A 57671-nucleotide genomic window follows, 5' to 3' on the forward strand; every position below is an offset into this window, starting at 1 on the left:
TGCCTGGTCTCCTGAGGTATGGGAACGGAGGAGCACATTCTTCGTAACGTCTTTCGGATCACTCTGTTCGATAAAGAAAGTATCCTGCATGTCACGGGCAGGGTGGTCTGCCGCAAAATTCAGTTTCGTAAAGACATGAAGGTCATCATCTATTTCCGGTCCGTCGGCCAGCACGAATCCCATCCTCCCGAATATATCTATAATTTCATTCTTCACGACTGTCAGTGGATGGCGTGTGCCCATGCTGATCGGATAAGCACTGCGCGTCAGGTCTATATCATCACTCGTGGCATTGGCCTCTTCCATCTGGGCCCGGAGGCTGTTGATCTTCTCCGTGGCGGCTTTTTTCAATTCGTTGATCTTGATGCCGACAGATCTTTTCTGGTCCGTGGCTACATTGCGGAAGTCACTCATCAGTGAATTGATTTCACCTTTCTTGCTCAGATACTTCCGCCTGAGCTGCTCAACGTCTTCCACGTTCTTTGCCGAAAGATTATTAACTTCCTTCAGAAGTGTTTCTATCTTATCCAGTATCATGATGCAGTATAAAATTTATAATTTAATTGCAAAGATAAGAAATAAATCGGAAATAGGAGAAGGCTGAAAAAGAATTTCTCTGATATTGTACTCTATTAAGCGGAAAATATGTAATTTTGCGGTATTCATCGTTGTATGTTATAATTATGAGAAAGCTTGTATATTTTTTTATCATTGTTCTGGTGATGGGCGTATTAGGCTTTTCTGTATCTGCCTGTTCTTCCAAAAGGCCCAAGACAGTGGATTCTACGAATATAGACACTCTTGCTAAGGACACTACGGGAGAGGATTCTTCGGAGCAGTTGATTGCTTCGACGCCTATGCCGAAAGCTGCTGATGAATTGTTTGATGATTTTATCTTTAATTTCGCAGCTACCAGGAAGACCCAGCTTAAGCGGATAGTCTTTCCTCTCAAGGTTTACCGTAATGGTAAAATAGCCGGAAAAATAGAACCGGTGCACTGGAAACTGGATCATTTCTTCTTGCGGCAGGATTATTATACGTTGATTTTCGATAATCCGAAGCAGATGGATCTGCCTAAGGATACGACCATTCGTCATGTCATCATCGAGAAAATTTATTTCCGGAAACGTATGGTTAAGCAGTATCTTTTCAACCGGATCAGGGGAAAGTGGATGCTGACTTCTATTAATTTTGCACATTTGTATAAGAATACCAATGCTTCATTCTTGAAATTTTATCAGGTGTTCGCCGCTGACAGTGCTTTTCAGAATCAGCATATTCATAATCCTGTCCGTTTCGTCGGACCGGATCCGGATAATGATTTCTCGACCATGACCGGAGAAATCATCCCTGAACAGTGGCCGGCCTTTGCGCCGAAATTCCCCCAGGGCATGATTTATAATATTATTTATGGTCAGAAATATACGGAAAGCAGCCGGAAAATCTTTGTCATCCGTGGGATAGCCAATGGCCTGGAACAGGAATTTACTTTCCGTAGGATCAGAGGGCGGTGGATGCTGATGAAGATGAACATCTGACGGATGCCGTTATTCCTTACAGATCATTCAGAGAGAAAATATGAAAGATATAAAGAATGCGAGCCTTCTGGCTCATAATACTTTTGGTATTGATGTACATTGTCGCCGGCTGCTGGAGTTTTCTTCCTCGGAAGAGGCTCAGCAGGTGGTCCGGGGACTCCGTGAGGGGGATCGTCCTTACCTGCTGCTGGGAGGCGGAAGCAATCTCCTGCTTACAGGTGATTATCCGGGGACGGTAATTACTCCGGAGAATCGCTTTGAGGTTACCGTCTTTTCCTGCCCTGATGACCAGGATGGCGTTTACCTTCGGTGCTGGGCAGGATCAACCTTTGATGAGGTGGTCGACTATGCCGTAAAACTCGGATTCCATGGCATGGAGAATCTCTCACTCATCCCGGGAGAAGTGGGAGCTTCTGCCATTCAGAACATCGGCGCTTATGGCGCTGAGGCAAGTGAGATCATAAAAGAGGTGGAGGCTGTAGAGATCGCTACGGCTCTGCCGGTGCAATTCTCGAATGCTGATTGTCAGTATGGCTACCGGCAGAGCAGGTTCAAGCAGGAGTGGCGTGATAAATATCTGGTTACTGCTGTGACCTACCGGCTGACAAAGACCTTTGCCCCCAAACTGGACTATGGAAGCATACGCCGGGAACTGGATGCTAAGGGGATTATAGATCCGACTGCAAGCCAGATGAGACAGGTCGTCATAGCTATCCGTAGGGCAAAACTCCCGGATCCGAAGGTGGAAGGAAATGCGGGGAGTTTCTTTATGAACCCGATGGTCACGGAAAGGAAATTCAGAAGTCTCCAACTCTTGTATCCGGAAATGCCCTTCTTCCGCCTTCCTGTGCCTTTACGGCAGGCGGATGGAAGTGTTCTGACTGTTAAGGTCCCGGCGGGATGGATGATTGATCAGTGCGGGTGGAAGGGCCGCAGCCTTGGCCGTGCAGGCGTCCATGACAGACAGGCGCTGGTCCTGGTCAACCGTGGGGGAGCCTCAGGACAGGAGATACTGACCCTTTGCAGGACTATTCAGCATGATGTGAAAGAAAGGTTTGGCATCCAGATCCTTCCGGAGGTGAACATCAAATGAGAGTCACTCTTCTGGGTACGGGCACTTCGGGCGGAGTGCCGGCTTTGGGATGCAGTTGTGAGGTCTGCCGAAGCAATGATCCTCGTGATCATCGCCTGCGCAGCGCTGCTCTTGTAGAAACGGATTCTACAAGGATACTCATTGATGCGGGACCGGATATACGGGAGCAGTTGTTGAAGGTGCCCTTTAAAAAGATTGATGCCTTACTGATTACGCATATCCATTATGACCATATAGGGGGACTGGATGACCTGCGCCCTTTCAGCCATCACTTTAACGGACTGGATGTCTATTGTGAGAAATTTGTCGATGAACATCTGCATCAGACCATGCCCTACTGTTTTCCTCCTGCCCCGTCGGAACTGTATCCTGGTGCTCCGGTCTTGAGGATGCACACGATTTCACCTCATGAAAGGTTCAGGGTAGGAGACATTGATGTCTTTCCTGTCCGGATCATGCATGATAAAATGCCTATCCTCGGATTCCGGTTCGGTCCTTTTGTCTATATTACGGACATGAAAAGGATGGATGACGGCGAATATGCTTATTTGCAAAATGTGGATACTCTGGTCATTAATGCGCTGCGTTGGGAAAAGCCCCATCACAGCCATCAACTGGTGGCTGATGCGATTGCTGCATCCCGCAGGATGAACGCCCGCCGTACTTACCTTACTCACCTTACCCATAAAATCGGGCTCCATGCCGTCGCTGACCGGCGCCTGCCCCAGGGAATCCAGTTGGGATATGACGGACTGTCATTTGAGGTGTAAAGGTCGAAATCGTCTTATAAAGGAGATCTTCCTTGCCTGATAAAAAAACTTTATCGGAAATCCTTTTATTTTCTTTTGAATTTCCGATAAAGTTTCCAGCCCAGCACGATTCCGTCTACTGCACCTGCCCCTATATTCATGAGCCCGTGGATACGTTTGGAAGGAGTCGCATCTTTCTTGAAAGCTTCAGGCTTATGGAATAAGTCGTTCCATAGGTTCCTGGCTTCATGGTCATCTTTGAGAATGTCATTTTTCAACATTTCTTTCCGCAGACGAAGATCTGATAATGACTTGTAAGCGATTTTAGTATGAGTCATAAGGATAAGTTTTTATACATTATTTTTGTAAAAGAAGACCGGCCAGAAAGTGAACCAGCGGGCGTTCAATCCACTTATGACGGAAAAGGATGACCAATAACAGAATGAGAAGATAAACACCTGCGACGATGCAGAAGGCGAGGGGCATGTTCCCAATCCATGATGCCAGCGCATAGCCTCCGGCAAGGGACAGACTGATCAGGATAAGGAGCAGGAAGGCTGCAACAAGCATCACCATCCCTGCTGCGGTGAGTAACCGGACAACTTTATCTACAACATCGAGCTTCGTGTATTCTGCACGAAGTCCGATGTCATGTTTTAAGACCTCAACAAGTTGTCCGATTGTTTCGATGTTTTTGTCGTTACTGAACATCATACGGCCTGTTGTTATACCTCTTCTGGTGTGGCATCCTGAATGTCGTCTACTAGATCATCTTTATCCTTCTTGCTGAGTTTGATGTTATGCTTCTCGCAGAAACCATCTACTGCATCAGAAATCTTGGTACGTGTGTCTTTACCCGTCTCAGGAGCAAATACGAGACCTAAAGCTGCACCGGCGATCGTTCCGCCGAGAAATGCTCCAATGTAACCTAATGCTTTCATTTTTGTAATCTTTAATGTTCAACGATAATAATTTATCTATGGCAAAGATAGGGAAAAAGGGCGTAATCTCCAAATGTTCGAATCTTAATTTTTCGTTAATTATGTTGTAAAAACTTGATTTAACAAACTTTATTCGGAAATTTACAAAATATGTGGGCAGAATTTTGTAATTTCGCACTGTGAATTAATAACTTTATTTTTGTAAAGATCATGAAGAAGTATATGCTATTGTGTGCCGGGCTTTGCGCAGCTATGGCGCTGACAAGTTGTAAATCCAGTGAAAGCGCTTATAAGAAAGCTTATGAGAAAGCAAAAGCCCAGGAAGCTGAACAGCCGGCCAACCAGCCTATCCAGTCGGACAGTACTCCTGTGGTCACTCCGCTGCAGACCAAGTCAGCTGATCAGACAACAGTCATGGATAATGCTGATAATGCAGCTGTCCGGAAAGAGAATGTCACGGTAGTCAGTGGTGAGGGCCTGAAGAATTTCAGCGTCGTTGTAGGTTCTTTTTCCTTGAAGGCTAACGCTGAGGGACTCCAGAATACATTGAAGAATGCCGGTTACCAGGCTCAGATCGCTTATAGCGCTGGACGGAACATGTACCGGGTGATTGCTTCAACTTTCGATAATAAACTCTCTGCCGTGCAAAGCCGGAACCAGTTTCGTGCTGGAAATTATCCTGACGCATGGTTGTTGTTTAAAGAGTAATAAGGAACAGATCACAAGGGATATGGAATGCTAAAGGAAACGATTGGTGAAATCGTTTCCAGGTTTCCTATGCTGTTATCCCTTAAGAGCTTGCTTTAGAAGTATAATACCAGATGAGGGTTTTGTCCATTGACTACGGTAAAAAGAGGACGGGAGTGGCTGTAACGGATCCTTTGCAGATAATTGCAAACGGACTGACTACGATTGCTACACCGTCGCTGTTTGACTTTCTGGCTGATTATGTGGACAGGGAAGGGGTCGAACGTATTATCATCGGAAAACCGATGCAGCCGAATGGACAGCCCAGTGAGAATCTGCCGCGTGTGCAGGCCTTTGTGAACCGTTGGAAAAAGGCACGTCCTGACATACCGATAGAATATTACAGCGAGATGTATACTTCGGTCATCGCGCACCGTGCTATCCTGAGCGGAGGCGTGAAAAAGAAAAAACGTCAGGAAGACAAGGGTCTGGTAGACAAGGTTTCTGCCACTATTATCCTGGAATGCTGGATGCAGTCCAAAAGATTATCAAGAAAATAGATCTTCAATTAAATAATGATTTTACCCATTTATGTGTATGGCCAGCCTGTATTGAGAAAAGTGGCCAAAGATATTACTCCGGACTATGAGGGCTTGAAAGAACTGATTCCGGATATGTTTGAAACGCTGACAGCCAGTAATGGAGTGGGATTAGCTGCTCCTCAGATCGGAAAGAGTATCCGGGTGGTTGTCATCGATTTGAATGTGCTGAGTGACGAATTGCCGGAATATAAAGATTTTCGGAAAGCTTATATTAATGGCCATATTTTAGGCTCTGATGATAAGGCTGGAAAGGCTTCCATGGAGGAGGGCTGTTTGTCTATACCGGGGGTGAATGAGTCGGTTAGCCGTCCTAAGAAAGTTCATGTGAGTTACCTGGACGAAGACTTTCATCCGCATGATGAATGGGTAAGCGGTTATCTCGCGTGTGTCATGCAGCATGAGTTTGATCATCTGGAGGGGGTGTTGTTCGTGGATAAGATCAATCCGCTTCGTAAGAATTTGATCGGGAGCAGACTGAAGAATATCCTGAAAGGGAAATTCCGCTGCTCTTACCGTACGCGGGTGTTCCGTAAATGAAGGTATGTCGTTTCTTTAAGGGGGGAAGTATAAGGACTTGATCTATCCTGTTTGCTGATAGACTGGATTTTCCTGAACGATGATGAGGGCGTACGTTGGGACAAGAAGAATGTAGATGGCAAGTTGGAAGGTTGTCCCGTGGAAATGAAAAATTGAAATCATTGGTTGGAATATTCCGGTCTCTTCCGGAGAGAGGAGTGATCTTGCATTTATGGGCGGCAGCGGATGGTTCAGATGAAAGTAGAGACAGATCTGTTTTGTAATAGATATAAGAGTTCGATTATTTATCCTAAATTTTGTTACCTGTGAAGAAAGTCTGTGTTTTCTTGCTCATGTTTTGGTGTGTGTTGTCAGTACATGCACAGTTCAGGGTAGACCGCCTTTTGTCAGCCGGCCGGAGTGCTTTGTATTATGAAGACTATGTGCTTTCTATTCAGTACTTTAACCTGGCCATTAATTCCAAGCCTTATCTTTATGAGCCTTGGTATCTTCGTGCTGTGGCAAAGTACAATCTGGATGATTTCGTGGGGGCCGAGAAAGATGTGGGGCAGGCCATTAACCTGAACCCTTATTATAATGAGATGTATGATCTCAGGGCCATCTGCCGCATCAGGCAGAGTAAGTTCAAGGAGGCTATCAGTGATTATGACCAGGCTATCCTGATTGATCCGAGAAACCAGAACTACTGGTTTAACAGGGCCCTTTGCCATTTCCAGGAAAAGGACTATCCTGGTGCGCAGCAGGAGTTGGATACAATCATTACCAAATGGAATCATTTTGCTAATGCTTATTCTTTAAAGGCTGAGGTCAGCCTGATCCAGAAGGATACGACAACTGCTGCCCGGATGCTGGACAAGAGCCTGGCCTATGATCCCTATAACGTTGGTGCCTGGAGGACAAGAGGGCTGATCAGCCTGAACCGGCATCAGTGGAAAGATGCAGACAAGTTTCTTAGTAAAGCTATTTATTTTGAACCGAAGGCGGTGGACGATTATTTGAATCGTGCCCTGGCTCGATTGAATTACAATAATCTCCGGGGGGCATTGAGTGATTATGACCTGGCTATCGAATATGATCCAAGCAACTTCCTGGCCCATTACAACCGGGGGCTCTTACGGGTAAACCTGGGGGATGATAACCGTGCCATTGCTGATTTTGACTTCGTCGTCAAGATGGAGCCGAAGAACCCGCTCGCTATTTTCAACCGGGGGATATTGCTTGAGAAGACGGGACATGTCCGGGAAGCCATCAGAGACTATACCGCGGTCATCGGTCAGTTCCCGAACTTCTGGACGGGGCTTGCCTATCGCGCCCGCTGCTACCGCAAACTGGGCATGGCGGGGAAAGCTGAACTGGATGAGTTCAGGATCTTTAAGGCGCAGATGAATAAGACTATCGGGGTTCAGCCCCGATGGAGCCCGAAGACGCGCAGACTGGTCCGCAAGCGTTCTGAATTTGACATGAATAAGTTTAACCGGATCGTCGTGCCTGATGAACAGGTAACGGTGCATACGGATGATTATAAGTATAAGAGTGTTTACCGCGGGAAGATCCAGGACCGTAGCGTTGATATAAGTTTCCGGCCGATGTATGCCATGTCCCTCATGGAGTATAGTAATGGGATCAGTACTTATCAGGCCTTTGACGAGAATATAGAGAAGTTCAACCACCAGGTCGATCCTAAGTATCCTGTCTATCTGAATTGCAGCAAGGGACAGTTGACGGATGAGGAGTCCTTATCCTTCTTCAATTACGTAGACCGTCTTTCGAAACAGATCTCACAGACTAAGGATGTGAGGAAAATGAAGGACCTGCTGCTGGAACGTGCTGTGGCTTATTCTGTCCTCCAGGACTTTGACGAGGCGGACAATGACCTCACTGCTTATATTCAGATTGATGAGCATAATGTGCTGGCATATTGGCAGCGTGCCGTGTGTCAGTCCCGTCTGGATGCGGTCAACCAAAGTCAGGGAAGTGTTGTGACTCTTTCGCTGACCCAGATCCGTTCTGATTTTGACGATGCTATCAGGTTGAGTCCGAAGAATGCGTATCTGTATTATGACCGTGGAAATTTCCATGCTGACCATAAGGAGTACAGTCAGGCTATTGATGATTACACACGGGCTATCCAACTAGACCCCCGTCTGGCGGAAGCGTGGTATAACAGGGGACTGGCTCGTGTCTTCAGTGACAATAAGGCGGCTGGGATCAATGACCTTAGCAAGGCAGGAGAACTGGGACTTTATGATGCTTATTCTGTAATCAAGAGCTTTGAAACGAAAAAATAGCGCTTGAGATATAGGGTTTCTCAAAAAGAAATGTTACTTTTGCAGCGAGTTAAATAAAAAATACTATTTGTTATGGTAAAAATTACTTTGCCGGATGGCTCTGTACATGAATTTGAACAGGGGGTTACCGGTTATCAAATCGCCGAGAGCATCTCACCGGCTCTCGCTCGCAGCGTTGTTTGTTGCGGTGTAAATGGTGAAACGGTAGAACTAAACCGTCCTATTGAGTCTGATGCTGACGTCGTCCTCTATAAGTTTGACGATGATGAAGGAAAACGCACATTCTGGCACACCTCTGCACATCTGCTGGCTGAAGCTTTGCAGGATCTTTATCCGGGTATACAATTCGGCTTTGGACCTGCTGTTGAAAATGGCTTCTTCTATGATGTGATGCCTCCTAAGGGAACCTCAATTTCCGAGAATGATTTCCCGAAAATCGAAGCGAGGATGAAGGAGCTGGCCAAGAAGGATGAACCTCTTGTGCGCAAGGATATTTCTAAGGCTGATGCCTTGAAATTCTTTAAGGACCATGGACAGAAATATAAGGTGGAGCATATCGATCAGGACTTGAAAGATGGTACCATCTCTCTTTATACCCAGGGAAATTTTACGGATCTGTGCAAGGGTCCGCATCTGGTTTCTACGGGGATGATCAAGGCTGTCAAGATCACGAGTGTCGCCGGTGCCTTCTGGCGTGGTGATGCCAAGCGTGAACAGATGACCCGTATTTATGGTATCACTTTCCCGAAGAAGAAGATGCTGGAGGAGTACCTGGTCATGCTGGAGGAAGCCAAGAAGCGCGACCACCGTAAGATCGGTAAGGAAATGGAACTCTTTTTCTTCTCTGACCGTGTGGGCAAAGGACTGCCGATGTGGCTGCCCAAGGGAACGGAACTGCGTCTCCGGCTCCAGGATATGCTCCGTAAGATACAGAAGAAATTCGGCTATCAGGAGGTGATCACTCCGAATATCGGCTCGAAGAACTTATATGTCACTTCTGGCCATTATGCTCATTATGGCAAGGATAGTTTCCAGCCTATCCATACTCCTGAAGAGGGGGAGGAATATATGCTCAAACCGATGAATTGCCCTCATCACTGTGAGGTGTTCGCCTGGAAGCCTCGTTCTTACAAGGACCTTCCCCTGCGCATTGCGGAGTTTGGTACTGTCTATCGTTACGAGAAAAGTGGTGAGCTCCATGGACTGACGCGTGTGCGGTGCTTTACTCAGGATGACGCGCACATTTTCTTGAAACCAAGTCAGGTAAAGGATGAGTTCCTTCGTGTGATGGATATTATCCTGACAGTATTCAAAATCTTCGGACTGAATGACTATGAAGCTCAGATCTCTCTGCGTGATCCGCAGGATCATACTAAATACATCGGTTCTGACGAGGTATGGGAGGAGAGTGAAAAGGCTATCGTTGAGGCCGTGAAGGAGAAGGGACTCAAAGCGCATGTCGCTTATGGAGAGGCTGCCTTTTATGGCCCCAAACTTGATTTTATGGTGAAAGATGCCCTGGGCCGCCGCTGGCAGTTGGGGACTATCCAGGTAGACTATAACCTGCCGGCACGATTCAAACTCGAGTATACGGATGAGGATAACCAGAAGAAATGCCCGGTGATGCTTCATCGTGCTCCTTTCGGCTCTATCGAGCGTTTTGTCGGCGTGCTCATTGAGCATACGGCTGGACATTTCCCATTGTGGCTGACTCCTGACCAGGTGTCTATCCTGCCTATTTCTGAGAAATACAATGATTTCGCCGGACAGCTTCGCAAATATTTCGATTCTGTCGGCGTACGTTCCGTCATTGATGACCGGAATGAGAAAATAGGACGTAAAATTCGTGATAATGAGATCAAACGGATCCCGCTCATGGTCATTATCGGTGAAAAGGAAGCTAATGGCGGCAAACTGTCTGTCCGTAAACAGGGGGGCGGGGAGCAGTCTATGATGACAAAGGAAGAGTTTGCCAAGTTTGTCAATGATGAATGTGACAAGGAACTTGAACCTGCCATCAAATGTGAACCTAAAAACTGATTTGTCTGAACGGTGTTCCTTGCCGTTTGCAGAAATAGATGAGAGCCTCTCTTTCCGGATCGAAAGGGAGGCTTTTTGAACGGTTATGTCCTGAAAGGATAAAATGGGAAACAAGAGACTGATGTGGTCCGTATAGCAGGCCTAAGGTGGGGAAAACTTATCCTTTGATCGGTTTTTCCGGCCCTGTTGGTTTTTAAAAGTAGTGTAAAAGCGGAATGTTGCCCTTAGAAGAGACCTTATCTGACAAAAAACAAACAAAAAATTTTGTAAGCTCCTTACTTTTTTATAACTTTGCAGACGATTCGATAAAAGAAAACTTAAAATAGTTGAATGAAGAATGACACAATCAAATTTCGCTATCGCATTAACGAACAAATACGCGTACGCGAAATCCGCCTGGTAGGCGAAGGCGGCTCCCAAGTTCTGCCTACACGCCAAGCAGTCAATATGGCTCGTGAACAAGGAATAGACCTTGTGGAAATATCTCCAAATGCTCAACCACCAGTGTGTCGGCTCATCGACTATCAAAAGTTCCTTTACCAGCAGAAAAAGCGGCAGAAAGAGATGAAAACGAAGCAGGTAAAGGTAGAAATCAAGGAAATCCGTTTCGGACCGCAGACGGATGAGCATGATTATCAGTTTAAACTGAAGCATGCCGAGGAGTTCCTGGAAGAAGGCAACCGGGTTCGTGCCTATGTGTTTTTCAGAGGGCGCAGCATCCTGTTCAAGGAACAGGGGGAAGTCCTCCTGCTTCGCTTTGCCAATGATCTCGAAGAATATGGAAAGGTGCAGCAGATGCCTAAACTGGAAGGGAAGAAGATGTTCTTGTATCTGGCTCCTAAAAAGGTGGGTGTCGTGAAAAAAAGCCAGCAGAAACGAGACCGGGAGAGCGCCAAGGCGGCTGAGAAGTCTGCAAAGGCGGCCGTTCAGAAGAATGTGTCTCCGGAAACAAGCGAGAAGGGACTCTTTGCAAACAGCAAGGGTGGAGAAGAAACCTTGAAGAAACTAAAAGAAGATAAATAATAATTTCGGGTGTGTGTGACGTCTTGGTATATACGTTACCGCCCCGATAGATTTTCAGATGATTAAATAATAAACAAAAATGCCAAAAGCAAAGACAAATTCCGGTGCAAAGAAGAGATTTACTTTCACCGCTACAGGAAAGATCAAGCGCCACCACGCTTATCACAGTCACATTCTTACAAAGAAGACTAAGAAGCAGAAGAGAAATCTGGACAGTCAGGTCTTGGTGGACCCGGCTAATCGCAAACAAGTTCGTGATTTGCTTTGCCTGCGTTAATCAAATTATTAGTCTAACTTTTAAAGAAAGAAAATTATGCCAAGATCAGTAAATCATGTAGCTTCAAAGGCAAAGAGAACAAAAATCCTGAAGCTTACCAGAGGTCAGTACGGAGCTAGAAAGAATGTTTGGACGATAGCTAAGAACTCTTGGGAAAAGGGTCTTACCTATGCTTACCGTGACAGGAAGACTAAGAAGCGCAACTTCCGCGCACTGTGGATCCAACGTATTAATGCGGCTGCCCGTCAAGAGGATATGAGTTATAGCCAGCTGATGGGTGCTCTGCATAAGGCAGGCATCGAGATCAACAGGAAGGTTCTCGCTGATTTAGCAATGAACCAGCCGGAGGCTTTCAAAGCTATTGTGGACAAGATTAAGTAATCCTTTTTGGATTTTACTCATAGAAATGAGGGTGTGTCATTCACAATGATATATCCTCATTTTTTTTGTTCTAGTATAACTTTTAATACTGTAGGAGGGGTATTAAAAGATTAATGATTTTTATTTATTCATGAAACCCGTAAGATTTTTATATGTAGATCTTCGATGGTAAGTTTTTAGGTTCCTGATCACTAGTGTCCGGAATATTTATTCACGGAAGTTATAATTAATTTAAAATCAAACAGTTGCAATGCATATAAGTTTTTCCGATAGAAAATTCTTATCTTTGGACTTGGTATTCATCTTATTTAGACTCGCCATGCCCAACGGAAAAACTGTTTTTGCTCAAATTATGGACATTGTCCCTGATTATGAACTCAGAAAATGCATTGAAATATATAGTGCGGACAAGGGGATGAAAAAGTTCAGCTGTCGTGATCAGTTCAAGGTAATGAGTTTCGCTCAGTTTACAGGGTGTTCAAGTCTCAGACTGGTAGATGCCACTCTTACAGCATTTGGCTATAAACTTTATCACTCCGAAATGAAGTTGATGCACAAGTCTACTCTCGCAGAAATGAACGAGAAGAAGCCTTGGCTCATTTATCATGATTTTGCACAGATTCTCATAGAAAGAGCTCATAAACTCTATAAAAATGATTACTTTAGGCTTGGACTTGATGAGATGGTCTACGCCTTTGACAGCAGTACTATTGAACTGTGTCTTCAGCTCTGCCCCTGGGCCAGGTTCCATCATGGAAAAGGTGCCTTCAAGATGCATACTATGCTTGACATCAGAGGTTCTATTCCAACCTTCGTCTGGCTTACAGAAGCAGCAGTCAATGATGTTAATGCCCTTGATATCATGCCGGTAGAGGCTGGATCGATCTATCTGATGGATAAAGGATATGTAGACTTTTGGAGACTGTTCAACAGAATCCACCAACAGGGAGCATTCTTTGTTACCCGTGCTAAGAACAACATGAAATATAAAGTCGAAGGCAGCAGAGAAGTTAATAAGACAGCCGGGCTTATCAGTGATGAAAATATCAGGCTGACCGGTCCCATTGTTTCTTTGGATTATCCTGACCTGATGCGACTTGTAACATATGAGGATTATGATACCAATAATGTCTATCAGTTCCTGACTAACAACTTCACACATGAAGCAATTACCATAGCTGAACTGTACCGTGAACGTTGGAACGTCGAACTGTTCTTTAAATGGATAAAGCAGCATTTGCATATCAAGTCGTTTTTCGGAACCAACCAGAATGCAATATTTACACAAATATGGATAGCAGTCTGTGACTATCTGCTTTTGCTTATTGCTCGTAAGGTCTATCATATAAATCAAGAACTTTATATTTTTTCTAAGGCTATTGGGCTGGTACTATTTGAAGTGATACCACTTGCTGACCTGTTTAACCAGTTTGACGAGTCTAAATTAGAGCCCGGGGATGACGGGCAATTGTGGCTATTTGAAGAATAATTATTCAGCGCATAAATATCCCGGACAGTAGTGGTTCCTGATATTTAACCGATTTATTCATAATCAAATAATTGGAATGTACCATCACTGAAAAATAGATGCTTATAGGAAAACTAATGATACGGACTGATTGTGAATGTGCAATATAGTCTTGGTAACAATAGAAAAATTTGGAGTTGAATAGTTGTTAATAAAATTAAGTAAAGTTAAAATTATGCTTATAATTTTTATTCTATTCGAAAATAAGCTATATTTGTGTTATATTTTAAATTAATTAATGTCATTATAACGAAATTAATATTTATTTGACTATTTGATTTAATTGCCCAAAGAAATTAGCAGGTACTTAGATTTATATTGTACAATTTAAAATTGCACTATTAGGATATAATCCATGATATCAATCGATCTTTAGATGCAGATTAATATATAATTTAGTAACAATAGATGACCAAATATGATATTATTTTAAATTGGTTGCCACCAGCAAATTGTAGTATGTCTTCTGCTTGTATGACAGTTCTGCAAAATTATCTTAATGATAGGAACATAAAGACAAAGTGCAAATCAATTTGATGACTGCCTTTCTGACGAATCTATGGACCGTTTACATGGAGCATCTAAAATTAGCGGAGGTATTGATAATATTAAAATAGGAATCAAAAGTGTTTCCGTGGGAGGTCATATCAACATTTAGCTTGAGAATCCGAAAGGATTTACTTATTAAAGTGCCTTCTTTTAAAGAAGGAGGCACTATTTATGTTTGAAAATTTCGCCTTATGAGAATAAATTGTATTTTTCTTTGTGCCATTTTTGGATTGATGCCAGTTTATACTTTTGCGCAACAGGAAAACAAATCAATTAGAAATCAACATAATAATCATGGACATGTCCTTGAGTTTATGTCTGAAAGTAAGCATTCTGGTGTTACAAAAAATGATGGAAATTCATTCACGATTATGCCGGACAATAAATCCGATAATCTTTCTGATGCCCATGCTGATAGTATACCTTTTACAAAAGAAATCTGGACAAACCTCGATCGTGATAATGCATTAATACAAGGACTTGCAGATCAGCAAAATGCAAGGTTCAGCTCTCATGGTGAGAATTACTTTCAAGGAGGCAACTTCGCAACTTTGGGGGATATATCTTTCAATGGAGCTCTTGTCAAAGAAGAGTATCTGAATCTATTGACCAAGAATATATTAACGATAGGTGTTTCTTACACTACAGGAAATCTATCCCTTCAGGCCGGAGGAGTCATTAACAGATATTTTACATTAGGTGTTACTAATCAATATGGTATTTTCGGCCAGATGGAGTATGCCATAAGTCCGAATTTAAGCCTAACTCTTTTTGGAGAATATGATAATAGAACTCCTTATTTCTATATGGCCACTTTTCCTTATATTAATGGAAGCCGATACGGTGGCTACCTTACGATAAAAGGTGAAAGAGTTGGAGTTAAGTTAGGAGCCGAACGGTATTACGATCCATTTTCACAACATTGGGAAATGAAGCCAATAGTTACTCCTACTGTCCATATCTCAAAGAATTTCACATTAGATCTTCCTGCAGGAGATTTGTTAAAAGAGGCTGCTGATAGATATATTTGGAAGAAGAAAAATGGCCCTATGATAATGCCTGGAGATTTCTAGAAAGATGAATGCATGTCATTGAAAAAGATTTTATTTTTGGTCCTGACTTTTACTTATATAGTATTCTGTAATGCTCAGGAAACAAATCGGGATTCTCTTCGAATGGATAGCGTTATCCATTCATTACCCGAAGTAATGGTAAAAGGTTCCCGTCCTCTAGTAAAGGTTGAAAGAGGAAAACTTGTTTACGACTTACCTCACATCATAGAAAAACGGGATGTAGACAATATCTATGATGCTATTAAGGAGATTCCTGGAGTTACGGGGACTGAAGAAAAGCTATTGATTGCCGGATCTACATTCACTGTCATTATAAATGGCAAAAAACTATCATTGAATGATGAACAGATAAATGCCCTACTGAAAACGATACCGATTAGTCGATTAAAAAATGCAGAAGTCATTTTAAATGCACCAGCCAAATATCAGGTACGTGGGACAGTGGTAAATATCAATTTGAAGAGCAGTGATGAGGTTCAGAATGGCTTGCAGGGAGAATTTACTTTAGCCATGAATAACCAACACCATACCATGTATGGTGAAAGAGGTAATATCCTTTATCATCGTGGTAAGTTTTCTTTAGATGCTATGCTCTTTCATGAACATGGAGACCAATATTCAATAACTAATGTAAACAGCCACCACACTCTGAATGATGGTACCATTCATGATATCAAAACAAAACTTGTAAAACATACCAACGGGCATAGCTATACATACCGTTTAGGAATGGACTATGACTTCGCTGACAATCATAAACTTAGTTTGGCATATAACGGCCAGTATGCAACAGCACATAGTCAGCAGGATATTTCCAAGAGTGTTCAGTCGAATTCACGTTATAGAAGTCAGGACTTCCTTCATAATCTAGAATTAAATTATGATCTTCCTATCGGCTTAAAAGTTTCTGTTGACTATACTTATTATCATACGCCCGATACAGAAGTGCTGACAAGCGTATCCCCTGTTGGTGAAATAAATTTCCTCTCTACCGGTAAACAAAACCTCAACCTTTGGAAGTTTGCATTGGCTGAAGACCAATCTGTTTCAGATAAGGTGAACATTAACTATGGAATTATTTATTCCAATACAATAGATCGGAGCGGACAGACGTTCCGGCCAACAGGCAATAATACATCAGAATTACCGGAGAACAGTAATTACAAACGCTGTGAGGATATAGTCAATATATATGTTGGTACTGACGTAAATTTTTCTCAAAGATTAATGTTTTCTGCTTCTATTGCCGAAGAATATTATCACAATGTAGCATGGCATAATTGGAATTTCTACCCAAATTTTACACTGACTTATGTTCCCAGCAATTCAAGCATTTTTCAGTTAGGTTTTAGTTGTGAAAAGCAGTTTCCTGAGTATTGGAGTTTGCAGAATTTTACAAGCTATTCAAATGGTGGATATAGTGAAATCGTAGGCAATCCGCAGTTGAAACCTTCCAATGAATACACAGGAACACTAGCTTATATCATCCATAACAAATACCAGTTGGTCGCATTTTATAATCAGACAAATGATTATTTTGTACAAACTCCTTATCAACGGCATGATAGGTTGGTTGTACAGTATAAATATTTGAATTTTAACTATCAGAGAAAAGCTGGTCTTCAAGCTGTTATTCCTTTCAATGCTGGTTCTGTATTGGATGGCAAAGTCTCGGTTATAGGTACATGGATGAATGAACGCTGTGATCATTATTATGATGTTCCTTTCAACAGGCATAATATGAATATTACGACAGATTTGACAAATACATTTACACTTACCAAAGGACTATATCTTAACCTTGACGGTTATATCCGTACTAAAGCTATCCAAGCCATATATGATTTGCCAGCTTCGGGCAGTGTGAATGTAGGACTTAAATATCAATTCCTGAAGAAAAGGGCAACACTCCATATATTCTGTAATGATATCTTTCAGACTGCTGTGATTAATCCTCGGATTCATTATAAGAACCAAAATATGAAGATGGATTTCTCTTGCTACCGTACCTTTGGAGTTTCCTTTATTTATAATTTTGGTGGATACAAAACAAAAGAACATGATGATGTAGATACGTCAAGATTTAAGAAAGATTGATTAATCGGTAAAGAAGAATGTTATTCTTATGACGATCTGAACAGTTTCATCAGAACATCTCATAGGTTGCGTGATGTAGTAGGTCTGAAATATAAGGATGCAGGCATCGTATTGAATAACGGTCTGGTCACGATGATAATTGCAAATGGTTTCTTTTTTCGTGAAGTGCTAGGATCTGATGCGAAATAACAAATTATTGTTTGATAACAGTTGATGAAAGATCCGATCTTTTTTCAAGTCATTTTTTTTGTTTCTGATGAAAAATATTAATTTATCTTGTGTTTCTGTTTTGTTTTTTGTATTTTTGTACTTCATTTATACAATAGTGATTAGATCATGATTTCTATAGAAGGTTTAAAGGTTGAGTTCGGTGTCAAGCCTTTGTTTTCGGATGTTAGTTTTGTTATCAATGAGCATGACCGCATTGCCTTGGTAGGCAAGAACGGTGCGGGGAAATCTACCATGCTCAAGATCATTGACGGTTTGCAGAAACCTACTGCCGGAACCATATCCATTCCGAAGGATTGTACCATTGGCTACCTGCCTCAGGTGATGAAACTTCAGGATGATACTTCCGTAAAGGAGGAGGCGCGGAAGGCGTTTGCTGACCATACGAGGATTGAGACCTACCTGAAAAGTATGCAGAAGGAGATGGCTGACCGCACGGATTATGAGAGTGACAGCTATAACGAACTGGTAGAGCATTTCACCCAGGAACAGGAACGTTACCTGATGATGGGCGGGGAGAATGATGAAGCTGACATCGAGCGGGTCCTTATCGGTCTCGGATTCGAGCGCTCTGATTTTGAGCGTCCCACCAGAGAACTCTCCGGTGGGTGGCGCATGCGCATCGAGCTGGCGAAGATCCTGCTTCGGAAACCTGATGTCCTGCTCCTTGATGAGCCGACCAACCATTTGGATATAGAAAGTATCACATGGCTGGAAAAATTTTTGCAACAGTCTTCCAGCGCAGTGCTCCTTGTCAGCCATGATCGTGCTTTTATCAATAATGTCACGAACAGGACCCTGGAGATTACTTGCGGCCATGTGGAAGATTATAAGGTAAAATACAATGAATATGTCGTCTTGCATAAAGAGCGCCATGAGCAGCAGCTCCGCGCTTATGAGAACCAGCAGAAGGAGATAGCGGACACAAAGGCGTTCATTGAACGTTTCCGCTACAAGCCTTCCAAGGCCGTTCAGGTTCAGAGCCGCATCAAACAGTTGGCTAAGATCAAACCCATAGAAGTGGATGATGTGGATAATTCTGTCATGCATCTGAAATTTCCCCCATGTCTAAGAAGTGGGGATCATCCCATCATTTGTGAGAATGTCAGCAAGTCGTATGGAGACCATCTGATCTTTGATCATGTCACGTTTACTGTAAAACGGGGTGAGAAGGTGGCTTTTGTAGGAAAGAACGGGGAGGGGAAGTCCACTCTTGTGAAATGTATCCTGGGGGAGATCCCTTTCAAGGGGAAACTGAAGATCGGACATAATGTACATATCGGGTATTTTGCGCAGAACCAGGCACAGTTGCTGGATGAGAATCTGTCTATCTATGATACGATCGATCAGGTAGCTACGGGTGAGATGAGACTGAAAATCAATAATCTCCTCGGCGCTTTTATGTTTGGCGGTGAGATCAGTGAGAAAAAAGTTAAGGTGCTCAGCGGGGGAGAACGGAGCCGACTGGCGATGATCAAACTCCTCCTCGAGCCGGTGAATCTCCTGATCCTTGATGAACCGACCAACCATCTGGATATGCCCTCCAAGGATGTGCTGAAGGAAGCTATCAAGGCTTTTGACGGTACGGCCGTGATTGTCAGCCATGACAGGGAATTCCTGGACGGACTGGTATCGAAAGTTTATGAATTCGGGGGCGGTGAGGTGAAAGAGCACCTTGGAGGAATCTATGACTGGTTACGGGTGAAAAATGCTGAGTGTGGGGCTGATGGCGAATATGCTCAGCATGCCATTGATGAGGTCTTGAATGCTCCTGCTGACCGGGATGAAACTGTACAACAGCCTTTGGCAAAGGATCCTGAACAGGACGGGGGCCAGAATTCCAATAAGCAGAGTTATGCGGAGCATAAAGAACAACAGAAAAAAGTGCGTAAGGCTGAGCGTGCGGTAAAGGATAGTGAGGAGAAGATCACCTCCATGGAAAAGCGGATCAAGGAACTTGATGCCTTGCTGATGAAAGCTGAGAATGCTTCGAATATGAAATTGGTTACGGAATATACGTCTACCAAGGAGGCCTTGGATCAGGAAAATGACAAGTGGATGATCCTTTCCCAGAAGTTGGAGGAGATACAGGAATAGGGATTCCTGAAAAAGGTAATGTGTAATTTTTTAATTGTAAATGAATATGAACATGAGAAAAATTCTTCCGATGATGATGATGGTGGTTACCCCTGTGGTGGGTATGGCACAGAATCGGTCGGGACTGAATGAAAAGGACCTGGACCGCTCGGTACGTCCTCAAGATGATTTCTATGAGTTTGCTGACGGCGGATGGCAGAAACTGAATCCGTTGCCTCCTTCTCGTAGCCGTTTTGGCACCTTTGACCAGCTTCAGGACAATAATAACAAGCGTATCAATACGATCTTGACCGGACTGGAAAAGAAGCATTACTCCAAGGGTACGATTGAACAGAAGCTGGCGGATTTTTATAAACTGGCTCTTGATGTGAATCGTCGCAATCAGGAGGGGCTGGCGCCTGTTGAGCCTGTCCTTAAAGAAATTGAGGCTGCCGGAACCATTGAGGATCTGCGCAGACTCCAACTCAAGTATGCTTCACGGGGACTGGGTATGCAGTTTGATGATGATTTTGATGCTGACCAGAAGAATGCTGCCATGAATATCCTGAATATCGGGCAGGATGGACTGACCTTGGGCGAGAAGGATTATTATATCAATAATGATTCCGCTACCGTAGTAATCCGTAATGCTTACAGGCAATTTATTGATAAGATGTTCCGCCTGTATGGCTTCAATGCGGAAGAGGCTGCACAGCGCCGGGATGCGGTGTTCCGCCAGGAGACGCTCGTGGCCTTGATCTCCAGGAGCATGACTGACCTGCGTGATCCCGAATCCAACTATCATAAGATGACCCTGAAACAGTTTGATGCGGACTATCCTGATATTCCTTTAAAGGAAATTACGGGGGCTGAAGGTATCCGGCCGGAGTATATCCAGATGGTCGTCGTGGGTCAACCGGAGTTTATGTCGGGACTGGACAAACTGATTACATTGCAGACACCTGAAGACATCAAGGCTTTGATGGAATGGAGTGTCATTGAAAATTCCGCTGACTATCTCACCGATACTATACGGGAGGCTCAGTTTGATTTCTTTGGCAAGACAATGAGAGGCCGTAAGGTGGATGATCCATTGTGGAAGCGGGCTACCAATCAGGTCCAGGACCAGATGGGGGAAGTGCTGGGCAGAATTTATGTCAAGCGTTATTTCCCGGAATCGTCTAAGAAATATATGGAAGAGTTAGTGCATAATCTCCAGGTGAGTCTCGGACAGCGGATTGATGCACAGACATGGATGAGTGATACGACTAAGGCTGCTGCTCATCAGAAACTCGATAAATTTCTGATCAAGATCGGCTATCCTAATAAATGGAAGGACTATTCTAAACTGAATATTGATCCTTCACGCTCTTATTACGATAATGTGGTGGCATGCCGTCTTTTTCACCACAATCAGGATATTGAGGAGAAAGCCGGTAAACCGGTGGACCGGGATGAATGGCTGATGACGCCTCAGACGGTAAATGCTTATTATAATCCGACAACTAACGAGATCTGCTTCCCGGCCGGCATTTTACAGTATCCTTATTTTGATCCTAAGGCTGATGCCGCCTTTAACTACGGCGGCATAGGGGTCGTCATCGGACACGAAATGACTCATGGATTTGATGACCAGGGACGCCAGTATGATGCTAATGGGAATATGAAAAACTGGTGGACGGCCAGTGATGCGAGCAACTTCAAGAAACGGGCTCAACTCTATGCAAAGTATTTTGACCATATTGAAGTGCTGCCCGGACTGTATGAAAATGGCGAACTGACACTGGGGGAGAACCTTGCTGACCATGGAGGCCTTCAGGTTTCTTTTAATGCTTATAAGCAGGCTACGGCAAAGCATCCTCTGAAGACGATTGATGGTTTTACCCCTGACCAGCGTTTCTTCCTCGCATTCGCAGGTGTATGGGCTGATAACATTACGAACAAAGAGATTCGTAATCGTGTCAAGCAGGACCCGCATTCCTTGGGAAGATGGCGCGTAGACGGGGCTCTTCCACATATTGACGCTTTCTATAAGGCATGGAATGTAAAACCGGGAGATAAGATGTTCTTGCCTGAAAACCAGCGTTTGCAACTCTGGTAAATCTTACATTTTGATAGTTGGAGGGGGGTATCTCATTCAGGGGTACCCCCCCCTTTTATGTTCCAGGGAGGAATCAGACTGCCTGTATGGTGCATCCGGCTTATCTCTATGGTGCATCCAGGTGGTCTGTATGGTACATCCGGACTGCCTGTATGGTGCATCCGGTTTATCTCTATGGACCCTGCCGGTTTATCAGGAATATGATATCATCCCTTCAGCCTTTTTGCCAGGGTAGCTGAATTTGCCGTCCGTTCGACTTTACCGGGAGGTCGTATGGGGATACGTTCTGCTATCTTGACGTTTTCAAGTAATATAGCCGTTCATCTTCCGGAAATTTCTCTATTGCATACCGGAGCATCGTACGAGGCATTTCGCAAGCATGAAGATCAAGAAAAGTCGTTAGCCTGTCTTTGTCCCTTTTGCCGGCTTCTCGCAGCATCCAGCCGATCGCCTTTTGCATCAGGTCATGGGGGTGGTGCAGCAATTTTTCACTAAGCGCATAAATATCTGCAAAATCATTGCGTTTGATGAAAGCAGAGGTGGAGACGATTGAGATGCGCTGGTCCCATAGAAAAGAACTGTCTGCCAGTTGGTAGAGTATGCCACGGTCCTTATCTATCAGATATTCACCGACAATGACCGGTGCTGTAAGGTCTACGAGATCCCAGTTGTTGATCTGATGGGTATGGCGGAGATAGAAACGATAGAAATTACGGCGCAGAGTTTCTGCTTCTTTTTCCGAATGTGCTTTCAGCCAGAGAGGTTTGGTGGTGCATTTTGCATGTTCGACCATGATGAGCAATGCGCACATGCGCTGTTCATGCCATGGAGACATCAGCAACTGGGAGAGTCCATCAAGACTGAGACCCAGATGTTGCCTTGCCACCTTGCGTATATGAGGCACCGTAATGCCTAAAAAATGATCACCTTCGCCGTATTCGCCTCTTCCGGTTTTGAAGAACCGGGGAAGTGTTTCTTGCTTTTCAGGATCAACAAACTGCTCCAGTTCGAATCGGATCATTTCAACATCCTGCCTGTTTTCTATAGTTCTTTTCATGCCTTTTTTTCCTTTATGATAGATTTCGTCGTTCTTCAGATTACCGTTTACAAAGGTACAAAAATATAGGAATTCAGTTTTTTCTTACTTGTCCTAAATGACAATGGAGTCCATTTTTCTATGAAGAATTGATCGTAAACGATTATTTTTGTAGAAATTTGCTGCTGGGTGATGTAATTTATTTGATCATCTTGCGTCTAAAGGGCAGTATTGATCAAGAATAAGATGGAGACATTACAAAAAGAATTTGCGCAAATCGTAAAAGAGAACAAGAGCACGATCTATACGGTGTGCTATATGTTCGCGAAAGATTCCGATGATGTGAACGACTTGTTTCAAGAGGTATTAGTGAATTTGTGGAAGGTTTTTGACTCTTTTATGGGTCATAGTAATATCCGGACGTGGATTTACCGAATTGCTTTGAATACGTGTATATCCTTAAACAGAAAGAAGAGGCTGAAGACGATCCCGTTGAGTCTGGATGTTAATCTTTTTGAAGATAAGGATGAGGAGACCAGGCAGGTGAAACTCTTGCATGACCGCATCAACAGACTTGAGCTTTTTGACAGAGCCATCGTGCTGCTCTGGCTTGAGAATATCAGTTATGACGAGATCGGTGCTATCGTCGGGATCTCAACGCACAATGTGGCTTCACGCTTGTTCAGGATCAAGGAAAAGTTGAAAAATATGTAGAACCTTTAATGAAGGATGAAAATGGAAACAAATGAAGATACCGAATTAGGACAGATGAAGGAACAACTTGCATTACTCAAGAAAAAACTCAGAAATGAGAGCATCGTGAATGACAAGTTGATGAGAAAGATCATGAGTGATAAAGTGTCTAAAATCAATCGTGATACGATGGTGGGCTATATCTTGATATTTCTGGCCATACCTTACTGGACCTGGCTGTCTGTTGACATGCTGGATTTCTCGTGGTGGTTTTGCGGAGTGACAGATATGTTCTTTATAGTTGCCTTGATCTATACCTACATCTCTCACAAGGACATAAGAGCCAAAGAACTGTTGGAAGGGAACTTGTTGGAAGTAAGTTATAAAATAACGAGGATGAAGAAGATGGAAGCAAACTGGCTGAAAATAGGTATGCCTTTTCTGGTGATATGGCTCACCTGGATGGTTCTCGAAATATTACACGGCCGGAATGGCAATTCTGCCAGCATTCTTGTTGGCGGGGCCATCGGTGCGGTCATCGGCGGAATTATCGGTACGTGGCAATATCGCAAAAAACAAAGAAGGGCAGAAGAAATCATCAGTCAGATCAAAGAGCAATGTAAGGACGATTGAATGGCAAGAGGCTACATTTGAAAAATGACAGGGTAAAGGACAACCGTATCATCCGGGGGGCGTGCTCTGCCCCCCCCGGATGATACTCTCTTTTTTACAATAAATCTTTTTTGGAGTCCTTTTCGGTTATTTTTCTTATCGCCTTGCATGGTGCCCCGAAAGCTACATAACCGGCAGGTATATCTCTGGTAACTACACTTCCTGCACCTATGACAGCACCGTCGCCGATATGCACTCCCCCTAAGATTACTACATTCGCCGCAATCCATACGTCATTTCCTATATGGATCTCATCCGCATATTCTGAGACGGAAACGTGCCCGTCCGGGTATTTCATTGCGACTCGTTCCTGGGCCATAAGAGGATGATTCGTAGCCATCAGAGAGACATTCGGACCGAACATGACATCATCACCGATGTAAATGCGGCCATCATCCATCACCATAAGATTGAAATTGGCAAAGAAATTCTCACCGATAAAGGTATGGATACCATAATTAAACTGTATCGGTCCTTGAAAGTAAAATTTTTTCCCGATAGCTCCGATAAACTCTTTTATAAGAGATGAGCGGCCTTCATCGTATTCATCCATTTGATTGTATTTACGACAAAGTTCGTGAACTTTGTGCTTGATGTCACGGAGCTCTTTGGTGCGGGCATCGAATAGGCGACCTGCAAAAATCTTTTCTTCTTCTGTCATTCCAACTTATTTAAAATTCTAGTATATTAAAAAATGATCAGTCAAAGTCCTGTTTAAAAGAGGATTATCGAAATTACTTTATCCTGGCTCCGAGTCTTTTCCCCTTGTTTAATATCCTTTGTGGAATAGTTTTCTTACCCTTTGTACCAGGATAAATCAATTTGCCAATGACTTTAAACCCAGAATAATGGAGAATTTCTTTCATGGCATGATTGGTATTTGAGGTCTCACGGAAAATCCAGCTGAACGGCCATATTGTAGTACAAGCTGTCACGATAACAGCCTTTTTCCCCTTATGCAAGGGGATAGGAATGCCCCTTTTTGATTCTCCCATCATAGAAGGTACGATACGGTCGAACATGACTTTCATCTGGCCACTCATATTCCCCCAATAGACGGGAGTGCCGAGGAGGAGAACGTCACATCGCTTTATTTCTTCGGCCATACGATGACCATCATCCTCGGGCAGGATACAAGTTCCGGAGGTCCTGCATCTCATGCAACCCGTGCATGGACGGATATTCAAATCGTTCACATCTATCCAATGAACATCAGCAGATCCTATAGAATCTGCCACAGAGTGGAGCATTGTCGCTATGTTACCCTTTTTCCGGGGACTTCCATTAATTACCAGGACTCTCATCTTTATTTAATAATGAACCACATTCCGTCTTAAAGATCTGACCATCGTCTCTTCCTCTTCACGTCATTGATTCAGAAAAATACCGTACAAAGGTACAAAATTTATGATCAGCGCATTGTCAGGACAAGACAATTTTCAATTAATTCTGCCAACGATTTTAATCTGTGCTATACGATTAACCATATCTTAATATTTTGTAAGTTTTTTCTCGTTTCATCGTTTCGAAATGACATGAAGATATTTATTTCTTCAATGTAAATCGGAACGTTTTGTAAATTTATTGTTATTTTTGTACAGGATAAAAGAAATTAAATTTTCCATAAATATGAAGAACTATAGGATACAAGAATTTCCTGATTCAAGGATAGCAAGTATAGATGTTTGTGAGATGGGGAAGAAGAAACATCATATAGCCGCATTGCTGGAATTGGATGTGACCGAAAGTAGAAGGAAAATCAGAGCTTATAACAGAGCTCATCGGGGGAAAATTTCTTTTACGGCGTGGCTGATTAATGTTATTGGAAAAACGATCAAGAGGCACGAAGTGGTAAGTTCCTATCTGATTGGGAAAAAGAAATTGATGGTTTTTGAAGACATCAATATTTCCATTATCGTAGAAAAAAAACTGAATGGGAAAAAAGTACCTTTCCCTCTTATTATTGAAAAGGCCGATGAGAGAAGTGTTGAGTCAATAGCAGAAAAGATTTCAGAGGCCAGGGGCCAGGAAATTACAGGCCATGACATTGTACTTCAAAAACGGACAAGGCGAATGGAACGGATATATTATGTCCTTCCCCGTCTTCTCAGATTACTCTTCTGGAAATATCTGCTGAAACATCCCAAATTTGCTTTTAATACGATGGGTAATGTAGCATTCACCTCTATTGGAATGATGGGGAAAATCAACGGTTGGTTCATTCCGATATCTGTACATCCAATATGTTTCGGGATAGGTTCTGTCATCAAAAAACCAGTTGTAGTAGAGGACAAGATCACCATAAGGGAAATATTGAATGTATCCGTTCTTATAGACCATGATGTGATAGATGGGGCTCCTATGGCCAGGTTTGTCAATGAGTTGAAAGAAAACATAGAAACAGGGTCAGGCATATCATCTGAAAAGATTTTTTCAGACTGATGGTCTGTATGGATGTGAAAATCAGAGTTTACAGGGTATGGAAGGCATACAACAGGAGCTCCCGGATAGGAATTTGTCATGCCGTCTTTTTGTGATGAATGTGAATTTTCACAAAGAAAGTAAGTATTTTTGTTTTTTGCCTCTGCAGGTTTTATCATTTCAGAAATTTTGCTTAAATTTGTACCAAGCTTTGTTAGGGAAGGGAAGTTTGTATGCCATTAAGATTACCGGATAAATTACCAGCTATAGAGATTCTGAAGAAGGAGAATATTTTCGTCATGGACGAGACACGGGCTCACAGCCAGGAGATCCGTCCGTTGAAGATCGTTATCCTTAACTTGATGCCTCTGAAGATTACTACCGAGACCGATTTGATCCGGCTGCTCTCCAATACGCCACTTCAGTTGGAAATTTATTTCATGAAGCTGAAAAGCCATACGCCGAAGAATACGCCCATCGAGCACATGATCATGTTTTACAAGGACTTTGATGAACTCCAGAAACATAAATTCGATGGGATGATAGTGACCGGTGCACCGGTGGAGACCATGAAATTTGAGGATGTCGAGTACTGGCGGGAGCTGGAAGGTATTTTTGACTGGGCTCGTACACACGTAACTTCCACACTGTATATCTGCTGGGCTGCACAGGCAGCCTTATATCATTTCTATGATATTCCCAAGTATGCGTTGAAGAAAAAGATGTTTGGCATTTTCCGCTCACGTATTCTTGATCCGTTACTGCCTATTTTCCGTGGGTTTGATGATGTGTTCAGTATGCCTCAGAGCCGCCATACGGAAGTACACCGGGAAGATATTGTGAAGATCCCTGACCTGCGTATTATCGCTGAATCGAAAGACAGCGGAGTGACGGTCGTCATGTCACGTAATGGCAGGGAGTTCTATCTCACTGGGCATTTGGAATACGCTCCTTATACACTGGACAAGGAGTACAAGCGCGATTTTGGCAAGCGCAATGATGTGGATGTCCCGAAAAATTATTATGTTGATGATGATCCTCATCAACGGCCACTTGTGATGTGGCGTTCTTCTGCCAATCTGTTTTACAGTAATTGGATCAACTATTATGTCTATCAGGAGACCCCCTATAATATTGATGATATTAAGTAGGTTGAGACCCTTGACAGATGAAGGAAGGAATAGATGAAAGCAAAACGGTTAGAACTCTTGGCACCTGCAAGGAATCTGCAAACAGGCATTGCTGCCATTGATCATGGAGCTGATGCCGTATATATTGGTGCCGCCGGGTTCGGCGCCCGTCAGGCTGCAGGGAATCCGATCGGTGATATTCGCCTGTTGTGCGAATATGCCCATCACTTTGAGGCGAAAGTTTATGTGACCGTCAATACGATTGTCTATGATAATGAAATGGACACCGTCAGGGGGCTGCTCTCTGAATTGGCTTCTGCTCATGCCGATGGCATTCTCGTTCAGGATATGGGCCTTCTGGGACTGGCACAGCGGGAGCGTGTTCCTGTCCATGCCAGCACGCAATGTGATGTCCGGACAGCAGAGAAGGTACGCTGGCTGAAGTCCCTGGGCTTCAGCCGTGTCGTCCTGGCCCGCGAGCTCTCACTGGAGGAGATCAGGAAAATCCATGAGGCTGTCCCGGACATTCAATTAGAAGTGTTTGTCCATGGGGCACTTTGCGTGAGTTATTCCGGCGTGTGCTATGCCTCCCAGCAGGTTTTCAACCGTTCTGCCAACCGCGGAGCCTGTGCACAGTTCTGCCGGTTGAAATTCGACCTGACAGACAGTGACGGTAAGGTCATTGAAAAGCAGCGGTATATGTTGTCCCTGAAAGACTTGTGCCTGGCCAGCCATCTTGAAGAACTCGCTGATGCGGGAGCTTGCTCCTTCAAGATCGAGGGACGATTGAAAGATATTGATTATGTCAAGAATGTAGTCTCTGCCTATTCTGAAGAACTGGACCAACTCATCCGTCGCAGGCCGGAGGATTATTGCCGTTCTTCGCGGGGCAGGATCATCCGCACTTTCAGACCGGATGTGAAGAAAACTTTTAACCGGGGGTTCACGACTTACTTCTTCCATGGCCGGCAACCGGAGATCGGGACGATGGATACTCCTAAGGTTACGGGCGAGTATGTGGGAACGGTAAAGGAAATCAGCCAATGGAGTTTTACGGTTGCCGGTACAGCCAGTTTTACGAATGGTGATGGTCTCTGCTTCTTTAATGATCATCATGATCTCGAGGGATTCCGGGTCAACCGGGTTGAAAATAACCGGCTTTTTCCTCAACGGATGCCCGCAGGTCTTCATAAGGGGATGCGGCTTTACAGGAATCATGATGAGGCCTTCAGGAATATTCTTGAAGGTCAAACCGCAGAACGGAAGATCCCTGTACGTATGCGATTGTCCGCCGTTGACAAGGGCATATTACTTGAGGTGACGGACGGACATTATGCTGCCCGGACCCTTTCAGAATGGAAATTGCAAAAGGCTGAAAAACCTCAGAAGGAAAACATGGACCGGCAGTTGACCAAACTGGGAAATACTCCGTATTGCTGTGAGCACGTGGAAATCACGGAAGGAACAGAGACTTATTTCGTTCCGAACAGCATCCTCTCGGCGTTGAAGCGGAGCACCATAGAAAAACTAGGGGCATCAGCGTCAGAGGAGTCTCCTCTGACTTCCTGGAAAGAGCAGGGACTTTTGGCGGGATCTCCAACTCCTCCTTCACCGCCTCTTCCCGGGAGCAGGAAAAGAATGCCATTAAACTGGCAACCGGAATATACCAGGTATCCCTATCTCTATAATATCAGCAACCACCTGGCCAAAGCATTCTATCTTGGACAGGGCCTGGCCGTGGACGGGAAAGCCGTGGAACTTTCCGGCCCTTTGGCCAGAACGGAGCCGGAGCCCCTGATCATGCAGTGCCGCTATTGCATCCGCTACGCGTTGGGATATTGTGTGAAAAGAGGAGGAGAGCGTCCCGTATGGAAAGAACCTCTGTTTCTGGTGCTGCCCGGCGCGAAAAAGTTTCGACTCGAGTTTAATTGTAAAGCGTGTCAAATGAATATCTATGCAGAGAAGTAGAACCTTCGTTCTGATCATCCTGATGATGATGTTCCTGACCGGTTGTTATCACCGGCCAGCCACACGGTTTCGTGCCCCGCTGATCCAATACAGTGAGAAGCAACTTGATTCCATTTCCTTCTCCTCTACCCATCATTATACCTATAAGTATAATTTTCTGGTCAAGAGTGATTCTTTAGTCCTTTATGAGCAGCAGCCTGTAGAGATCGTCAACAATATGAGTACCGATTCCTTTGCCGTGAAGCATCACACCTTGCTGGTGGTTTCGGATATTCGTATTGTCCCCCAGGATTCCATTGATTCCGTGTGGATTCAACTGGGCACAGAGAATGCTCAGTTTGGGTGGATACACGAGTCGAGGCTCTTGCCGAACGTGGTGCCTGATGACCCGATTTCAGAATGCATCTCTACTTTTTCAGACACCCATTTACTCATCTTTCTTATTATTATTGTTGTCATCGGTTTTGCCTATCTCCTCAGGACCATTCTTCAGAAGAATGCCAAGATTGTTCACTTCAATGATATAGACTCGTTTTATCCCACTTTGCTCTGCCTGATAGTGGCTTCCGCTGCAACCCTTTATGCCAGCATCCAGACCTTTTTCCCCGATGTATGGCAGAATTTTTATTTCCATCCTACTCTGGATCCGTTCCACGTTCCCGTCCCGCTCTCGATATTCCTCATTCTGGTCTGGGCGATGCTGATTATAGGCATGGCGGCACTGGACGATATTCGGAAGCAATTGCCATTCGGAGATGCCGTGCTCTATACCTTCGGATTGGCCGGCGTATGTGCCATCGACTATATCCTTTTCAGTATAAGTTCCTTGTATTATGTGGGTTATGTATTGTTAGCCTTTTATTATTATTTTGCAATCAAGCAGTACTTAAAACACGACCGCGTAAAATATGTTTGTGGGAATTGCGGGGCAGAATTGAAGCATAAGGGACGTTGTCCGCGTTGTGGAGCGATGAACGATTAAGGAAAAAGGACCTTAAAATCACCTGTTTTCCGCAAGTAAAGAGTTGTGCTTCTTGTGGAGTTTAGGGAATAAGTTTCCGGCAGGGGCAGTCCTATAGATAAGGAAAGGACGGATCGGAATGGTCCTTAAATTTCCTTATAAATGAGGATTTCACAGATCAATGAAAGTTTGTACCTTTGCAGACAAATAACAATATTAACTTGTATGAATAATCAATCGATTATGGCCTTTGCCCTGTTTGTGGCAATGGCAGTGCCTAAACCGGCGCTGGGGAGGGTAAATCCTGTAACTGACCTTTCGGATTCCTCACGCGTACATGACCTGGATGAAGTTGTTGTGGTACGCCAGCCCAAGGAATTCCTCCGTCTCCGGCAGCAGTCGTTAAGCAGTACAATCCTTTCCTTCAAGGAAATGTCGGATCTCGGAATACGTGACCTTCGTGATATTTCATCATACGTACCTTCTTTTGTGATGCCCGCTTATGGATCACGGTACACCTCTTCGATTTATGTCAGAGGAATAGGAAGTCGTATTAACAGTCCGGCCATAGCCCTTTACCTGGACGGTATGCCCATTATCAGCAAGGCCGCATTTAACTTTCATACCTATCAACTCGGGCGTGTGGTTATTCTCCGCGGGCCTCAGGGAACTCTCTATGGGCAGAACACAGAAGGAGGAGTCGTGAGGATGTATTCCCGTAATCCTCTATATTATCAGGGTACAGATGTCAGTCTCAGTATCGGATCGAAGTTTTACCGGAATGCTGAGTTTGCCCATTATCAGAAGTTAAATGACCGTCTGGGCATGTCATTAGCCGGTTTTTATGACGGACAGAATGGATTTTTCAGAAACCAGACCACGGGCAAGCGGGCTGATCAGTATAACGAGGCTGGTGGTAAGTTACGGTTAGTCTATCAGGCTAATGACCGGTTGAACCTGGACTATACGGCTGACTATCAGTACGTGAATCAGAATGGATTCCCATACGGTCTGCTGGACCTGAAGAGTGGCAAGACGGCTGAGCCTGCAGCTAACCGCCAGTCAACTTATCGCAGGAACATGCTGAACACGGGATTGACCATAGGCTATAAAGCCAACAGTTTCGATTTCAACAGTACCTCCAGTTATCAGTATCTCAGGGATAATATGTTCATGGACCAGGACTTCCTGCCCCAGGACCTTTTACATCTCAGACAGAAGGAATTGCAGAACGCCTTCACTCAGGAATTTGACTTTAAAGGCAACCATGCCGTAGGAGGGTTCTGGCACTGGACCGTAGGCACCTTCTTCTCCTCTGAATGGCTGCGCACGGATGGTCCTGTGTATTTTGACAAAGACATGACTACTCCGATGGCAGAAGGTATACAACAGCAGATGTATTCGGGAATCGTTGCTGCAATGGCAGGGAAGATGATGCAGCAGGGGATGTCGCAGTCCGCTGCAATGGCTGCTGCAAAGAAGGCCGTTGATGCTGCCGGCGGCGTAAGCATGGACGTAGCGATGGGAGCCCCTGGAGTCTATCATACTCCTGAGTATAATTTCGCACTTTTTCACGAGAGTAATTTTGATATTACGGATCGCTTGACTGGAACGGTCGGACTTCGTTATGATTTTATGCATACAAAGATTCATTATCAGACCTCTGCTTATATGTCTATGGCTGCTGATGTGATGGGGGTTAAGGCTACCAATGTGCTTTCAACGGCATTGGATGGCATGGCCCATGACAATTATAACCAACTCCTTCCTAAATTCGGCTTGAACTACCGGTTTGACGAACAGGGGAGTAATGTTTATGCTACGGTAAGCAAAGGTTACCGTGCAGGCGGTTATAACTTCCAGATGTTTTCAGACATCCTTTCATCCGAATTGTATGCAAATGCTGCAAAGGCAATGAATGGAAGTTATTCCGTACCTCATACGGAAGAAGACTATAAAAAGATTGCAGAGACCATTTCCTATCGTCCGGAGACGAGTTGGAATTATGAAGCCGGCACCCATGTCAATCTTTTCAATCATTCTGTACAGTTTGACTTTTCTGCCTTTTACATGCAGATCCGTCATCAGCAGCTTTCGGTGATGTCCAACAACTATGGTTATGGCCGTATGATGGTCAATGCCGGGCAGAGCTACAGCTGCGGAGTTGAGGCTTCTCTCCGTGGGCAGTCTTTGAACAATCATTTAGACTGGGCCTTGACATACGGTTTTACACATGCCGCATTCAAAAGTTACCAGGATAGTGTAAAAGTAAACGGCAGCTACCAGTTGGTAGATTACAAGAATAAGAAGGTGCCTTATGTCCCGATGCATACATTCTCCGCTCGGGCAGACTATCGTTTTGACCTTCCTGCCGGCAAATTACAGGCGATTATCATTGGAGCCAATGTCTATGGGCAGGGCAAGACCTATTGGGATGAAAGTAACACCTATGCGCAGAAGTTCTACGCAGTATTGGGCGCCCATGCGGATCTTGATTTTGGTTTTGTCAAATGGAGTTTCTGGGGTCGTAATCTGACCAACACAAAGTATAATACCTTTTCTTTCCAGAGCGGGGCTTCAGGCCAGGAGTTGACCTTTGCCCAGCGAGGTAATGGCATACAGTGTGGAATCGATTTGAAATTTCATTTTTAACTCTGTTGTGAATTCCCGAGAGATGCGATCTACAAGCATCTCTTAATCTTTATATTTACTGTTTGAAGAGAGCCGTATGCGATTTCGTGTACGGCTTTTTCAATTTTAGTTATGGTTATTCATCAGGACAGTAAAAGGGTATAAATATACAAATATATCTTGATTTTACGGAAATAAAGTATCAATTTGCAAAAATATCGGGGAGAACAGGTGACATTAATGAATTATTTGTTATCTTTGTCAAAAAGATAATAACTAAAAATAAGGTTGAAATGATATTAGATATTGAGATGATCAGAAATTTCTATGCATCGTATGCGGGTAGAGTGAGTAAAATCAGGGAAGTTCTCCAGCGTCCGCTGACGTATGCTGAGAAAGTGTTGTATTCTCATCTTTATGATCCTGTTCAGTTGAGACCTTTCAAGCGAGGAGCCGAGTATGTGGATTTCAGGCCTGATCGTGTGGCGATGCAAGATGCTACCGCCCAGATGGCCCTGCTTCAGTTTATGAATGCAGGCAAGGATGAAGTAGCGGTTCCTGCCTCCGTTCATTGTGATCATCTGATCCGTGCTGACAGGGGAGCGGCACTGGACTTACCGGTTGCGCGGATGACAAACAAGGAAGTTTACGACTTCCTGAGTTCCGCTGCCCGTAAATATCATATCGGCTTCTGGGCTCCTGGTGCAGGCATTATCCATCAGGTCGTACTTGAGAACTACGCCTTTCCTGGAGGAATGATGCTCGGAACAGATTCCCATACGCCTAATGCGGGAGGACTGGGTATGGTCGCCATTGGCGTGGGTGGAGCTGACGCCGTGGACGTGCTGACCGGACAGCCCTGGGAGTTGAGGATGCCGCGTCTGATCGGCGTACATCTTACCGGCCGTCTGTCCGGATGGGCTGCTCCCAAGGATGTGATCTTGAAAATCTTGGGCATGCTGACCGTCAAGGGAGGAACGAATGCTATCCTGGAATACTTTGGTGAAGGGGTGGAAACGATCTCTACTACCGGGAAAGCAACGATTTGCAATATGGGTGCGGAGTTAGGTGCGACCTGCAGCATTTTTCCTTTTGACGATCATGCTGACGAATATCTCAGCAAGACAGGGCGTCAGGAGGTGGCCGGGCTGGCCCGTAAATATGCGGCAGACTTATGTGCTGATCCGGGAATAGAAGAGCATCCGGAAAAGTATTATGACCGGATTCTGGAAATAGACCTCAGTAAGATAGAACCTTATCTTAATGGTCCCTTCACTCCGGATGCGGCCACACCTGTCAGCATGATGAAAGGGAAAGGTCCAGAGAAGGGTTATCCCATGAAAGTAGAGGTGGCCCTGGTCGGGAGTTGTACGAATTCAAGTTATCAGGATCTTGCACGGGCTGCAAGTGTGGCCCGTCAGGCGATCCTGAAGAATATTCCGGTAAAGGCACAGTTGATCATCAATCCCGGGTCTGAGCAGATCCGCTGCACCGCAGAGCGGGATGGTCTCCTCGATGATTTCCGCAAGATAGGAGCGGTGATCATGACCAATGCCTGTGGTCCTTGCATCGGACAGTGGAAACGGCATACAGATGATCCTGTCAGAAAGAATACGATTGTCACTTCCTTCAACCGGAATTTCCGCAGAAGGGCTGACCAGAACCCTAACACTTTTGCCTTTATCGGCAGTCCGGAGATGGCCACAGCACTTGCTATTGCCGGCAGGCTGGACTTCAATCCGCTGACGGATGTCTTGGCGGATCGTGATGGTGCTGAGGTGAGACTGGAAGAACCATGCGGTAATGATTTCCCTCCGGACGGGTTTATTTCTCATCTTCATCCGGAGGAAGAGGGACTTCTTGCCCTGGAACGGGAAGGACTGTTCGTCCCTCCCTCAGCGCAGAAACAGGAGGTGGAGGTGGTCATCTCACCTTCTTCCCAGCGATTGCAGAAACTTGAACCTTTTGCTCCGTGGAACGGGAAGGATTATGATAATATGCCCTTGCTGATCAAGACGAAAGGGAAATGTACTACGGATCATATTTCTATGGCAGGGCCATGGCTGAAATATCGCGGGCATCTGGAGAATATTTCCAGAAACCTGCTCATGGGAGCCGTGAATGCGTTCAATGGTGAATCTAACCAGGTGAAAGATCAGTTGGATGACCGTTACAAGGAGGTGTCCTCTGCAGCGTTGGACTATAAGCAGCATGGACTTGATTCCATCGTGGTCGCCGAGGATAATTATGGAGAAGGATCCAGCCGTGAGCATGCGGCCATGGAGCCCCGGTATCTGAATGTGAAAGTGATTCTTGCCAAGAGTTTTGCCCGGATTCATGAGACCAATTTGAAGAAGCAGGGGATGCTTGCATTGACGTTTTCCGATAAAAAAGATTATGACAGAGTTATGGAGAACGATCGCATTTCCATCAAGGGACTGAAGGATTTCGCGCCGGGGCACCAGCTTCTGGTGGTCTTGAAGCATCAGGATGGCCATGAGGAGCATTTCCCGGTGGAGCATACCTATAATAAAATTCAGATAGAATGGTTCAAGGCCGGAAGTGCACTGAACCTGGCCCGGCGGAAAGAGGAGAAAAGATCAGAGTGATGAATATTGAAATTTAGAACCAAGAAGGGAAGAAAACCATGAGTAGTATGAAAAAGGAGTATTTAATTTACAAGTTATCGGATGAGGTGAAAAGTTCTTGTAAGATTCCGAAGGAAGCCTTTCAGAAATATGGCGTGAAGAGGGGACTTCGTAATGAAGATGGTACCGGTGTGCTGGTCGGATTGACCAATATCGGTAATGTAGTGGGATATAATCGTGATCCTGATGGCAAACTCTGTCCCTGTGATGGAAAGTTGTACTATAGGGGGTATGAGTTGGATGACCTGGTGAGTCCGTTATTGAAAGAAAAGCGTTTCGGCTTCGAAGAAATTGCCTATCTGATCCTTTCAGGAGAACTTCCGGACCGGGAAGAACTCGAAGCCTTTAAAGAATTGTTGAATGACAATATGCCCTTGGATCATCGTACTATCGTACACATCATTGACCTGGAAGGTTCTAATATTATGAATATTCTCGCTCGGTGTGTACTTGAAATGTATACTTTTGATCCTAATCCGGATGACATATCACGGGATAACCTGATGCGTCAGAGCATAGAACTGATTGCGAAGTTTCCTACCATCGTAGCTTATGCTTATAATATCTATTGTCACTCCGTGCAGGGGCAGAGCCTGAATATCCGTCATCCGAAAGAAAATCTGTGTATTGCGGAGAACTTCTTATATATGCTCGGGGGGGAAGATTATACTAACCTGGATGCCCGGATACTGGACCTGCTCCTTATCCTGCAGGCAGAGCATGGCGGAGGTAATAACTCTACTTTTACCGTTCGCGTCACTTCTTCTACCCGTACAGATACCTATTCTTCGATTGCTGCAGGTATCGGGAGTCTGAAAGGTCCCTTGCATGGTGGAGCTAACATTAAAGTGATCAACATGTTGCATCATCTGAAAGAAAGCATCAAGGACTGGACCAATGTGGATGAGATTGATACTTACCTGAACCGGATGTTGAATAAGGAAGCATACGATAAGAGTGGCCTGATCTACGGGATCGGCCATGCCGTATATACTAAAAGTGATCCTCGTGCCGTAGAACTGAAAAAACTGGGAGGAGAACTGGCAAAAGAGAAGGGGCGGGAAGAAGAGTACCATTTTCTTACCCTGTTGGAACAGGAAGGGATAAAATGTCTGATGAAGCACCGGGGTGGAACCAAGCCTGCTTGTGCAAACCTGGACTTTTACAGTGGTTTTATCTATGAGATGCTCGGACTGCCACAGGAGATCTATACTCCTATTTTTGCCATGGCTCGTATCGTCGGCTGGACAGCCCATCGGATTGAAGAACTCAACTTCGAAGGTCGCCGTATTATCCGCCCGGCTTACAATAACCTCCTGAAGCAGAAGAAGTATGTGCGGATAGATGAACGGTAACGTCTCTGCAAATCTCACTTTATTTCATTGATTTGATTCCCGAAGATGCGAGTGTCCTGACGACTTTATCATCCGCCCATTTCCCGTTTTTTTTAGCCAGACAGATCTGCCGGTATTTCTCCAGTTTCTCTGCGGCTTTGTTAGCTGCTGCACGGGCATAAGGATTGTCGGGAGCTTCTTCAGGAGTGATGCGCATGGTCTGTGCATTCTTGATAAGGTCTTTTACCACCTCTCCGCCGACGACAAGGCCGGCAGCAGCAGGAACGAAAGCGTTGCTTGCCGGAATGTCCCGTCGTGCAGTGCATTTGCGCATATCTTTATTCGGACAGATACAATGAAAGCGACAACTGATGGATGGGTCATCGATCTGCTTGAGAGGCTCTTCTTCACTATAGACCACTTTGAGATGCGGAATATGCAGTTTGCGGAGTTTCTTGCGGATAACTTTGGCCAGCGGGTCCATTTTTGTCTTGTTGATGTCCGCTACACGGAAAGCAGTAGGATCCAGTTTGTCCGCAGCCCCCATGCAGGAGATGATCGGGATATGAAGTTCATGGCAACGTTTGATCAATTCGAGTTTGGCGGTAACCGTATCAACGCAGTCGACGACATAATCGAAGAGAGAGAGATCAATGTCATCAGCATTGGCCGGCATGTAGAACATCTGGTACTTATGCACGATGCATCTTCTGTTAATATCATGGATCCGTTCTTCAGCCACATCCACTTTATGCCTGCCGACGGTGGAGAGCAGGGCATAGATCTGCCGGTTGACATTTGTCAGGCAGACCCGGTCATCATCAAAGAGATCCAGTTCTCCGATGCCACTGCGGGCGAGGACTTCGGTGACATAACCGCCTACCCCTCCGATGCCGAACACAGCCACTCGTGAGCCATTGAGGGTATCGATAGCCGGTTTCCCAAATAATAGTTGAGTTCTTGAAAATTGATTTTGCATTTTACTATGATCCTTTGAGGGATACAAAGTTAGTGAAAAAAAGCAGGTTCAGGAAATAAATGGTTATTAATCTCATAAAAAACGTACCCCCGAGGGGGTACGAATATTCTCAGTTTAAAAGTTTAATATGGATTTTCCGGTGAGGTGACCCTGATCAATTTAGGGTTGACGAATTCATAGATTCCTGCAGGAGACTGTTCGCGGCCGATGCCGGAATTCTTCGTTCCGCCGAAGGGAAGTTCAGGTGCGATGCCAGTGACATGATTAATGTAAACCATGCCGGTATCGATCTCTCGTGCGACAGCCTTTGCCCTCTGAAGATCAGTTCCGAAGACTGTTCCTCCAAGTCCGAAATTTGTCGCATTGGCTAACTGGATGGCATCGTCAATATTCTTATAGGCATAAACGACCAGGACAGGTCCGAATATTTCATCGGAATAGGCATCCATGCCCGGTTCGACATGGGTCAGGATTACGGGATTCACGAATGCTCCCTCCAGGTCCGGCCGTCCTCCCCCGAACTCCAGTTTTGCCCCTTGTCTGATGGCCCGTTTGATTTGTCGGATGACCTCTTGAGCTGCCTCTTCACTGGATAGAGGAGCGATGTCTGTTTGCGGATCCATAGGATCCCCCAATTTCAATTTTGCTAGCAGAGTTTTCATCTTGTCCAGAATACTCTGATATTTAGATTCCGGGACGATAATCCGTTTAGGTGAGATACATACCTGTCCAGCATTCCACATACGGCCGTAGACGGCTGTTTCGACAGCTTTGTTTATATCTGCATCCTCCATGATGATGAAAGGATCACTTCCTCCCAGTTCAAGGATGGATTTCTTGACATATTTGCCTGCTTCCGAAGCGATACTGGCCCCGGCTGGTTCGCTGCCGGTCAGAGAAACACCTCTGATCAATGGATTAGCTACCAGTTTGTCAATGTCATGTCCGGGTATGAACAGATTCTGGTATACACCATCAGGAAGTCCTGCTTCCCTGAACAGGTCTTCCATTATCTGTGCACATTGTGGTACGTTGGAAGCATGTTTGAGTACCATCGTATTACCAGCCATCAGGTTAGGTGCCGCAGACCGTGTAATCTGATAGAATGGAAAGTTCCACGGCTGGATGCTGAGCAGCACGCCTATAGGTTCATAGCTGATGAACGCTTCCCCCTTTTCCGTAGGTAATTTCTTGTCGGCGAGAAATTCCGCTGCATGATCGGCATAATAATCAAAAATGTCTGCACAGAGTTCTACTTCATAAATACTTTCTCTCAAGAGCTTTCCCATCTCTGTCGTAGCCAGTCGTCCAAGTTGCTCTTTCCGTCCACGCATCAGGGAGGCTACCCGGTGAATGATCCCTGCCCGATAGCCGAAGTCGGTCTTGCGCCAGGACTTGAAGGCGGTATCCGCATTTTGTATTTTTTCATTTATCTCCGTGTCGCTGATGACATCAAATTCCTTTTCTATCTTGTTAGTGAATGGATTCAGGGTCTTGATGGGTGAATGTTGTTTGTTCTGTTCCATGATGATATAAATTAAAAGTTAAACATCTGACTTCTCCATATCTTTTTACGATAAAGGAGCATGAATAAATCCTGTTCAGTGAACCGGATATATCCATACAGCAAAGATAAGTTTTAATTCGGAGATAACCTACTAAAGAGTTGGATTTTTTACATATTTTTCATGAGCGGTGAAAAGAAGTTGATATTCAAGTTGAACGTTGCGGATGCTCTATTTGAAGTATGTCTTTCCCCGTTGTGTCTATGTGTCCTGCAAAGGATAGGGAACGAAAAAGAAAAGGCCCCTCAGAACAGGTTTCCATTTCTGTCCTGAGAGGTCTGTTCGGCCAGGTCTGAACCTGGGAGCCTAAAGTGCCGTAAGGAAATTACTTGGCATATTTCCCGCTGAGACTTTCTTTCAGGATCAGGATTAATTCCTCTTGGGTAAGTTTATGATAACCGGCATCCGAGATGATTGTACCCTTGACAATTCCGGCTATTGAATCTTCCGTAGCACCAAAATCCTTGATTGACAGGGGCAGCCCGATTTCTACCATCCAGTTTTTCAAAGCATCCAGTCCTTCTTCAGCGATCTGCTGGTCTGTTTTTTGCGTCGGATTGACATTCCAGACATTTTCAGCAAAACGTTTGAATTTCGGCAGTCCGTATTTCATGACCAGATGATAGTAGGGAAGGGAAACGGCAGCCAGGGTGAAACCGTGAGGAGCATGTGTCTGTGCCCCGACGGAATGTCCGATCATGTGAACTTCCCAGTCCTGTTTCTTTGCGCACCCGATCAGAGAGTTTAAGGCCCAGGTTGCCGTCCACATGATATTTGACCGTGATTCATAATCTTCCGGATTTCTGACTGCGATTTTAGAGGCATGGATCAGTCCGCGCATGAGACCTTCTGCGATATAGTCAGAAGTATTGTCATCCTCTCCAGAGAAATACTGTTCCATGATATGGGACATGATGTCGAAGATTCCGGACTTCATCTGGTTCTCGGGAACGGTAAAGGTAAACCTGGGATTCAGAATGGAAAACCGGGGGACGAGGCGGTTGTCAAACATGTGACCGACTTTGAATTTGTTCTTGGCATCGGTGATGACACTGCCCGTATTCATCTCAGAACCTGTTCCTGCCATGGTCAGGACCACACCTACGGGGATGATCTTCTGATCCTGTGCCGGGTTCTGCTGGTCAAGGAAGAATTTCTTCCAGGGATCCCCATCATAGTAGACTGACGCAGCTACAGCCTTGGAATAGTCGCAGACAGAGCCGCCACCTACTGAAAGGATAAAGTCTACCTTGTTCTTCCGGGCAGTCTGGATCCCCTCAAGGAGTTTGTCAAGAGTGGGGTTAGACATGACCCCTGGGTTCTCGATAACCTTTTTGCCAGTTTGCTGCAGGATTTCCATGATCTGATCATAAATGCCATTGCGCTTGATACTTCCGCCGCCATAATTGAACAGGATAGTATGGCCGGAACATTTGAGTTCTTCACTTAAATTTTTCAGAGAATCTTCTCCGAAGTAAAGTTTTGTGGAATTCTGATAACTAAAATTTCCTAACATAATTTTGGTCTTTTAATGAAACATTTCTATGATCGTTTGATGAAGTTTTTGAACGTGAGGGTATTCCGGACGCTCACACATCCATCAAGTCACTCATAATATCGTCGGAAATATAGAGTCCCTGACGAGTCAGGGAGAGTTGGTGATCTCTGATTTTCATATTCTTGTCTTTAAGATGAGGCTCTGCATTCTGGAGCAGGAAAGAATATAATCCGTCTCCATATTCTTCTTTCATCTTTCTCAAGTCAATCCCTTCCCGAGTTCTCAGAGCAGTGGTAATCAGATCGTCATAACGGGTATCCATGCTCAGCCTCTCACTTTCACAGGGGATGTTTCCAGACTCTATAGCATGGATATACTGATGTAAATCTGCAATATTCCACTGCCTTGATGTCAAGTTGTAAGAATGAGCAGCGGCGCCGATTCCAATATACGGTATTTCATGCCAGTAAGAGGAGTTATGGAGACTCCGGTAGGGAGAGACGGTTTCAGGCCGGTCGTCCCAGGCAGGATGGTCTGGCCCTGGATTCTTCCTGCCTGACCGTAGTGTGCTCTGCCCGGAGGGACTATGGGCTTCCTGGTTTAATCGGGCGAAATTACTGATCTCATATTGTTCGTAACCGTTGTCATTAAGGGTATCAAGGAGTGTTTTGTACATCTCCAGACTCAGGTCATCATCAATTTCCCGGATTCTCCCCTCCTTCAGGAGATGATAGAGAGGGGTGCCCTTTTCGTACATCAGTGAATAGGCAGAGATGTGTTCCACCTGCAGACCCAGGGCTTCATGGAGGTCCTCTTCCCAGTCTGCCAGGGTCTCTCCGGGGAATCCGAACATCAGATCAATGCTGATATTATGGATGCCTGCATTTCTCAGGCGATGGACCGCTGCCGGGATCTGTTCTGCCGTATGCCGGCGATGGATGAACCGGAGCCGGGCGGGGGAGAAAGTCTGGGCCCCGATGCTCACCCGGTTTATTCCGAGGGAAACGATTTCCCGGGCAAACTCATCGGTAATGTCGTCAGGGTTGCATTCTATGGTGACTTCCCGGAACGATTCCGGGTGATGGACAGTACTCTCTTCCGTTTTACGGCCATAGATAGCATGGATATTAGCAAATAATTTTTCCAGATTACCTCTAGATAAAAGACTTGGCGTGCCTCCCCCGAGGTAAACCGTCTGGACAGGATCAACCGGCTTTTGCATTTTCATTTCCTTGCATAAGGCCTCCACGTAGGCATCCTGGAGAGGAAGAAGCGTGGTACTATAGAAACCGCAGTAAATACAGCGGCTGGCGCAAAAGGGGATATGTATATAGAGTCCTGACATCTGTTATCATTGGATTACGTGATGTAAAGATACGCATTTTTTTATGATTATCCCTATTTAAATAAAATCTTTCCGGAAATTTGACGGATTCATGCCTCTGATTCAGAATAAAAACAGGTCTGCCAGAAGGAGGTGCAATTTCTGTTGAGGTACGACAAAAACATAGATTTTTCTCTTTCTTGAGACCGTTTAAAACCCCACTTGTATAAAATCATGTTTTTATAGTTTGAATCTGGAATTTTATAACATTAGAAGAGCAGGTTAATATGTTTTAAAAGTCTGATTGTTTTATTTGATTTCTTTTGAGGTTTGTTAAAAAATGACTAACTTAGAGGCCAAAAAGAGGAAGACACAGGGCATCCCCTTATACCATGATGAAATCTATTATCATTTTAAATCTATAACAGTATGAGAGTATATCACACTAATGAAATCAAAAACATTGCGCTGATTGGCGCGTCAGGTAGCGGCAAGACCACACTTGCCGAGAGTATGCTATATGAAGCTGGTGTTATCAATCGCCGGGGTTCCATAGAAAACAAGAATACGACGGGTGATTATTTTCCTGTTGAATTAGAATATGGCTATTCTGTATTTCCCACCGTCCTGCATGTGGAATGGAACGACAAGAAACTCAATCTCATCGATTGTCCGGGAAGTGATGATTTTGTCGGAGGGACCATTACCTCTCTGAATGTAACGGATGAAGCCTTAATCCTGATTAATGGTCAGAGTTGGCCTGAAGTGGGTACACTGAATAATTTCCATTATGCAGAGGAGTTGAAAAAACCTGTTATCTTTTTGGTTAACCAGTTGGATTCAGATAAATGTGATTTTGATGACATCATCTCTAATATGAAAGAGATCTATGGTGATAAGTGTGTTGTCATCCAGTATCCGCTTCAAACAGGTCCTGATTTCAATTCTCTGATTGATGTACTCTTAATGAAGAAATATTCCTGGAAACCTGAAGGAGGAGAGCCTGTTATAGAAGATATTCCATCAGAAGAGATGGATAAAGCTATGGAGCTGCATAAAACTCTTGTTGAGGCGGCTGCAGAAAATGATGATACCCTGATGGAGAAATTTTTTGAAAGCGAGACCCTTACAGAAGATGAGATGCGTGAAGGGATCAGGAAGGGACTTGTGGCAAATTCGATCTATCCGGTTTTTTGTGTCAGTGCAAAGAAAGACATGGGAGTGCGTCGTCTGATGGAATTTTTGGGTAACGTGGTGCCTTTTGTCAGTGAGATGCCCTTACTCCATAATACGCGGGGGAAAGAGGTCAAGCCTGTTGTCGATGGCCCTGAGAGTTTGTATTTCTTTAAGACAGGGATGGAACCTCATATAGGTGAAGTAAGTTATTTTAAAGTCATGAGCGGGATGGTAAAGCCGGGAGATGATCTGACCAATGCGGACCGTGGAAGTAAGGAGCGTCTGGGACAGATATTCGTTTGTGCAGGAGCAAAACGGATCCCTATAGACCTGATGGAGGCGGGAGATATTGGTTGTACGGTCAAGTTGAAGGATGTTAAGACCGGCAACACCCTTGATGGAAAGGATTGTGACTGGCGTTTCAACTTTATCAAGTACCCGAACTCCAGGTATTCCCGTGCGATTCGCGCGGTCAATGAGCAGGAAACGGAAAAGATGATGGCTGCTCTGACGAAAATGTCTCAGGAAGATCCTACATGGGTCATAGAAAACAGCAAGGAATTACATCAGACGATCGTTCATGGTCAAGGAGAGTTTCATCTGCGCACCTTAAAGTGGCGTCTGGAAAATAACGAAAAAATACAGGTTAAGTTTGAAGAGCCTAAGATTCCGTATCGTGAGACGATTACCAAACCTGCTAAGGCGGTCTATCGGCATAAAAAGCAAAGCGGAGGGGCAGGCCAGTTCGGTGAAGTCCATCTGATCATTGAACCTTACGCCGAAGGGATGCCGGATCCTGTTTTCTATCATTTTGGCGATCAGGAATATAAGGTGACCTTGAAAGGGAAACAGGTCATCAATCTGGACTGGGGCGGACAACTTGTCTTTATCAATTCCGTTGTCGGTGGAGCCATTGATGCTCGTTTTATGCCTGCCATCCTCAAAGGTGTTATGGACTGCATGGAACATGGTCCGCTTACAGGCAGTTATGCCCGGGATGTGAGGGTTGTGGTCTATGATGGCAAGATGCATCCTGTAGACTCCAATGAATTGTCCTTTATGCTTGCGGCGAGACATGCTTTCTCAGAGGCATTTAAAAATGCTGGCCCGAAGATTCTGGAACCAATCTATGATCTTGAGGTGGATGTACCTTCTGCTTTCATGGGTGATGTGATGAGCGATCTGCAGGGACGCCGTGCCATGATTATGGGTATGGACAGTGAAGGGGTGTATCAGAGACTTCAGGCGAAGATCCCAGCCAAAGAATTATCGGATTACAGCATTGCTTTAAGTAGTATAACGGGTGGACGGGCAAGTTTTACCACCAAGTTTGCCAGTTACGAGTTAGTCCCGAATGCTGTTCAGAAAAAACTTATTTCTGAGTATGAAACTGAAGAGTCAAAAGATGAAAACGAATGATTTTCAGATTTATTGATCATGAAAGGGCAGATGCTGGAAGGTCTGCCCTTTTTCATGGATGTCTTTCGTCAGGAACTTTGCCATTGAAGCGAAGGGAATTGATGAAGAGAAGGAAAGATTTTCTGAATTTATAATGATATATAGACCATTAAAACGAGTCAATACCGTTAACAACAGTTAATATGATTGAAATTGTTAACAAAATTATGTTAACGATTTAAGAAAAATACATATCTTTGCCAACATGAAGAAGAGGACCATTTGGACGATAGCAATTATCATGGGCATTTCATTTCTTGCCTTATTGTTCTTGCAGTTGAATTATATTGAGGAGATGGCAGAAATGAAAAAGGAGCAGTTTGACGAATCCGTCAACCGCGCTCTTTACCATGCCTCTCGTAATCTGGAGCTGAATGAGACCTTGCAATATCTGGAAAAGGACGTAAATGCGAAAGAACTTGCCCGTAAGCGCGATTCCATCAAAACACATAAAGGGGCCGGTGCAGCTTCCCGTCAACCTTATCAGCAACTTTCAGTAAATGTAAAAGGTACCACATACCCTTCATTTGAATTGAAGACCCTTTCCCGTAAACCTTCGCAGATCCCCAAGGCGATGATCCTGAGGAATGACCAGAACACCATATCAGAAGCGCAGAAATCACTGCAGGAGATCGTCAAGAACCGTTATGTATATCAGAAATCCTTATTGGATGAGGTGGTCTATTCCCTTCTTTATTCCGCATCGGACAAACCTTTGAAAGAGCGTATCAATTTCAAGCTTCTGGATCAGGATCTGAAAGCAGAATTGATGAACAATGGGATCAATATTCCCTATCATTTCGTCGTTACGACAGCCGATGGGCGGGAAGTTTACCGCTGTCCTGACTATACCTCAAAGGGAGAGGAATATTCTTATTCCCAGCCGCTTTTCAGGAATGACCCACAGTCAAGCATAGGGGCAGGGGTGATCAGGGTTCATTTCCCAACGATGAACAGTTATATCTTTTCCAGTGTCAGGTTTATGATTCCGAGCATTATCTTCACGCTCATCCTTCTGATCACTTTTATTTTCACCATTGGGATTATCTTCAGATCCAAGCGGTATTCTGAAATCAAGAATGATTTTGTTAATAATATGACCCATGAATTGAAGACCCCGATAGCCAGCATCTCTCTGGCTGCCCAGATGATGACAGACAAGAGTGTGGTGAAGAGTCCTCAGATGATGTCTCATCTTGCAGGCATTGTAGATGATGAGTCCAAACGTCTACGGTTCCTGGTGGAGAAAGTCTTGCAGATGTCTATGTATGACCAGAAGAAGGCCGTTCTGAAAAAGCGCAAGTTGGACCTGAACGAAATGGTGGAACAAATTGGCAACTCGTTTACGCTCAGAGTAGAGCATACGGGCGGGAAGGTCTATACCCAGATAGAAGCCGTGGATTCCACTATTTATGTGGATGAGATGCACTTTCAGAATGTGATCTTCAACCTGCTTGACAATGCCGTGAAATATCGTAAACCGGAAGAGCCGCTAAGCATTTATCTTAAAACCTGGAATGAAGGAAATAAAGTTTGCTTGTCGGTTAAGGATACAGGCCTGGGAATCAAGAAAGAGAATCTGAAGAAGATATTTGAAAAGTTTTACCGTGTCCATACCGGTAATATACACGATGTGAAAGGTTTTGGATTAGGTTTGGCTTATGTGAAGAAAATGGTAGATCTCCATGAAGGTGAGATCCATGTGGACAGCCAGTATGGAAAGGGCACCATCTTTACCATTAAGTTGCCTTTTATCGCTGATGAGCAATGATCTTTCAGCATGGATGTATAGACAATGGAGGCAGTGGAGATAGATATTCAATTTCCTTCATAGATGCAATGGCATTCTTCCGGATAAGAAATTCAATAATATATATTTACAAATAAATAATTAGACTATGGACGAAAAAATCAAGATTTTGCTGTGCGAGGACGATGAGAACCTCGGCATGCTGCTCCGTGAATATTTGCAGGCAAAAGGTTATCAGGCTACACTTTGTCCTGATGGTGAAATTGGTTACAGGGAATTTTTGAAAGATAAGTACGATATTTGTGTGCTGGACGTGATGATGCCTAAGAAGGATGGATTTACCCTTGCACAAGAGATTCGTCAGGCTAATTCTGAGATCCCGATCATATTCCTGACTGCCAAAACGCTCAAAGAAGATATTCTCGAAGGCTTTAAGATCGGAGCCGATGACTATATTACCAAACCCTTCTCTATGGAGGAGCTGGTTCTCCGTATAGAGGCAATCCTGCGTCGTGTCCGCGGAAAGAAAAACAAAGAATCCACACTTTACCATATCGGTAAATTTACTTTTGACACGCAGAAGCAACTGCTGACGATCGGTGACAAGCAGACGAAGTTGACGACCAAGGAGAACGAGTTGCTGGCTCTTCTCTGCTCACATGAGAATGAGATATTACAACGCGATTTCGCCTTGAAAACTATCTGGATAGATGATAATTATTTCAATGCCAGGTCCATGGACGTGTATATCACCAAGTTGCGCAAGCACTTAAAGGATGATGATCAGATTGAAATTATCAATATTCACGGAAAGGGATATAAACTGATAGTTCCTGAAACCGAATGACAAGATCGGTTCCCGGATGCTCCTGCCTGGTGTTCGTGCGGACTTCCAGGAGGGTCTGAAAGAGCCGTTTCGTGAAGGCCGGAGAATAAAGAAGAAGAAAAATTTGGCTGTTTCTGAAAAAAGACGTACTTTTGCACTGCATTTGGCTATTCAGCTTATTGCTCGGGTAGATGGATGCAGTGTATCGTGTAATATCATTAATTAATTTTTAAGTAGTATGAATCAATACGAAACCGTTTTCATTTTAACTCCCGTTTTGTCTGATGCACAGATGAAGGAAACGGTCGCTAAATTCAAGAAACTGCTCACCGATAATGGTGCTGAGATTCTGAATGAAGAGACCTGGGGACTGAAAAAAATGGCTTATGCTATTCAGAAGAAATCTACAGGTTTTTACTGTCTGTTAGAATTCAAAGCTGAGCCATCTGTTGTTGACACTCTCGAAACAGGCTTCCGCCGTGACGAGAAGGTGATTCGTTTCCTTACGGTAAAACTGGACAAGTATGCTGCCCAGTATGCAGAGAAGAGAAGAAACAAATTAGGTAAAGGTAATAAGGAGGCTTAATCATGGCAGAAAATAAATCTGAAATCCGTTATTTGACCGCTCCTTCTATTGACACAAGGAAGAAGAAGTATTGCCGTTTTAAAAAGAGTGGCATTAAGTATATTGACTATAAGGATCCTAAGTTCTTGAAGAAATTCCTGAATGAACAGGGTAAGATCCTTCCGCGTCGCATTACAGGAACATCGTTGAAATATCAGCGTCGTCTGGCAAAAGCCATTAAGCGTGCACGTCAGATTGCATTGCTTCCTTATGTAACCGATTTGATGAAATAATAAAAGGAGGAAACAGAATGGAAGTTATACTGAAAGAAGATATCATCGGACTTGGATATAAGAACGATATTGTAAGTGTGAAGAATGGTTACGGTCGTAACTATCTGATACCGAAGGGTAAGGCGGTCATTGCCTCAAGAATGGCCAAGAAACAGTTGACTGAAGATATGAAGCAGCAGGCTGACAAGATCGCTGCGCTGAAGGCTGAAGCTGACAAAAAGGCTGAAGCACTCAAGGATGTATCTCTTGTCATTACGGCAAAAGTGGGTTCAAACGGCGTTACCTATGGCAGTGTAAATGTAGCTACGGTAGCTGATGAACTGTCTAAGAAAGGCTTTGATATTGACCGTAAGATCATTACTATGCATGACATTAAGAAAGTGGGTAATTTTGAAGCAATTATCCATTTCTTTAAAGATGTAGAGGTAAAGGTTCCTGTTGAGGTCGTAGCTGAAGAAAACAAGGATGCTGTCAAGGCTGCTCCAAAGAAAAAGGCAGCTGAAACTCCTAAGGCAGAGCCTGTGGCTGATGCCCAGAAAGAGAAAGCTCCGGAGGGAGCTGAAGCACCTGCGTCTGAAGAGGAAGCTCCTGCAGCAGAATAAGGACATTATGTTCTATTTAGATCATTCTATTGTAAATCAATAACAGAAAATCCCAGTTACCCGTGTTGGTAGTTGGGATTTTTTATATTTCGTACTTATTGAGAAGAAGTAATTCAATAATTTTATTTTGAATATGAAAGCATTTGTTTTCCCTGGGCAGGGCTCACAGTTTGTGGGTATGGGTAAAGACCTGTATGACCAATTTCCTTTGGCTAAAAAATTGTTTGATCAGGCAAATGAGATCCTCGGGTTTAAGATAACTGAAATTATGTTCGCCGGAACTGATGAACAGTTGAAGGCTACTAAGGTTACCCAACCAGCGGTTTTCCTGCATAGTGTCATCTCTGCAATGTGCCTGGGTGAGGGCGTAAAACCGTCCATGACGGCCGGTCATTCCCTGGGTGAATTTTCGGCTTTGGTTTACTCTAAGTCACTTTCCTTTGAGGATGGACTCCGTCTGGTTGCGGCCCGCGCCAATGCGATGCAGAAAGCCTGTGATGCCAATCCGGGTACTATGGCTGCTATCATAGCTCTCCCTGATGAGAAGATAGAAGAAATTTGCAAGAAAGTATCTGTAAATGGAAACATCGTTGTCCCTGCTAACTATAACTGTCCTGGCCAACTGGTGATCTCTGGCAATGAGGATGCTGTAAAGAGGGCTTGTGACGAATTAAAGGCAGCGGGTGCAAAGCGTGCACTGATCCTGAAGGTCAGTGGTGCTTTCCATTCTCCATTGATGCAACCAGCCAAGGATGAGTTGCAGTCGGCTATCGAAAAGACTCCTTTTTCTGTTCCTGAATGTCCTGTCTATCAGAACGTGGATGCCCAGCCTCACACCGATCCTGAAGAAATTGAGAAAAACCTGATTGCACAGTTGACTCACCCTGTCCGTTGGACAAAGAGTGTTCAGAATATGATTGCAGCCGGAGCGGATGAGTTTGTAGAGTGTGGTCCCGGCAAGGCACTTCGTGGGATGATTGGCCGGATCGATAAGAATGTGAATGCCCACGGGATAGAGGTTAAATGAGTAAGATTATTATTTACCAGGCATTTCCCAGGCTCTTTGGCAATCACAACATAACCCGGAAAATATCTGGTACTCTCTCTGAAAACGGCTGTGGTAAATTCAGTTCTTTCTCAGAAGAGGTCTTAACCCGTATTCACCGTATGGGTTTTACTCATATCTGGTACATGGGAGTGATCCGTCATGCGACCGTGACGGACTATTCTGCTTATGGCATTCCCCGTCAGCATCCAGAGGTCATAAAAGGCAAGGCGGGTTCACCGTATGCCATAGCAGACTATTATGATGTGGATCCTGATCTTGCTGATCATCCGGAAAAAAGGATGGAGGAATGGAAAGCGCTTATTCTCCGCACTCATCAGGCTGGGATGAAAGTGATCATGGACTTTGTACCAAATCATGTAGCCCGTGAGTATTATTCCGTGAATAAACCGGCAGGAGTGCGGGATCTGGGTGAGGATGATGATCCTGCCAAAAGTTTTTCTCCGCAGAATAATTTTTATTATTGTTGGGGACAGCCATTGGATCTCTGTCAAATTCTTAAAGCTTTTCCGGTGGACTCTTCCCAAGATGAATATACCGAAACTCCGGCCAGGGCTACAGGAAATAATTGTTTTAGTGCCTGTCCTTCAGAGAAAGACTGGTATGAGACCATCAAACTCAATTATGGTATTGATTACTGTGATCCTGCCGGTCGCAGTACACATTTTAATCCTATCCCGGATACCTGGGATAAGATGACACAGATCTTGCTTTTCTGGGCAGGTATGGGTATTGATGGTTTCCGGTGCGATATGGTAGAGATGGTCCCGGATTCTTTTTGGTCTTATGCTACTAAGGCCGTGAAGGTTCGTTATCCTGATCTGATCTTCATCGGGGAGGTCTATGATCCTAATCGGTACCGTACTTTTATCGCTGCTGGTTTTGATTACCTTTATGATAAGGTGGGCATGTATGATACGATGCGTGCAATTGTACGGAATGAGCGTCCGGCCTCCGATATCACCGCTCAGTGGCAGAACAAGAGTGATATTTTCGGACACATGCTGTATTTCCTGGAGAATCATGATGAGCAGCGCATTGCTTCTGATTTCTTTTCCGGGGATCCTTTAAAGGCTGTCCCTGCTGTGATGGTGGGTACCTTGCTGCAACGGAATCCTTTTATGATCTATAATGGACAGGAGTTCGGTGAGAGGGGTATGGATGCTGAAGGCTATAGTGGCCGTGACGGACGGACAAGCATCTTTGACTATTGGTCGCCGTCTACTTTGACTCATGCGTATGAGATGCCATGCGGCCTGACCTTTAGGCAAAAGCAGTTGTCCGTTACTTATCGTAATTTGTTTTATACGGCTACCCATGAGAAGGCGGTTACGGAGGGTGATATGTTTGACCTGATGTACGTTAACCCGACGTCTGATCATTTCGACAGGCGAAAACAATTCGCATTCCTTCGTAAATATGAGGATGAGGTATTGCTTATTGTCGTCAATTTTTCATCAGACAAGATAAATGTCAATGTGAAAATACCCGGACATGCCTTTGATTATCTGCATCTTCCCCAAAAGCGGGTTACCGCAACAGACCTTCTTTCCGGTGACATTTATACGATGAATTTACTTCGGGATGGAGACGAGACGATGACGATAGAGCCCTATGACGGACGTGTCTATAAATTCAATCTGAAAATGGATGACAGAGGATTTGCCTTGAATGAGCATCATAAAGATGAGTTTCCTCCTGCCCATACGGCGGAGCATTTGCTCAATCAGTTGATGGTGCGCCGGTTTGGTTGTGAGCGGGGATATAACGCTCACATCGAGAGGAAGAAGAGTAAGATCGATTATATTCTTGACCATGAGCCTTCCCGCAAGGAGATAAAGGACATCGAGGATGAGATGAACCGTCTGATACAGGCAGATATGGTCGTCAGTTATGAATTTGTAGATCGGGATCATATTCCGGCCGGCGTAAATATTGACCGTCTGCCTAAGGAAGCACATGAGATGATCCGGCTGGTCCGTATCGATGACTATGATATTTGTCCCTGTCTGGGCAAGCACGTGCGTTCGACGTCTCAGATAGGTCGTTTTGCCTTGCTGGGCACCAATTGGGATGGGATGAAGCATTCCTTCCGCATCCGGTTCAAAGTAATCCCTTGACAGGATCGTCTTTAGACCTCCTGGAGTTTTCTTGAAACGGAAGACCGGTGTGATCAAAAAAGTCCCTGATGAGAAAATCATCAGGGACTTTTTTGATCGTCTGGAAACTTTCTATTTTGTTTCCTGCTCTTCCTTCATATCAATAAACTGGCCATTCTTGTCGAAAAATTCATATTGCAAGAAAGCTAATTTCTGAGAAGGAATAATGTGTACACCGAATCCATATTTAAGTTGCCACTTCAACTTCAGGGAAAAGATTCCCTTGTCGATGAAAGCAGCCACGTATGGATGTACGTGCAGATAGAATTTCTTGACACCGATCTTGTTGATGAGTCGGTCAATTTTACGCTCGAGTTGGTCTGTAAACAGAAAACTTGCTTTGATCTTTCCTGTGCCGTTGCACGTAGGACAAGTCTCCTCCACGTTCACTTCCATCACCGGTCGTACCCTCTGGCGAGTTATTTGCATGAGTCCGAATTTGCTTAACGGCAGGATATTGTGCCTTGCACGATCCTTCTGCATATCTTTGCACATCCGTTCATAAAGCATTTGGCGGTCTTCCGCCAGACTCATGTCGATGAAATCTACTACGATGATACCTCCCATATCACGGAGCCTCAACTGTCGGGCCAGTTCATCAGCAGCACCTAAATTCACGTCCAAAGCGTTTGCCTCCTGATTCTTCTCATGAGTACGAGTTCCACTGTTCACGTCCACCACATGCAAGGCTTCAGCATGATCAATGATCAGATAAGCACCATGCTTATAGTTCACGACTCTGCCGAAACTCGATTTAATTTGTTTAGTGACGTTGAAATTGTCAAAAATGGGAACCTTACCCTTGTAAAGTTTTACTATATCCGCCCTTTCAGGGGCTATGATCGAGATATAGTGCTTTACCTCCTGCTCTACATTTTCGTCGTTGACGTAAATGCTTTTATAAGTAGGATTGAAGAGATCACGCAGCATGGCAACAGCCCGGTCAGTTTCTTCATAAATCAGTTGGGGGCGTTTTTGGGTTTTTTGAACCTTGACGATGGCATCCTGCCAGCGTTTGGTCAGAATTTTCAGCTCTGCATCCAATTCAGCAACACGCTTGCCTTCAGCTACGGTTCTCACGATAATACCACAGTTGCCTGGCTTGATACTGTTGACGAGTTGTTTGAGTCGAGCTCTCTCTGCGCCACTTTTGATTTTTGAAGATACGGAGACTTTAGTTCCGAAGGGGATGAGTACCAGGAAGCGACCTGCAAAGGATAATTCAGCCGTAAGACGGGGGCCCTTGGTAGAAATGGGTTCTTTCACGATTTGCACCATAACCTCCTGACCTACGGAGAGCACCTGGGCGATGCTTCCCCCCTTGTCAAGATCGGGCAGGCGAGATGCTTTAGAAAATGGATAAAGTCTCTTGCGATCACTTTGGACCTGTTTCAGATACTTCTGATAAGAGTTAAATTGACTTCCTAAATCAAGATAATGAAGAAAAGCATCGCGTTCATAACCTACATCTACGAAACAGGCATTCAGCCCAGGCATCAGTTTCTTTACCTTTGCCACGTAGATGTTCCCAACAGAAAAAGATACTTCTCTCGTTTGTTCCTGGTATTCTACCAGTTGCTGGTCTTCCAGCAGTGCGATAGAAATCTTTTTTTGTTGTGCATCAATTACAATTTCGCTGGTCATTTCTTTCCGTTGAACTAATTTGATCATTTGAATCTACTTTCCCATTCTCCTGTCCAGCAAATAGTAACTATATGTCTTACCTGGGAACAGACTAGCATCTTATGTATAAACCCGAAGATTTACCGTCAGCTTTTCAAATGACTCTTAATTTAGAATAAGTAATCAAAAAGGGTGAGCCAAAAAGAGTTCAAACTGCTCTGCGGCACACCCTCAGTCTGAATAGACTGATGAGCTTACTTGCTCTTATGTCTATTCTTGCGTAATCTTTTCTTACGCTTGTGCGTAGCCATCTTGTGGCCCTTCTTTTTCTTTCCGTTTGGCATAATACTAAAAATTTAAATATTGATATTTTAATCCAAATCCTCAGATAGGTGACGAAGGAATTTTATTCGTTTTTCATCTCCTGGATAAAACTCTTGGCCGGCTTGAAACTGGGTAAGTCGTGGGCAGCAATGGTCATCGTCGTGTTCTTGGAAATATTGCGGGCGGTCTTCTCTGCCCTGTGCTTGATGATGAAGCTACCAAACCCGCGGAGATAAATGTTTTCTCTCTTTAACAGGTTCTTCTTGATGCTACTCATAAAAGCTTCAATTACAGCCGTAACCTCTTTTTTTGACATTCCTGTGGCCAATGCAACTTCTGCTATGATTTTTGCTTTAGTCATTGTATTTCAATATCTTTTGTTATTGGTTTGCAAAGATACTGTTTTTTATCGGAATATGAAAATCTATTTGCTTTTTTCTGAAATAACATTCCTAACTCTCTGAAAATCTTGCTTTTAAAATCATTTTAAGGCCTCCTGTATTTATTCTTTCCTTTACATTCTTTTAATTGTGAGAATTTTGTTAACTTTGCAAAGTAATACAATAAGTCTTTTGAAAATATGAAACAAACCAAAATTGTAGCTACCATCAGTGATCTGCGATGCGATAAAGATTTTATACGCAAACTCTTTCTTGCCGGAATGAATATCGTGCGTATGAATACTGCTCATGCTACGGAAGAGGGTATTCGTAGAATTGTAGCTAATGTGCGGGCCGTTTCTCCTCATATAGGAATAATGATCGATACAAAGGGTCCTGAGGTTCGTTCTACGGATGTGAAAGAACCTTTACATTATAAGATCGGTGATGTGGTCAAAGTCTTTGGGCGTCCAGAGATGGATAGCTCCCATGATATTATCAATGTGACCTATCCGAATATTACGGATGATGTAAAAGTAGGTGATGACCTGTTGTTTGACGATGGGGCAATCGATATGAAAGTGATCGAGAATACGGGTCCGATGTTGGTTGCGCAGGTACAGAATGAAGGTGATCTGGGTGCGCATAAGAGTTTGAATGTTCCCGGTGAGCATATTGATTTACCTGCATTGACGGAAAAAGACAAGCGGAATATCCTGTTGGCGATTGATCTGGATATTGATTTTATTGCCCATTCCTTCGTTCGTTCTGCTGCTGATGTAGAAGCTGTCCAGAAGATATTGGATGAGCACCACAGTGATATTAAAATTATCTCTAAGATCGAGAATCAGGAAGGTGTAGATAATATTGACGAGATAATTGATGCCAGCTATGGCGTAATGGTTGCCCGCGGGGACTTGGGAATCGAAGTGCCCATAGAGCGGATACCAGGCATCGAGCGCCGGATTATCCGTAAATGTGTGATGAAATGCAAACCGGTTATCGTGGCTACCCAGATGTTGCATACGATGATCGGTAATCCTCGGCCTACGCGTGCAGAAGTAACGGATATAGCCAATGCTATCTTTTATCGTACAGATGCCTTGATGCTGAGTGGTGAAACGGCAATGGGCAAATATCCTCTTGAGGCGGTGCAGACGATGTCAAGGATAGCAGAACAGGCTGAAAAAGATCGGGATCCGGAGAATGATATTGATCCTACGTCTGGAAAACAGTTGATCAGCCAACGGCTCTTTCTCGCCCATGCGACCATAGAGTCTACTCGCAGACTTGGTGTCAAGGGAATTATTACGGATAGTGAGACCGGTCAGACGGCACGCTATCTGGCTTCATTCCGTGGGCCTACTCCTATTTTCGCTATTTGTTATAAGGAGAAAACACAGCGCTGGCTGAATCTGAGTTATGGTGTTGCCGCGGTATATCAGAAGGGACAGATTTCTAATCAGGAGATGTTTACCGCAGCTGTACGAATGCTTAAACTGAAGGGTTATCTTGGCTTGAATGACAAGATCGCTTACCTGAGCGGCAGTTTTGGTGAGGGAGGGGGGACTACCTTCCTGGAAATCAATGATGTCAGGAAAGTATTTGATAAGAGTTATCAGTTTAAGTTGCCCAGAGGGACAGAAACTAAGGGTGAGCAGAAAAAGGGGAAGCATTAATCACAGAAGAATCCGGGGAACAAACGCTCCCGGGATTCTTCCGTAATAGGTCAAAAGACCGGTTACCTTTTTCTTCCAGTTGTCAGAAAAACGGATTCTGTCCTTTACAGCAGTTATGAATAGGTATTTTCTCTATTCTCCTTTCATGGCGACCACCGTCAAAAGGGACAGCAAAGAAGGTATCCAGTATCCTTTCAGCAGTCATGAGAGAGATGAACCGTCCCGGCAGTACCAGTACGTTTGCATCATTATGCTGCCTGATCAGATGTGCTATCTCTTCATTCCATGCTAATCCAGCCCGGATGTCAGGGTATTTGTTCAATGTTATAGCCATTCCTTCCCCTGTACCGCAAATGGCAATCCCCGGGTAGACTTCATGTCTCTCTATCGCCTGGCCGAGTTTGTGGGCAAAATCCGGATAGTCGACACTTTCAATACTATCTGTGCCGAAATCCTTGACCTTATATCCCTTTTTGGCCAAATATTGAAGGACAAACTGTTTCATAGGAAATCCTGCATGATCACTGGCGATTCCTATTGTCTTTATTTCCATAATTTCTTATCTGCTTTGAAATGAATACAGAACGGAAGGTTAACCCCCCGTTCTGTTTTAAAGAAGACCTATTCAGCTAAGAATTCCTTTACCTGTTTATAAACGTTTTCTCCTGTGAACCCGAGTTTTTGATCCAGAACCGGATAAGGAGCAGAGAAGCCGAAACTATCCATTCCGTAGATTCTGCCATTGGTTCCTACAAGACCGAGAAGTGTGCTGGGTAGTCCGGCGGTCATACCGAATATCTTTGCACCCTTTGGCAGCACTTTTTCCTGATATGTCCGGGGTTGCCTGCGGAATAATCCTTCAGAAGGAGCACTGACCACACGTACCCTGATACCGTCTTTACGGAGCAATATGCTTCCTGCTTCAAGCGTAGATACTTCAGATCCGGAGGCTACGAGGATAATGTCCGGGTTTTCATCCGAACCGGCTACGATATAAGCACCCTTACGGGCCATCTGATAGTCATTGCCCTCAGGCAGTTGACTAATCCCTTGTCTGGAGAGGATGAAAGCGGTAGGAGATTCTGTGTTCTCCATGGCCATC

49 protein-coding genes (2 of these 49 only partly in view) are annotated in these 57671 nt (G+C 44.4%); 34 read left to right on the top strand and 15 right to left on the bottom strand.

The features are described from left to right. A protein-coding gene (gene pheS, locus ACYRYG_RS02030; protein ID WP_293417991.1) for a phenylalanine--tRNA ligase subunit alpha crosses the window boundary here: on the bottom strand, positions 1-537 show its 5' portion. 504 nt of this gene lie to the left of the window's left edge; the window shows 537 of its 1041 coding nt (coding positions 1-537); the start codon lies at positions 535-537; the stop codon falls past the left edge of the window. Positions 538-683: 146 nt separating this feature from the next. Between pheS and ACYRYG_RS02035 the strand changes: the two genes are divergently transcribed. Genes ACYRYG_RS02035 through ACYRYG_RS02045 form a run of 3 tightly spaced genes read left to right on the top strand, consistent with a single transcriptional unit; the run spans position 684 to position 3401 of the window. Continuing rightward, the gene (locus ACYRYG_RS02035; RefSeq protein ID WP_293417989.1) at positions 684-1538 is read left to right on the top strand and encodes a DUF4348 domain-containing protein; all 855 of its coding nucleotides are present in this window, start codon (positions 684-686) and stop codon (positions 1536-1538) included. Positions 1539-1578: 40 nt separating this feature from the next. Beyond that, complete coding sequence (gene murB / locus ACYRYG_RS02040) at positions 1579-2631, top strand: UDP-N-acetylmuramate dehydrogenase (RefSeq protein ID WP_460197461.1); 1053 nt, start codon at positions 1579-1581, stop codon at positions 2629-2631. Beyond that, positions 2628-3401 (top strand): MBL fold metallo-hydrolase, encoded by a 774-nt coding sequence (locus ACYRYG_RS02045; RefSeq protein ID WP_293417985.1) that lies wholly within the window; start codon positions 2628-2630, stop codon positions 3399-3401. The genes murB and ACYRYG_RS02045 overlap by 4 nt, the downstream gene beginning before the upstream one ends. Before the next feature lie 65 nt (positions 3402-3466). Here the strand turns inward: ACYRYG_RS02045 and ACYRYG_RS02050 are convergent, their stop codons facing one another. The 3 genes from ACYRYG_RS02050 to ACYRYG_RS02060 are packed head-to-tail and all read right to left on the bottom strand — an operon-like array spanning position 3467 to position 4321. Further along, on the bottom strand, positions 3467-3718 hold the full coding sequence (locus tag ACYRYG_RS02050) for a hypothetical protein (protein ID WP_293417983.1): 252 nt from the start codon (positions 3716-3718) through the stop codon (positions 3467-3469). Between the two features lie 19 nt (positions 3719-3737). Then, positions 3738-4091, bottom strand: coding sequence for a phage holin family protein (locus tag ACYRYG_RS02055; RefSeq protein ID WP_293418013.1), 354 nt, complete (start codon positions 4089-4091; stop codon positions 3738-3740). A gap of 14 nt (positions 4092-4105) precedes the next feature. Further along, the gene (locus ACYRYG_RS02060) at positions 4106-4321 is read right to left on the bottom strand and encodes a YtxH domain-containing protein (protein WP_293417981.1); all 216 of its coding nucleotides are present in this window, start codon (positions 4319-4321) and stop codon (positions 4106-4108) included. A gap of 210 nt (positions 4322-4531) precedes the next feature. On the opposite strand from ACYRYG_RS02060, the gene ACYRYG_RS02065 reads away from it, so the two are divergent. From ACYRYG_RS02065 to ACYRYG_RS02125, 13 genes are all read left to right on the top strand, one after another. Further along, positions 4532-5029, top strand: coding sequence for an SPOR domain-containing protein (locus ACYRYG_RS02065; protein WP_293417979.1), 498 nt, complete (start codon positions 4532-4534; stop codon positions 5027-5029). 113 nt (positions 5030-5142) lie between these two features. Further along, the gene (gene ruvX, locus ACYRYG_RS02070; RefSeq protein ID WP_293417977.1) at positions 5143-5568 is read left to right on the top strand and encodes a Holliday junction resolvase RuvX; all 426 of its coding nucleotides are present in this window, start codon (positions 5143-5145) and stop codon (positions 5566-5568) included. A 15-nt stretch (positions 5569-5583) separates the two neighbouring features. Further along, positions 5584-6147 (top strand): peptide deformylase, encoded by a 564-nt coding sequence (def, locus tag ACYRYG_RS02075; RefSeq protein ID WP_293422533.1) that lies wholly within the window; start codon positions 5584-5586, stop codon positions 6145-6147. 305 nt (positions 6148-6452) lie between these two features. Next, the gene (locus tag ACYRYG_RS02080; protein WP_460197462.1) at positions 6453-8435 is read left to right on the top strand and encodes a tetratricopeptide repeat protein; all 1983 of its coding nucleotides are present in this window, start codon (positions 6453-6455) and stop codon (positions 8433-8435) included. 72 nt (positions 8436-8507) lie between these two features. Next, positions 8508-10475 carry a threonine--tRNA ligase gene (gene thrS / locus ACYRYG_RS02085; RefSeq protein ID WP_293417973.1) on the top strand — a complete coding sequence of 656 codons (1968 nt, stop codon included), beginning with the start codon at positions 8508-8510 and terminating at the stop codon, positions 10473-10475. A 330-nt stretch (positions 10476-10805) separates the two neighbouring features. Beyond that, positions 10806-11498 carry a translation initiation factor IF-3 gene (infC, locus tag ACYRYG_RS02090; RefSeq protein ID WP_293422536.1) on the top strand — a complete coding sequence of 231 codons (693 nt, stop codon included), beginning with the start codon at positions 10806-10808 and terminating at the stop codon, positions 11496-11498. 79 nt (positions 11499-11577) lie between these two features. Beyond that, positions 11578-11775, top strand: coding sequence for a 50S ribosomal protein L35 (rpmI, locus tag ACYRYG_RS02095; RefSeq protein ID WP_293417969.1), 198 nt, complete (start codon positions 11578-11580; stop codon positions 11773-11775). 36 nt (positions 11776-11811) lie between these two features. Continuing rightward, positions 11812-12156 carry a 50S ribosomal protein L20 gene (rplT, locus tag ACYRYG_RS02100; RefSeq protein ID WP_293422539.1) on the top strand — a complete coding sequence of 115 codons (345 nt, stop codon included), beginning with the start codon at positions 11812-11814 and terminating at the stop codon, positions 12154-12156. 319 nt (positions 12157-12475) lie between these two features. Continuing rightward, entirely contained in the window at positions 12476-13645 is a 1170-nt protein-coding gene (locus tag ACYRYG_RS02105; RefSeq protein ID WP_294738402.1) for an IS4 family transposase, read from the top strand. A gap of 779 nt (positions 13646-14424) precedes the next feature. Beyond that, positions 14425-15306 (top strand): hypothetical protein, encoded by an 882-nt coding sequence (locus ACYRYG_RS02110; protein WP_294731607.1) that lies wholly within the window; start codon positions 14425-14427, stop codon positions 15304-15306. Positions 15307-15318: 12 nt separating this feature from the next. After that, entirely contained in the window at positions 15319-17403 is a 2085-nt protein-coding gene (locus ACYRYG_RS02115) for an outer membrane beta-barrel protein (protein WP_293442743.1), read from the top strand. Between the two features lie 336 nt (positions 17404-17739). Next, the gene (locus ACYRYG_RS02120) at positions 17740-19728 is read left to right on the top strand and encodes an ABC-F family ATP-binding cassette domain-containing protein (RefSeq protein WP_293426627.1); all 1989 of its coding nucleotides are present in this window, start codon (positions 17740-17742) and stop codon (positions 19726-19728) included. A gap of 46 nt (positions 19729-19774) precedes the next feature. Continuing rightward, entirely contained in the window at positions 19775-21808 is a 2034-nt protein-coding gene (locus ACYRYG_RS02125) for a M13 family metallopeptidase (RefSeq protein ID WP_460197463.1), read from the top strand. A gap of 289 nt (positions 21809-22097) precedes the next feature. Here ACYRYG_RS02125 and ACYRYG_RS02130 read toward each other — a convergent pair whose 3' ends face one another. Further along, on the bottom strand, positions 22098-22865 hold the full coding sequence (locus ACYRYG_RS02130) for a DNA alkylation repair protein (RefSeq protein ID WP_460197465.1): 768 nt from the start codon (positions 22863-22865) through the stop codon (positions 22098-22100). Between the two features lie 225 nt (positions 22866-23090). On the opposite strand from ACYRYG_RS02130, the gene ACYRYG_RS02135 reads away from it, so the two are divergent. Then, positions 23091-23558, top strand: a complete 468-nt coding sequence (locus tag ACYRYG_RS02135; protein ID WP_293416205.1) for a sigma-70 family RNA polymerase sigma factor — start codon at positions 23091-23093, stop codon at positions 23556-23558. Positions 23559-23579: 21 nt separating this feature from the next. Further along, the gene (locus ACYRYG_RS02140) at positions 23580-24170 is read left to right on the top strand and encodes a hypothetical protein (RefSeq protein ID WP_293416207.1); all 591 of its coding nucleotides are present in this window, start codon (positions 23580-23582) and stop codon (positions 24168-24170) included. A gap of 94 nt (positions 24171-24264) precedes the next feature. Here the strand turns inward: ACYRYG_RS02140 and ACYRYG_RS02145 are convergent, their stop codons facing one another. Then, positions 24265-24870 carry a sugar O-acetyltransferase gene (locus tag ACYRYG_RS02145; protein ID WP_293416209.1) on the bottom strand — a complete coding sequence of 202 codons (606 nt, stop codon included), beginning with the start codon at positions 24868-24870 and terminating at the stop codon, positions 24265-24267. 73 nt (positions 24871-24943) lie between these two features. Then, a complete protein-coding gene (locus ACYRYG_RS02150; protein WP_293416211.1) occupies positions 24944-25513 on the bottom strand; it encodes a flavodoxin family protein in 570 nt (189 codons plus the stop codon). Positions 25514-25838: 325 nt separating this feature from the next. Here ACYRYG_RS02150 and ACYRYG_RS02155 point away from each other — a divergent pair, with 325 nt between their 5' ends. The 7 genes from ACYRYG_RS02155 to ACYRYG_RS02185 all read left to right on the top strand — a co-directional run bounded on the left by ACYRYG_RS02155 (position 25839) and on the right by ACYRYG_RS02185 (position 37323). Then, positions 25839-26651: a 2-oxo acid dehydrogenase subunit E2 gene (locus ACYRYG_RS02155; protein ID WP_293422560.1), complete on the top strand. Its 813-nt coding sequence runs from the start codon at positions 25839-25841 to the stop codon at positions 26649-26651. A 212-nt stretch (positions 26652-26863) separates the two neighbouring features. Next, a complete protein-coding gene (gene metA / locus ACYRYG_RS02160; protein ID WP_460197466.1) occupies positions 26864-27781 on the top strand; it encodes a homoserine O-acetyltransferase MetA in 918 nt (305 codons plus the stop codon). Between the two features lie 33 nt (positions 27782-27814). Then, positions 27815-29728, top strand: a complete 1914-nt coding sequence (locus tag ACYRYG_RS02165) for a peptidase U32 family protein (protein ID WP_293416217.1) — start codon at positions 27815-27817, stop codon at positions 29726-29728. Further along, positions 29715-30710, top strand: coding sequence for a zinc ribbon domain-containing protein (locus ACYRYG_RS02170; RefSeq protein WP_293416219.1), 996 nt, complete (start codon positions 29715-29717; stop codon positions 30708-30710). The genes ACYRYG_RS02165 and ACYRYG_RS02170 overlap by 14 nt, the downstream gene beginning before the upstream one ends. 204 nt (positions 30711-30914) lie before the next feature. Further along, the gene (locus ACYRYG_RS02175; RefSeq protein ID WP_460197468.1) at positions 30915-33341 is read left to right on the top strand and encodes a TonB-dependent receptor; all 2427 of its coding nucleotides are present in this window, start codon (positions 30915-30917) and stop codon (positions 33339-33341) included. Between the two features lie 272 nt (positions 33342-33613). Further along, positions 33614-35929 (top strand): aconitate hydratase, encoded by a 2316-nt coding sequence (locus tag ACYRYG_RS02180; protein WP_460197469.1) that lies wholly within the window; start codon positions 33614-33616, stop codon positions 35927-35929. Positions 35930-35976: 47 nt separating this feature from the next. Next, entirely contained in the window at positions 35977-37323 is a 1347-nt protein-coding gene (locus tag ACYRYG_RS02185; RefSeq protein ID WP_293416225.1) for a citrate/2-methylcitrate synthase, read from the top strand. Between the two features lie 19 nt (positions 37324-37342). On the opposite strand, the gene ACYRYG_RS02190 is transcribed toward ACYRYG_RS02185, so the two are convergent. From ACYRYG_RS02190 to hemW, 4 genes are all read right to left on the bottom strand, one after another. Then, positions 37343-38281, bottom strand: a complete 939-nt coding sequence (locus ACYRYG_RS02190) for a tRNA threonylcarbamoyladenosine dehydratase (protein ID WP_293416227.1) — start codon at positions 38279-38281, stop codon at positions 37343-37345. Between the two features lie 122 nt (positions 38282-38403). Then, complete coding sequence (locus ACYRYG_RS02195) at positions 38404-39807, bottom strand: NAD-dependent succinate-semialdehyde dehydrogenase (protein WP_293416229.1); 1404 nt, start codon at positions 39805-39807, stop codon at positions 38404-38406. Between the two features lie 364 nt (positions 39808-40171). Then, positions 40172-41362 carry an iron-containing alcohol dehydrogenase gene (locus ACYRYG_RS02200; RefSeq protein WP_293416231.1) on the bottom strand — a complete coding sequence of 397 codons (1191 nt, stop codon included), beginning with the start codon at positions 41360-41362 and terminating at the stop codon, positions 40172-40174. Between the two features lie 73 nt (positions 41363-41435). After that, on the bottom strand, positions 41436-42689 hold the full coding sequence (gene hemW / locus ACYRYG_RS02205) for a radical SAM family heme chaperone HemW (RefSeq protein ID WP_460197471.1): 1254 nt from the start codon (positions 42687-42689) through the stop codon (positions 41436-41438). 408 nt (positions 42690-43097) lie between these two features. Here hemW and ACYRYG_RS02210 point away from each other — a divergent pair, with 408 nt between their 5' ends. From ACYRYG_RS02210 to ACYRYG_RS02245, 8 genes are all read left to right on the top strand, one after another. Further along, a complete protein-coding gene (locus ACYRYG_RS02210; RefSeq protein WP_460197472.1) occupies positions 43098-45263 on the top strand; it encodes an elongation factor G in 2166 nt (721 codons plus the stop codon). Positions 45264-45507: 244 nt separating this feature from the next. Then, entirely contained in the window at positions 45508-47073 is a 1566-nt protein-coding gene (locus tag ACYRYG_RS02215) for an ATP-binding protein (RefSeq protein ID WP_293416237.1), read from the top strand. A 127-nt stretch (positions 47074-47200) separates the two neighbouring features. Beyond that, entirely contained in the window at positions 47201-47899 is a 699-nt protein-coding gene (gene rprY, locus ACYRYG_RS02220) for a response regulator transcription factor RprY (RefSeq protein ID WP_293416239.1), read from the top strand. Between the two features lie 217 nt (positions 47900-48116). Next, positions 48117-48464, top strand: coding sequence for a 30S ribosomal protein S6 (rpsF, locus tag ACYRYG_RS02225; protein ID WP_293416241.1), 348 nt, complete (start codon positions 48117-48119; stop codon positions 48462-48464). Positions 48465-48466: 2 nt separating this feature from the next. Beyond that, positions 48467-48736, top strand: coding sequence for a 30S ribosomal protein S18 (gene rpsR, locus ACYRYG_RS02230; protein WP_293416243.1), 270 nt, complete (start codon positions 48467-48469; stop codon positions 48734-48736). Between the two features lie 17 nt (positions 48737-48753). Beyond that, a complete protein-coding gene (gene rplI, locus ACYRYG_RS02235; protein ID WP_294075396.1) occupies positions 48754-49338 on the top strand; it encodes a 50S ribosomal protein L9 in 585 nt (194 codons plus the stop codon). 133 nt (positions 49339-49471) lie between these two features. Then, on the top strand, positions 49472-50365 hold the full coding sequence (gene fabD, locus ACYRYG_RS02240; protein ID WP_293416247.1) for an ACP S-malonyltransferase: 894 nt from the start codon (positions 49472-49474) through the stop codon (positions 50363-50365). Next, on the top strand, positions 50362-52524 hold the full coding sequence (locus tag ACYRYG_RS02245; RefSeq protein ID WP_460197474.1) for an alpha-amylase family glycosyl hydrolase: 2163 nt from the start codon (positions 50362-50364) through the stop codon (positions 52522-52524). Before fabD ends, ACYRYG_RS02245 begins: the two co-directional genes overlap by 4 nt. Positions 52525-52635: 111 nt before the next feature. On the opposite strand, the gene ACYRYG_RS02250 is transcribed toward ACYRYG_RS02245, so the two are convergent. Both ACYRYG_RS02250 and ACYRYG_RS02255 read right to left on the bottom strand, forming a co-directional pair. Continuing rightward, the gene (locus ACYRYG_RS02250; RefSeq protein WP_293416272.1) at positions 52636-54207 is read right to left on the bottom strand and encodes an Rne/Rng family ribonuclease; all 1572 of its coding nucleotides are present in this window, start codon (positions 54205-54207) and stop codon (positions 52636-52638) included. Between the two features lie 385 nt (positions 54208-54592). Continuing rightward, complete coding sequence (locus tag ACYRYG_RS02255) at positions 54593-54871, bottom strand: HU family DNA-binding protein (RefSeq protein ID WP_293416251.1); 279 nt, start codon at positions 54869-54871, stop codon at positions 54593-54595. Positions 54872-55090: 219 nt separating this feature from the next. On the opposite strand from ACYRYG_RS02255, the gene pyk reads away from it, so the two are divergent. After that, positions 55091-56569 (top strand): pyruvate kinase, encoded by a 1479-nt coding sequence (gene pyk, locus ACYRYG_RS02260; protein ID WP_293426645.1) that lies wholly within the window; start codon positions 55091-55093, stop codon positions 56567-56569. 82 nt (positions 56570-56651) lie between these two features. Here pyk and rpiB read toward each other — a convergent pair whose 3' ends face one another. Further along, entirely contained in the window at positions 56652-57122 is a 471-nt protein-coding gene (rpiB, locus tag ACYRYG_RS02265) for a ribose 5-phosphate isomerase B (protein WP_293416255.1), read from the bottom strand. A gap of 68 nt (positions 57123-57190) precedes the next feature. Next, positions 57191-57671 carry the end of a transketolase family protein gene (locus tag ACYRYG_RS02270; RefSeq protein ID WP_293416257.1) on the bottom strand. The gene runs 1538 nt beyond the window's last position, so the window shows 481 of its 2019 coding nt (coding positions 1539-2019); the start codon falls outside the window, past its right edge — the gene reads right to left on this strand; the stop codon is at positions 57191-57193.

The organism is Segatella asaccharophila (assembly GCF_054687055.1).

What these genes read in the sequence shown, in the direction of transcription:
- ACYRYG_RS02145 (WP_293416209.1), bottom strand. Translation starts at nt 24,870, where the DNA reads ATGACAGAAGAAGAAAAGATTTTTGCAGGTCGCCTATTCGATGCCCGC.
- rprY (WP_293416239.1), top strand. Translation starts at nt 47,201, where the DNA reads ATGGACGAAAAAATCAAGATTTTGCTGTGCGAGGACGATGAGAACCTC.
- ACYRYG_RS02065 (WP_293417979.1), top strand. Translation starts at nt 4,532, where the DNA reads ATGAAGAAGTATATGCTATTGTGTGCCGGGCTTTGCGCAGCTATGGCG.
- def (WP_293422533.1), top strand. Translation starts at nt 5,584, where the DNA reads ATGATTTTACCCATTTATGTGTATGGCCAGCCTGTATTGAGAAAAGTG.
- metA (WP_460197466.1), top strand. Translation starts at nt 26,864, where the DNA reads ATGCCATTAAGATTACCGGATAAATTACCAGCTATAGAGATTCTGAAG.
- ACYRYG_RS02250 (WP_293416272.1), bottom strand. Translation starts at nt 54,207, where the DNA reads ATGACCAGCGAAATTGTAATTGATGCACAACAAAAAAAGATTTCTATC.
- ACYRYG_RS02140 (WP_293416207.1), top strand. Translation starts at nt 23,580, where the DNA reads ATGGAAACAAATGAAGATACCGAATTAGGACAGATGAAGGAACAACTT.
- ACYRYG_RS02255 (WP_293416251.1), bottom strand. Translation starts at nt 54,871, where the DNA reads ATGACTAAAGCAAAAATCATAGCAGAAGTTGCATTGGCCACAGGAATG.
- rpmI (WP_293417969.1), top strand. Translation starts at nt 11,578, where the DNA reads ATGCCAAAAGCAAAGACAAATTCCGGTGCAAAGAAGAGATTTACTTTC.
- thrS (WP_293417973.1), top strand. Translation starts at nt 8,508, where the DNA reads ATGGTAAAAATTACTTTGCCGGATGGCTCTGTACATGAATTTGAACAG.
- ACYRYG_RS02115 (WP_293442743.1), top strand. Translation starts at nt 15,319, where the DNA reads ATGTCATTGAAAAAGATTTTATTTTTGGTCCTGACTTTTACTTATATA.
- ACYRYG_RS02215 (WP_293416237.1), top strand. Translation starts at nt 45,508, where the DNA reads ATGAAGAAGAGGACCATTTGGACGATAGCAATTATCATGGGCATTTCA.
- ACYRYG_RS02110 (WP_294731607.1), top strand. Translation starts at nt 14,425, where the DNA reads ATGAGAATAAATTGTATTTTTCTTTGTGCCATTTTTGGATTGATGCCA.
- ACYRYG_RS02195 (WP_293416229.1), bottom strand. Translation starts at nt 39,807, where the DNA reads ATGGAACAGAACAAACAACATTCACCCATCAAGACCCTGAATCCATTC.
- ACYRYG_RS02120 (WP_293426627.1), top strand. Translation starts at nt 17,740, where the DNA reads ATGATTTCTATAGAAGGTTTAAAGGTTGAGTTCGGTGTCAAGCCTTTG.
- pyk (WP_293426645.1), top strand. Translation starts at nt 55,091, where the DNA reads ATGAAACAAACCAAAATTGTAGCTACCATCAGTGATCTGCGATGCGAT.
- ACYRYG_RS02200 (WP_293416231.1), bottom strand. Translation starts at nt 41,362, where the DNA reads ATGTTAGGAAATTTTAGTTATCAGAATTCCACAAAACTTTACTTCGGA.
- rplT (WP_293422539.1), top strand. Translation starts at nt 11,812, where the DNA reads ATGCCAAGATCAGTAAATCATGTAGCTTCAAAGGCAAAGAGAACAAAA.
- ACYRYG_RS02210 (WP_460197472.1), top strand. Translation starts at nt 43,098, where the DNA reads ATGAGAGTATATCACACTAATGAAATCAAAAACATTGCGCTGATTGGC.
- ACYRYG_RS02170 (WP_293416219.1), top strand. Translation starts at nt 29,715, where the DNA reads ATGCAGAGAAGTAGAACCTTCGTTCTGATCATCCTGATGATGATGTTC.
- ACYRYG_RS02175 (WP_460197468.1), top strand. Translation starts at nt 30,915, where the DNA reads ATGAATAATCAATCGATTATGGCCTTTGCCCTGTTTGTGGCAATGGCA.
- ACYRYG_RS02050 (WP_293417983.1), bottom strand. Translation starts at nt 3,718, where the DNA reads ATGACTCATACTAAAATCGCTTACAAGTCATTATCAGATCTTCGTCTG.
- ACYRYG_RS02055 (WP_293418013.1), bottom strand. Translation starts at nt 4,091, where the DNA reads ATGTTCAGTAACGACAAAAACATCGAAACAATCGGACAACTTGTTGAG.
- rpsR (WP_293416243.1), top strand. Translation starts at nt 48,467, where the DNA reads ATGGCAGAAAATAAATCTGAAATCCGTTATTTGACCGCTCCTTCTATT.
- infC (WP_293422536.1), top strand. Translation starts at nt 10,806, where the DNA reads ATGAAGAATGACACAATCAAATTTCGCTATCGCATTAACGAACAAATA.
- ACYRYG_RS02185 (WP_293416225.1), top strand. Translation starts at nt 35,977, where the DNA reads ATGAAAAAGGAGTATTTAATTTACAAGTTATCGGATGAGGTGAAAAGT.
- fabD (WP_293416247.1), top strand. Translation starts at nt 49,472, where the DNA reads ATGAAAGCATTTGTTTTCCCTGGGCAGGGCTCACAGTTTGTGGGTATG.
- ACYRYG_RS02060 (WP_293417981.1), bottom strand. Translation starts at nt 4,321, where the DNA reads ATGAAAGCATTAGGTTACATTGGAGCATTTCTCGGCGGAACGATCGCC.
- rpiB (WP_293416255.1), bottom strand. Translation starts at nt 57,122, where the DNA reads ATGGAAATAAAGACAATAGGAATCGCCAGTGATCATGCAGGATTTCCT.
- ACYRYG_RS02165 (WP_293416217.1), top strand. Translation starts at nt 27,815, where the DNA reads ATGAAAGCAAAACGGTTAGAACTCTTGGCACCTGCAAGGAATCTGCAA.
- rplI (WP_294075396.1), top strand. Translation starts at nt 48,754, where the DNA reads ATGGAAGTTATACTGAAAGAAGATATCATCGGACTTGGATATAAGAAC.
- ACYRYG_RS02135 (WP_293416205.1), top strand. Translation starts at nt 23,091, where the DNA reads ATGGAGACATTACAAAAAGAATTTGCGCAAATCGTAAAAGAGAACAAG.
- ACYRYG_RS02125 (WP_460197463.1), top strand. Translation starts at nt 19,775, where the DNA reads ATGAACATGAGAAAAATTCTTCCGATGATGATGATGGTGGTTACCCCT.
- ACYRYG_RS02245 (WP_460197474.1), top strand. Translation starts at nt 50,362, where the DNA reads ATGAGTAAGATTATTATTTACCAGGCATTTCCCAGGCTCTTTGGCAAT.
- ACYRYG_RS02150 (WP_293416211.1), bottom strand. Translation starts at nt 25,513, where the DNA reads ATGAGAGTCCTGGTAATTAATGGAAGTCCCCGGAAAAAGGGTAACATA.
- hemW (WP_460197471.1), bottom strand. Translation starts at nt 42,689, where the DNA reads ATGTCAGGACTCTATATACATATCCCCTTTTGCGCCAGCCGCTGTATT.
- ACYRYG_RS02180 (WP_460197469.1), top strand. Translation starts at nt 33,614, where the DNA reads ATGATATTAGATATTGAGATGATCAGAAATTTCTATGCATCGTATGCG.
- ACYRYG_RS02105 (WP_294738402.1), top strand. Translation starts at nt 12,476, where the DNA reads ATGCCCAACGGAAAAACTGTTTTTGCTCAAATTATGGACATTGTCCCT.
- ACYRYG_RS02155 (WP_293422560.1), top strand. Translation starts at nt 25,839, where the DNA reads ATGAAGAACTATAGGATACAAGAATTTCCTGATTCAAGGATAGCAAGT.
- rpsF (WP_293416241.1), top strand. Translation starts at nt 48,117, where the DNA reads ATGAATCAATACGAAACCGTTTTCATTTTAACTCCCGTTTTGTCTGAT.
- murB (WP_460197461.1), top strand. Translation starts at nt 1,579, where the DNA reads ATGAAAGATATAAAGAATGCGAGCCTTCTGGCTCATAATACTTTTGGT.
- ACYRYG_RS02130 (WP_460197465.1), bottom strand. Translation starts at nt 22,865, where the DNA reads ATGAAAAGAACTATAGAAAACAGGCAGGATGTTGAAATGATCCGATTC.
- ACYRYG_RS02190 (WP_293416227.1), bottom strand. Translation starts at nt 38,281, where the DNA reads ATGCAAAATCAATTTTCAAGAACTCAACTATTATTTGGGAAACCGGCT.
- ruvX (WP_293417977.1), top strand. Translation starts at nt 5,143, where the DNA reads ATGAGGGTTTTGTCCATTGACTACGGTAAAAAGAGGACGGGAGTGGCT.
- ACYRYG_RS02035 (WP_293417989.1), top strand. Translation starts at nt 684, where the DNA reads ATGAGAAAGCTTGTATATTTTTTTATCATTGTTCTGGTGATGGGCGTA.
- ACYRYG_RS02045 (WP_293417985.1), top strand. Translation starts at nt 2,628, where the DNA reads ATGAGAGTCACTCTTCTGGGTACGGGCACTTCGGGCGGAGTGCCGGCT.